The sequence below is a fragment of the Angustibacter speluncae genome (genome assembly GCF_054777815.1).
Genome location: NZ_BAAHAF010000034.1, coordinates 1 through 57,671, shown reverse-complemented (window position 1 = coordinate 57,671; position 57,671 = coordinate 1). Strand labels below are relative to the sequence as shown.

51 protein-coding genes, 2 tRNA genes and 1 other RNA gene (1 of these 54 running past the window's edge) are annotated in these 57,671 nt (G+C 75.5%); 29 read left to right on the top strand and 25 right to left on the bottom strand.

Annotated elements, in window-relative coordinates; all coding sequences use genetic code 11:
* The 4 genes from ACYVKY_RS03865 to ACYVKY_RS03850 form a co-directional block, all read right to left on the bottom strand.
* On the bottom strand, nt 1-459 hold the 5' portion of the coding sequence (locus ACYVKY_RS03865; RefSeq protein ID WP_460433674.1) for a hypothetical protein. 318 nt of this gene lie to the left of the window's left edge; the window shows 459 of its 777 coding nt (coding positions 1-459); the start codon lies at nt 457-459; its stop codon lies off the left edge, out of view.
* A 187-nt stretch (nt 460-646) separates the two neighbouring features.
* Nucleotides 647-835 (bottom strand): hypothetical protein, encoded by a 189-nt coding sequence (locus ACYVKY_RS03860; protein ID WP_460433673.1) that lies wholly within the window; start codon nt 833-835, stop codon nt 647-649.
* A gap of 66 nt (nt 836-901) precedes the next feature.
* Nucleotides 902-1,299, bottom strand: an RNA gene (gene rnpB / locus ACYVKY_RS03855) — RNase P RNA component class A.
* 21 nt (nt 1,300-1,320) lie between these two features.
* Nucleotides 1,321-2,757 carry an RNB domain-containing ribonuclease gene (locus ACYVKY_RS03850; protein ID WP_460433672.1) on the bottom strand — a complete coding sequence of 479 codons (1,437 nt, stop codon included), beginning with the start codon at nt 2,755-2,757 and terminating at the stop codon, nt 1,321-1,323.
* A 59-nt stretch (nt 2,758-2,816) separates the two neighbouring features.
* On the opposite strand from ACYVKY_RS03850, the gene ACYVKY_RS03845 reads away from it, so the two are divergent.
* Entirely contained in the window at nt 2,817-3,605 is a 789-nt protein-coding gene (locus tag ACYVKY_RS03845) for a YaaA family protein (RefSeq protein ID WP_460433671.1), read from the top strand.
* An 11-nt stretch (nt 3,606-3,616) separates the two neighbouring features.
* On the top strand, nt 3,617-4,759 hold the full coding sequence (locus ACYVKY_RS03840; RefSeq protein ID WP_460433670.1) for an SLC13 family permease: 1,143 nt from the start codon (nt 3,617-3,619) through the stop codon (nt 4,757-4,759).
* Nucleotides 4,760-4,769: 10 nt separating this feature from the next.
* On the opposite strand, the gene ligD is transcribed toward ACYVKY_RS03840, so the two are convergent.
* From ligD to ACYVKY_RS03800, 8 genes are all read right to left on the bottom strand, one after another.
* A complete protein-coding gene (gene ligD / locus ACYVKY_RS03835) occupies nt 4,770-5,738 on the bottom strand; it encodes a DNA polymerase domain-containing protein (RefSeq protein WP_460433669.1) in 969 nt (322 codons plus the stop codon).
* Between the two features lie 9 nt (nt 5,739-5,747).
* Nucleotides 5,748-6,959, bottom strand: a complete 1,212-nt coding sequence (locus tag ACYVKY_RS03830) for an O-succinylhomoserine sulfhydrylase (protein WP_460433668.1) — start codon at nt 6,957-6,959, stop codon at nt 5,748-5,750.
* Between the two features lie 4 nt (nt 6,960-6,963).
* Nucleotides 6,964-7,386 (bottom strand): rhodanese-like domain-containing protein, encoded by a 423-nt coding sequence (locus ACYVKY_RS03825; protein ID WP_460433667.1) that lies wholly within the window; start codon nt 7,384-7,386, stop codon nt 6,964-6,966.
* On the bottom strand, nt 7,383-8,123 hold the full coding sequence (locus ACYVKY_RS03820; protein WP_460433666.1) for a zinc ribbon domain-containing protein: 741 nt from the start codon (nt 8,121-8,123) through the stop codon (nt 7,383-7,385). The genes ACYVKY_RS03825 and ACYVKY_RS03820 overlap by 4 nt, the downstream gene beginning before the upstream one ends.
* Nucleotides 8,120-9,301 carry a Nif3-like dinuclear metal center hexameric protein gene (locus ACYVKY_RS03815; protein WP_460433665.1) on the bottom strand — a complete coding sequence of 394 codons (1,182 nt, stop codon included), beginning with the start codon at nt 9,299-9,301 and terminating at the stop codon, nt 8,120-8,122. Before ACYVKY_RS03815 ends, ACYVKY_RS03820 begins: the two co-directional genes overlap by 4 nt.
* 15 nt (nt 9,302-9,316) lie before the next feature.
* Nucleotides 9,317-9,389 (bottom strand) — tRNA-Val (locus ACYVKY_RS03810).
* Between the two features lie 190 nt (nt 9,390-9,579).
* On the bottom strand, nt 9,580-10,056 hold the full coding sequence (locus ACYVKY_RS03805) for a peroxiredoxin (RefSeq protein ID WP_460433664.1): 477 nt from the start codon (nt 10,054-10,056) through the stop codon (nt 9,580-9,582).
* A gap of 4 nt (nt 10,057-10,060) precedes the next feature.
* Nucleotides 10,061-10,492 (bottom strand): DUF3052 domain-containing protein, encoded by a 432-nt coding sequence (locus tag ACYVKY_RS03800; protein WP_460433663.1) that lies wholly within the window; start codon nt 10,490-10,492, stop codon nt 10,061-10,063.
* 101 nt (nt 10,493-10,593) lie between these two features.
* Here ACYVKY_RS03800 and fdhD point away from each other — a divergent pair, with 101 nt between their 5' ends.
* From fdhD to ACYVKY_RS03755, 9 genes are all read left to right on the top strand, one after another.
* Entirely contained in the window at nt 10,594-11,439 is an 846-nt protein-coding gene (gene fdhD, locus ACYVKY_RS03795; protein ID WP_460433662.1) for a formate dehydrogenase accessory sulfurtransferase FdhD, read from the top strand.
* Between the two features lie 91 nt (nt 11,440-11,530).
* Nucleotides 11,531-14,296, top strand: a complete 2,766-nt coding sequence (aceE, locus tag ACYVKY_RS03790) for a pyruvate dehydrogenase (acetyl-transferring), homodimeric type (RefSeq protein ID WP_460433661.1) — start codon at nt 11,531-11,533, stop codon at nt 14,294-14,296.
* Between the two features lie 162 nt (nt 14,297-14,458).
* Nucleotides 14,459-15,616, top strand: a complete 1,158-nt coding sequence (locus tag ACYVKY_RS03785) for a PucR family transcriptional regulator (protein ID WP_460433660.1) — start codon at nt 14,459-14,461, stop codon at nt 15,614-15,616.
* A gap of 95 nt (nt 15,617-15,711) precedes the next feature.
* On the top strand, nt 15,712-16,899 hold the full coding sequence (locus ACYVKY_RS03780; RefSeq protein ID WP_460433659.1) for an acyltransferase domain-containing protein: 1,188 nt from the start codon (nt 15,712-15,714) through the stop codon (nt 16,897-16,899).
* Nucleotides 16,899-17,900 (top strand): beta-ketoacyl-ACP synthase III, encoded by a 1,002-nt coding sequence (locus ACYVKY_RS03775; RefSeq protein ID WP_460433658.1) that lies wholly within the window; start codon nt 16,899-16,901, stop codon nt 17,898-17,900. The genes ACYVKY_RS03780 and ACYVKY_RS03775 overlap by 1 nt, the downstream gene beginning before the upstream one ends.
* 77 nt (nt 17,901-17,977) lie before the next feature.
* Nucleotides 17,978-18,226 carry an acyl carrier protein gene (locus tag ACYVKY_RS03770; protein ID WP_460433657.1) on the top strand — a complete coding sequence of 83 codons (249 nt, stop codon included), beginning with the start codon at nt 17,978-17,980 and terminating at the stop codon, nt 18,224-18,226.
* 105 nt (nt 18,227-18,331) lie between these two features.
* A complete protein-coding gene (gene fabF, locus ACYVKY_RS03765; RefSeq protein ID WP_460433656.1) occupies nt 18,332-19,579 on the top strand; it encodes a beta-ketoacyl-[acyl-carrier-protein] synthase family protein in 1,248 nt (415 codons plus the stop codon).
* A 16-nt stretch (nt 19,580-19,595) separates the two neighbouring features.
* A complete protein-coding gene (locus tag ACYVKY_RS03760; protein WP_460433655.1) occupies nt 19,596-20,234 on the top strand; it encodes a hypothetical protein in 639 nt (212 codons plus the stop codon).
* Nucleotides 20,235-20,288: 54 nt separating this feature from the next.
* Nucleotides 20,289-22,100, top strand: coding sequence for a purple acid phosphatase family protein (locus ACYVKY_RS03755; RefSeq protein ID WP_460433654.1), 1,812 nt, complete (start codon nt 20,289-20,291; stop codon nt 22,098-22,100).
* A gap of 3 nt (nt 22,101-22,103) precedes the next feature.
* On the opposite strand, the gene ACYVKY_RS03750 is transcribed toward ACYVKY_RS03755, so the two are convergent.
* Complete coding sequence (locus tag ACYVKY_RS03750) at nt 22,104-22,607, bottom strand: DUF3145 domain-containing protein (protein WP_460433702.1); 504 nt, start codon at nt 22,605-22,607, stop codon at nt 22,104-22,106.
* A gap of 237 nt (nt 22,608-22,844) precedes the next feature.
* On the opposite strand from ACYVKY_RS03750, the gene ACYVKY_RS03745 reads away from it, so the two are divergent.
* The 4 genes from ACYVKY_RS03745 (at nt 22,845) to ACYVKY_RS03730 (ending at nt 27,593) form a co-directional block, all read left to right on the top strand.
* Complete coding sequence (locus ACYVKY_RS03745) at nt 22,845-23,273, top strand: hypothetical protein (RefSeq protein ID WP_460433653.1); 429 nt, start codon at nt 22,845-22,847, stop codon at nt 23,271-23,273.
* Nucleotides 23,274-23,388: 115 nt separating this feature from the next.
* The gene (locus ACYVKY_RS03740) at nt 23,389-24,021 is read left to right on the top strand and encodes a hypothetical protein (RefSeq protein ID WP_460433652.1); all 633 of its coding nucleotides are present in this window, start codon (nt 23,389-23,391) and stop codon (nt 24,019-24,021) included.
* A gap of 432 nt (nt 24,022-24,453) precedes the next feature.
* Nucleotides 24,454-26,610, top strand: a complete 2,157-nt coding sequence (locus ACYVKY_RS03735; RefSeq protein ID WP_460433651.1) for a PQQ-dependent sugar dehydrogenase — start codon at nt 24,454-24,456, stop codon at nt 26,608-26,610.
* A gap of 29 nt (nt 26,611-26,639) precedes the next feature.
* Complete coding sequence (locus ACYVKY_RS03730) at nt 26,640-27,593, top strand: sugar phosphate isomerase/epimerase family protein (protein ID WP_460433650.1); 954 nt, start codon at nt 26,640-26,642, stop codon at nt 27,591-27,593.
* A 174-nt stretch (nt 27,594-27,767) separates the two neighbouring features.
* On the opposite strand, the gene ACYVKY_RS03725 is transcribed toward ACYVKY_RS03730, so the two are convergent.
* Together ACYVKY_RS03725 and ACYVKY_RS03720 are read right to left on the bottom strand one after the other, a co-directional pair.
* A complete protein-coding gene (locus ACYVKY_RS03725; RefSeq protein WP_460433649.1) occupies nt 27,768-28,391 on the bottom strand; it encodes a hypothetical protein in 624 nt (207 codons plus the stop codon).
* A complete protein-coding gene (locus tag ACYVKY_RS03720; RefSeq protein WP_460433648.1) occupies nt 28,378-29,361 on the bottom strand; it encodes an AraC family transcriptional regulator in 984 nt (327 codons plus the stop codon). The genes ACYVKY_RS03725 and ACYVKY_RS03720 overlap by 14 nt, the downstream gene beginning before the upstream one ends.
* Nucleotides 29,362-29,491: 130 nt before the next feature.
* Here ACYVKY_RS03720 and ACYVKY_RS03715 point away from each other — a divergent pair, with 130 nt between their 5' ends.
* From ACYVKY_RS03715 to ACYVKY_RS03705, 3 genes are all read left to right on the top strand, one after another.
* A complete protein-coding gene (locus ACYVKY_RS03715; RefSeq protein WP_460433647.1) occupies nt 29,492-30,142 on the top strand; it encodes an NAD(P)-dependent oxidoreductase in 651 nt (216 codons plus the stop codon).
* A gap of 83 nt (nt 30,143-30,225) precedes the next feature.
* A tRNA-Ile gene (locus ACYVKY_RS03710) sits at nt 30,226-30,300 on the top strand.
* Nucleotides 30,301-30,386: 86 nt separating this feature from the next.
* The gene (locus ACYVKY_RS03705; protein WP_460433646.1) at nt 30,387-31,652 is read left to right on the top strand and encodes a WS/DGAT/MGAT family O-acyltransferase; all 1,266 of its coding nucleotides are present in this window, start codon (nt 30,387-30,389) and stop codon (nt 31,650-31,652) included.
* 18 nt (nt 31,653-31,670) lie between these two features.
* On the opposite strand, the gene ACYVKY_RS03700 is transcribed toward ACYVKY_RS03705, so the two are convergent.
* On the bottom strand, nt 31,671-32,942 hold the full coding sequence (locus ACYVKY_RS03700) for a hypothetical protein (RefSeq protein WP_460433645.1): 1,272 nt from the start codon (nt 32,940-32,942) through the stop codon (nt 31,671-31,673).
* An 85-nt stretch (nt 32,943-33,027) separates the two neighbouring features.
* Here ACYVKY_RS03700 and manA point away from each other — a divergent pair, with 85 nt between their 5' ends.
* Both manA and ACYVKY_RS03690 read left to right on the top strand, forming a co-directional pair.
* The gene (gene manA / locus ACYVKY_RS03695; protein WP_460433644.1) at nt 33,028-34,269 is read left to right on the top strand and encodes a class I mannose-6-phosphate isomerase; all 1,242 of its coding nucleotides are present in this window, start codon (nt 33,028-33,030) and stop codon (nt 34,267-34,269) included.
* Nucleotides 34,270-34,278: 9 nt separating this feature from the next.
* A complete protein-coding gene (locus tag ACYVKY_RS03690; protein ID WP_460433643.1) occupies nt 34,279-35,214 on the top strand; it encodes an aldo-keto reductase family protein in 936 nt (311 codons plus the stop codon).
* Here ACYVKY_RS03690 and ACYVKY_RS03685 read toward each other — a convergent pair.
* Nucleotides 35,115-36,776 (bottom strand): FAD-dependent oxidoreductase, encoded by a 1,662-nt coding sequence (locus tag ACYVKY_RS03685; protein WP_460433642.1) that lies wholly within the window; start codon nt 36,774-36,776, stop codon nt 35,115-35,117. The two genes, ACYVKY_RS03690 and ACYVKY_RS03685, sit on opposite strands and share 100 nt — an antisense overlap.
* Nucleotides 36,777-36,921: 145 nt before the next feature.
* Here ACYVKY_RS03685 and ACYVKY_RS03680 point away from each other — a divergent pair, with 145 nt between their 5' ends.
* The 4 genes from ACYVKY_RS03680 (at nt 36,922) to ACYVKY_RS03665 (ending at nt 42,400) form a co-directional block, all read left to right on the top strand.
* A complete protein-coding gene (locus ACYVKY_RS03680) occupies nt 36,922-38,157 on the top strand; it encodes a glycosyl hydrolase family 28-related protein (RefSeq protein ID WP_460433641.1) in 1,236 nt (411 codons plus the stop codon).
* A gap of 140 nt (nt 38,158-38,297) precedes the next feature.
* Entirely contained in the window at nt 38,298-39,866 is a 1,569-nt protein-coding gene (locus tag ACYVKY_RS03675) for a lipopolysaccharide biosynthesis protein (RefSeq protein ID WP_460433640.1), read from the top strand.
* Nucleotides 39,863-41,083 (top strand): glycosyltransferase family 4 protein, encoded by a 1,221-nt coding sequence (locus ACYVKY_RS03670; RefSeq protein WP_460433639.1) that lies wholly within the window; start codon nt 39,863-39,865, stop codon nt 41,081-41,083. The genes ACYVKY_RS03675 and ACYVKY_RS03670 overlap by 4 nt, the downstream gene beginning before the upstream one ends.
* A 270-nt stretch (nt 41,084-41,353) precedes the next feature.
* Nucleotides 41,354-42,400 carry a polysaccharide pyruvyl transferase family protein gene (locus ACYVKY_RS03665; protein WP_460433638.1) on the top strand — a complete coding sequence of 349 codons (1,047 nt, stop codon included), beginning with the start codon at nt 41,354-41,356 and terminating at the stop codon, nt 42,398-42,400.
* 26 nt (nt 42,401-42,426) lie between these two features.
* On the opposite strand, the gene ACYVKY_RS03660 is transcribed toward ACYVKY_RS03665, so the two are convergent.
* Entirely contained in the window at nt 42,427-43,692 is a 1,266-nt protein-coding gene (locus tag ACYVKY_RS03660; protein ID WP_460433637.1) for a right-handed parallel beta-helix repeat-containing protein, read from the bottom strand.
* Nucleotides 43,693-43,949: 257 nt separating this feature from the next.
* On the opposite strand from ACYVKY_RS03660, the gene ACYVKY_RS03655 reads away from it, so the two are divergent.
* The 4 genes from ACYVKY_RS03655 to ACYVKY_RS03640 are packed head-to-tail and all read left to right on the top strand — an operon-like array spanning nt 43,950 to nt 48,763.
* Nucleotides 43,950-45,470, top strand: coding sequence for a P-loop NTPase family protein (locus ACYVKY_RS03655; protein WP_460433636.1), 1,521 nt, complete (start codon nt 43,950-43,952; stop codon nt 45,468-45,470).
* Nucleotides 45,463-46,353, top strand: coding sequence for a glycosyltransferase family 2 protein (locus ACYVKY_RS03650; protein ID WP_460433635.1), 891 nt, complete (start codon nt 45,463-45,465; stop codon nt 46,351-46,353). Before ACYVKY_RS03655 ends, ACYVKY_RS03650 begins: the two co-directional genes overlap by 8 nt.
* Entirely contained in the window at nt 46,350-47,687 is a 1,338-nt protein-coding gene (locus ACYVKY_RS03645) for an oligosaccharide repeat unit polymerase (protein ID WP_460433634.1), read from the top strand. The genes ACYVKY_RS03650 and ACYVKY_RS03645 overlap by 4 nt, the downstream gene beginning before the upstream one ends.
* Entirely contained in the window at nt 47,684-48,763 is a 1,080-nt protein-coding gene (locus ACYVKY_RS03640) for a glycosyltransferase family 4 protein (protein WP_460433633.1), read from the top strand. Before ACYVKY_RS03645 ends, ACYVKY_RS03640 begins: the two co-directional genes overlap by 4 nt.
* A 6-nt stretch (nt 48,764-48,769) precedes the next feature.
* Here ACYVKY_RS03640 and ACYVKY_RS03635 read toward each other — a convergent pair whose 3' ends face one another.
* The 7 genes from ACYVKY_RS03635 to ACYVKY_RS03605 all read right to left on the bottom strand — a co-directional run bounded on the left by ACYVKY_RS03635 (nt 48,770) and on the right by ACYVKY_RS03605 (nt 55,357).
* Nucleotides 48,770-49,894 (bottom strand): glycosyltransferase family protein, encoded by a 1,125-nt coding sequence (locus ACYVKY_RS03635; RefSeq protein WP_460433632.1) that lies wholly within the window; start codon nt 49,892-49,894, stop codon nt 48,770-48,772.
* Nucleotides 49,891-51,423, bottom strand: a complete 1,533-nt coding sequence (locus tag ACYVKY_RS03630; protein WP_460433631.1) for a sugar transferase — start codon at nt 51,421-51,423, stop codon at nt 49,891-49,893. The genes ACYVKY_RS03635 and ACYVKY_RS03630 overlap by 4 nt, the downstream gene beginning before the upstream one ends.
* 121 nt (nt 51,424-51,544) lie before the next feature.
* Nucleotides 51,545-52,168: a class F sortase gene (locus ACYVKY_RS03625; protein ID WP_460433630.1), complete on the bottom strand. Its 624-nt coding sequence runs from the start codon at nt 52,166-52,168 to the stop codon at nt 51,545-51,547.
* Between the two features lie 29 nt (nt 52,169-52,197).
* Complete coding sequence (locus ACYVKY_RS03620) at nt 52,198-53,088, bottom strand: DUF4397 domain-containing protein (RefSeq protein WP_460433629.1); 891 nt, start codon at nt 53,086-53,088, stop codon at nt 52,198-52,200.
* A gap of 321 nt (nt 53,089-53,409) precedes the next feature.
* On the bottom strand, nt 53,410-54,024 hold the full coding sequence (locus ACYVKY_RS03615) for a hypothetical protein (RefSeq protein WP_460433628.1): 615 nt from the start codon (nt 54,022-54,024) through the stop codon (nt 53,410-53,412).
* Complete coding sequence (locus ACYVKY_RS03610; protein WP_460433627.1) at nt 54,021-54,614, bottom strand: RNA polymerase sigma factor; 594 nt, start codon at nt 54,612-54,614, stop codon at nt 54,021-54,023. Before ACYVKY_RS03610 ends, ACYVKY_RS03615 begins: the two co-directional genes overlap by 4 nt.
* On the bottom strand, nt 54,611-55,357 hold the full coding sequence (locus ACYVKY_RS03605) for a L,D-transpeptidase family protein (RefSeq protein ID WP_460433626.1): 747 nt from the start codon (nt 55,355-55,357) through the stop codon (nt 54,611-54,613). The genes ACYVKY_RS03610 and ACYVKY_RS03605 overlap by 4 nt, the downstream gene beginning before the upstream one ends.
* Before the next feature lie 142 nt (nt 55,358-55,499).
* Between ACYVKY_RS03605 and ACYVKY_RS03600 the strand changes: the two genes are divergently transcribed.
* The coding region (locus tag ACYVKY_RS03600) for a beta strand repeat-containing protein (RefSeq protein WP_460433625.1) at nt 55,500-57,671 on the top strand (2,172 nt) is incomplete at its 3' end.

Below are 57,671 nucleotides of genomic sequence, written 5' to 3'. Positions count from 1 at the left end.
CGGCGTGGCAGCCGGCGTCGTCGGCGTCGAGACCGGCGAGGTGGGGATCAGGACCGGGGCCGCGGTGGTGCCCGAGCCGCCGGCGGCGACGGCGCCACCGAGGGCGAGGACGCCCTGGCCGCGGCTGACGGTGACCAGCGTGACGCCGGCGCCGCGCAGGGTGCCGGCCGCCTCGAGCTTGGCCTTGGCCTGGTCGCGCACCGGCAGCATCACCAGCGGCGGGTCGGTCTCGACGACGCGCGCGCCGAAGACCTGGGAGCCCGTCGGGGGGCGCGAGTAGGTACGGGGCCGGTCGAGGGTCGCGGAGGCCGGAGCGGCCACGAAGGTGTCGACCTGGGTGGTCGCGGTCGTGCCGTCGCCCGTGGCGACGAAGGCCGCCACCGCGAGGAAGCACGCGGAGACGCCCAGCGCGACGCCCTCGGCGCTGTTGCGCGGCGCGAGGACCACCTTGACACCCATCAGAGCCACCCCTCTGATCGAACCGGACGACCCGGTGCAGGCCGGGTCGGACGTGCACCCGCATCCCGCGGGTTCCGTACGCGTGTGGTGTCGGCAGCAGGGGCCCCGGACTTGAGCGATCCGGGGAGCATTCACCCGGACGGGCCAACCGACGTCCGGTTCGTCCATGTATCGCCGACGCGCAGCGTCAGCGGGCGCGAGCTGCCTTCAGGACCTTCTTCGGCACCTTCGCGGCGACCTTGAACTCGCGGCCGTCGGAGCGGTCACCCTTGCGCTCGGCGAAGCCGGCGTCGGCGAGGCGCTTGAGGACCAGCGGGCACTTCTTGCAGCGCGGCTTGTCCTTGCAGCACTTCTTCTTGGCGGTGACGGACGGCACGAGCCGAGGTTAGGTCAGGCTTCCCTGATCCGACGAATCCCCGGCGTGGCGCGACCCCCGGAGGGGCGGACGAGTCGACCTGTACGCCGGGTCCTGTACCCGCCCGGATCACTCCGGACGGGTGGCGGCCATCCCTCTACGACGTGCGTCGCCGCACGCCTCCAGCGGTCTACCCGCAGGCTCGGGCGGGCCGCCCTCGAACGCCTGCTGCTCGACCTTGCTCCGGGTGGGGTTTGCCGAGCCACCCCCGTCACCGGGGGCGCTGGTGGTCTCTTGCACCACCGTTTCACCCTTACCGGCGCCTGCCGCCCCCGAGGGGGCGGTGGTGCACCGGCGGTCTGTTCTCTGTGGCACTGTCCCGCGGGTCACCCCGGGTGGGCGTTACCCACCACCCTGCCCTGCGGAGCCCGGACGTTCCTCGGCGGGACGGTCTTCCGTCCCGACGCGGCCGCCCGGTCGACTCGTCCGCAGGTCCAGCGTACGCGTCAGGCGGGTTCGAACCGCACCACGCGGCGCTCGACGTCGGCCTCGACCAGCCGGACCCGCACCTGCGTGCCCGGCTCGAGGTCGCCCGAGCACCGGGCGAGCACCGCCGGGTCGGCCAGCTGCACCAGGGCGCTCGCGCGCTCCCCCTCCTCGCCCTCCGGGGCGTCGACCACCACGGCCGCGAACTCCTGCCCGACCCTGCCCTGCAGGGTGGCCGCCTCGACCAGGTCGATGACGGCCCGCTCCAGCGAGCCCGCGAGCCGGTCGGAGGTCTGCATCGCCTCGGGCAGGGTCGGCAGCGCCTCGCGCACCCAGGCCGGCACCTCCGCTCCGCGCAGCAGGTGCTCGCAGGTGACCAGGCCGAACCGGTCGACCAGCCTGCGCAGCGGCGCCGTGACGTGCGCGTAGGGCGCCGCGACGGCCGCCTGCACCAGCCCCTGCGGCACCTCGCCGTCGAAGGCGGTGTACGCGGCGCCGCGGAACAGCACCGTCGACTCGTGCAGCACGGCGAGGTGCGCCGGCGTCGCCGGGTCGAGCGAGCGCAGCAGCTCGCCGAGCGGCTGGTCCGTCGGCGCGTCGACGCCGAGCGCCCGCGCCTGCCGGCGGAACCGGGCCACCGTGCGGTCGTCGGGCGCGGGCATCGTCCGCAGCACACCCACCTTCCCCTGCACCATCACCGCAGCCGCGGCCATCCCGGTGAGCAGCGAGATCTGCGCGTTCCAGTCCTCCACCACCGACCGCGGCCGGTAGCGCAGGCGGTAGCCGCCGCCCTCGTCGTCGCCGACCTCCTCGACCTCCTGGTCGGGGATGCCGAGGGCGGTGCCGCCGCGCGCCCGCTCGGCCGCCTGCAGCACCTCCCCCACCTCCGGCAGCAGCGCGAACGGCTCGGGCACCTCGCCGGCGTCGTGCGCCGCCTGGACCGCCTCGTAGTCGTAGCGGCCGCGCGAGCGGACCATCGCGCGGCGCAGCGCGGTGCCGACCAGCGTGCCGTCCGGCCCGAGGTCGAGGTCCCAGACGAAGGCCGGCCTGGCCTGGTCGGGCAGCAGGCTCGCGGCGTCCTCGCCCAGCACCGGCGGGTGCAGCGGCACCCGCCGGTGCGGGGCGTACAGCGTCTGCCCGCGGCGGCGGGTCTCGGCGTCGGTCGGCGAGCCGGGCCGCACGAACGCGGGGACGTCGGCGATGGCGTACCGCACCCGCCACCCGGTGCCGCGCCGCTCCAGGTGCATCGCCTGGTCCAGGTCCAGGGCCGACGGCGGGTCGATGGTCACGAACGGCACCTCGGTGAGGTCGTCCGGCGGCAGCTCGGGGTCGGCCGCCGCCCGCTCGGCGTCGGCGAGCACCTCGGGCGGGAACTCGCCCGGCACCTCGAGCTCGACGAGCAGCGCGTCGAGCGCCCCCTCGAGGCCGGACGGGACGGACGTCGACGCGTGGGCCATCGCGCCAACGTAGCGGCGGCTGCGCGGGGCGGCCCGCGGGCGCGTGGGACGCTGTGCGCGTGCTGGTGCTGCTCCCCCCGTCGGAGACCAAGGCGAGCCGGGGACGCGGGCGCCCGGTCGACCTCGCGTCGCTGAGCCTGCCGTCGCTGACGCCCGACCGCGAGCGCGTCCTGGAGGTCGTCGCGGCCGCGAGCGCCTCCCCGGACGCGATGGCCGTGCTCGAGGTGCCCCGCACGCTGGGCGCGGAGGTCGAGCGCAACACCCGCTGGCGCACCGAGCCGGCGCTGCCGGTCTCCGGGCTCTACACCGGCGTGCTCTACGACGCGCTCGACCACGCCTCGCTCGACGCCGGCGCCAAGCGCCGCGCGCGCACCCGGCTGCTCGTGGTGTCGGCCGTGCACGGCGCGCTGCACCTCGACGACCGGGTGCCGCCGTACCGGGTGCACGCGTGCGCGCGGCTGCCGCTCGGCCCGGGCGGCGACCCGGTCGAGCTCGCCGCGTTCTGGCGCGGGCACCTGGCCCGCGAGCTGCCGTCCCTCGCCGGTGACGGCGTGGTCGTCGACTGCCGCTCCGACACCTACCGCGGCATGTGGAAGCCGGTGGGCGAGGTCGCGGAGCGGCGGGTGTCGGTGCGGGTGCTGCGCGACGTCGGCGGGCAGCGCTCGGTCGTCTCGCACATGGCCAAGCACACCCGCGGCCTGGTCGCGCGGCACCTGGTCTCGCGGCCGGGTCGCGACCCCCGGTCGGCGCAGGGGCTGGCGGCGGCCGTCGGCGAGGCGTTCGACGTCGAGCTCTCGACCCCCGCCCGCGACGGCAGCCGCGTGCTCGACGTCGTGGTGCGCGGCTGACCGTGCCGCGGGTGCCCCTGTGGGCGGTGTCCGTCCTGGTCGCCGCCGGCTGCCTGCTCACCGGTGCCCTGTCGCCGGCCGGTGCCACCGGCCTGCTCGGACGGGTCGCGCCCATCCTGGTCTTCGTCGCCCTGCTCACCGTCGTGGCCGAGATCGCCTCGGCGGCAGGGGTGTTCGACGTCCTCGCGCGCTGGGCCGCGATCGCGGGCGGTGGGCGCACGTGGCGGCTGTGGCTGCTCCTGGCGCTGGTGGCGTGGGCCTGCACGACCGTGCTCTCGCTCGACACCACCGCCGTGCTCGTGACCCCGGTCGTGCTCGTCACGGCCCGGCGCACGGGTGCCCCGGTGCGGCTGCTGGCGGTGACCACGCTGTGGCTGTGCGCCACCGGGTCGCTGCTGCTGCCGGTGTCGAACCTGACCAACCTGCTGGCCGCCGACCGCATCGGCGGCGGCGTGCGCGGGTACGTGGCGCTGTCGTGGGCGCCGGCGCTGGTGGCGGTCGCCGTGACGCTCGTCGTCGCGGCGGTGCTGCACCGGCGCGACCTCGGCACGCGGTACGAGGTCCCGCCCCCGCACGAGGTGACCGACCGGGTCTGGACCGGCGGCACGGCGCTGGTGTGCGCCGCGCTCGTCCCCGCTTTCGTCAGCGGCGTGGAGGTCTGGGTGCCGGCCCTGGTGGCGGTGGTGGCGCTGGCCGCCCTGACGGCCTGGCGGCGACCCGCGGTGCTGCGCAACGTCGAGGTGCCCTGGCGGGTGCTGCTCACCGTCCTCGGCCTGTTCGTCGCGGTCGAGGCCGCGCACGAGCGCGGGCTCGACGCGGTCGCCACGGCCCTGCTCGGGGACGGCGGGGGCTACCTCGACCTGCTGCGGGTCGCCGCGGTCGGCGCCGCGGGGTCGGACCTGCTGAACAACCTGCCCGCCTACCTCGCGCTCGAGCCCGGCGCCGACGGTCCGGTGGCGCTGATGGCCCTGCTGGTCGGGGTCGGCGCCGCCCCCCTGGCGACGCCGTGGGCCTCGCTGGCGACCCTGCTGTGGGCCGACCGGTGCCGCGCCGACGGCGTCGAGGTGCGCTGGGGACCGCTGCTGGTGCAGGGGACGCTGCTGGGTGCGCTGGTGCTGCCGCCGGCCGTGCTCGCGCTCGCGCTGGTCTCCTAGGGATCCGCTCCTAGGACTCCTCCGGCTCGGGCACCGGCTCGGCGCCCTCCCGCTCGTCGCGGTCCGCCCACTCCAGCAGCGGCGCGATGTCGAACACCTCGTCGTCGATGCCCGCGTGCAGGTCGCCGAGCTCGGCGTACCGGCCGGGCATCGTCGCGACCGTGAAGTCGGAGGCGGTCGCGTCGTCGACCTCGTCCCAGCGGATCGGAGCGGAGACCGTCCCCTCCGCGTTCGCGCGCACCGAGTACGCGCTGGCGATGGTGTGGTCGCGGGCGTTCTGGTTGTAGTCGACGAACAGCGCGGCCGGGTCGCGGTCCTTGCGCCACCACGTCGTCGTCACGTCGTCCGGTGCGCGCCGCTCGACCTCGCGGGCGAAGGCAAGCGCCGCGCGGCGCACGTCGCCGAACCCGTGGTCGGGCCGGATCCGCACGTAGACGTGCAGGCCGCGCCCGCCGGAGGTCTTCGGGAAGCCGACGGCGCCGAGCTCGTCGAGCACCTCGTGCGCGACGTGGGCGACCTGCTGCACCCGCGACCACGGGCAGTCGGGCATGGGGTCGAGGTCGATGCGCCACTCGTCGGGCTTCTCGGTGTCTGCGCGGCGGCTGTTCCAGGGGTGGAACTCCAGCGTCGACATCTGCACGGCCCACACCACGTGGGCCAGGTCGGTGACGCACAGCTCGTCAGCCGTCCGGTTCCACCGGGGGAAGGTGAGCCGCACGGTCTCGAGCCAGGGCGGTGCGCCGTGCGGCACCCGCTTCTGGTGCACCTTCTTGCTGCCGAGGCCGTCGGGGAAGCGGTGCAGCATGCACGGCCGCTCCCGCAGCGCGTTCACGATGCCGTCGCCGACCGACACGTAGTACCGCGCGATGTCGAGCTTGGTCTGCCCCGTCTCGAGGTAGACGCGGTCGGGGTTGCTGATCCGCACGGTGCGGCCGGCGACCTCGAGCTCGACCGCGGGTGACCCCTTCGACGTCGCCATGGCGCGAACCTAGCCCAGCGCCTCCAGGCCGCGCCGGACGTCGTCGACGAGGTCGGCCGCGTCCTCCAGCCCCACCGAGATGCGCACGACGGAGTCGGTGATGCCGACGCGGGCACGACCCTCGGGGCCCATCCGCCGGTGCGTGGTGGTGGCCGGGTGGGTGACGAGCGACTTGGAGTCGCCGAGGTTGTTCGAGATGTCGATGAGGGACATGGCGTCCAGGACGGCGAACGCGGCCTCGCGCCCCGTCCGGCCGGTGTCGGCGAGCTCGAAGGTGACGACCGTGCCGCCGCCGGTCATCTGGGCGCGGGCGAGGTCGTGCTGGGGGTGGCTGGGGAGCCAGGGGTACCGCACCCACGACACCTCGGGGCGCTGCTCGAGCCAGCCGGCCAGGCGCAGCGCCGACTCCTGCATGCGGTGCACCCGCAGCGACAGCGTGTCGAGGCCCTTGAGCGCGACCCACGCCGTGAACGGGCTCATCGACGGGCCGGTGTGGCGCATCAGCTCCTGCACGGGGCCGCGCACGTACTCCTCGCTGCCCAGGATCGCGCCGCCGAGCGTGCGTCCCTGCCCGTCGACGTGCTTGGTGGTCGAGTAGACGACGACGTCGGCGCCGAGCTCGAGCGGCTTCTGCAGCAGCGGCGTCGCGAACACGTTGTCGACGACGACCGTCGCGCCCGCCTCGTGGGCGAGGTCGCAGACGGCCCGGACGTCGACGACCTCCTGCATCGGGTTCGACGGCGACTCGAAGAAGACGGCCTGCGCCCCCTGGGCGAGGGCGTCGCGCCACTGGTCGAGGTCGGTGCCGTCGACGAACGTCGTGCGCACCCCCCAGCGCGGCAGGATGTCGTCGAGGATCGCGAAGCACGAGCCGAACAGGCTGCGGGCGGCGACGACGTGGTCACCCTGCCCGAGCAGCGCCGCCAGCGAGGTGAACACCGCGGCCATGCCGGTGGCGGTGCCGAAGCAGTCCTCGGCCCCCTCGAGCAGGGCGAGGCGGCGCTCGAACTGGGCCACGGTCGGGTTGCCGTAGCGCGAGTACATGAAGTGCTCGACGTCGCCGGTGAACGCGGCCTCGGCGGTGCGGGCGTCCGGGTAGACGTAGCCGGAGGTGAGGAACAGCGCCTCGGCCGTCTCGTCGTAGCCGGTGCGCTCGAGCCCGCCACGCACCGCGACGGTGTCGGGACGCCAGCCGGACGGGTCGGGAGCCGGACGGGTCACGCGCTCAGCCCTGGCGCCAGGGCAGGCCCTCGGCCCGCCAGCCGGCGCCGCCGCGGCGGCCGGCGCTCACGCCGCCCTCGAAGCCGTCCAGCACGTTGTACGACGGGCCGAGCCCGGCGTCGGTCGCCGCCCGGGCCGCCGCCACCGACCGCACGCCGGAGCGGCAGAGGAACACGAGCGGACGGTCGGGCTTGTCGCCCAGCGCTTCCCGCAGCTCGTCGACGAAGCGCTCGTTGACCTGGCCGGTGGCGTACTGCTGCCACTCGACCAGCACGACCTCGCGGTCGAGCTCGTCGGTCTCGGGGACGCCGACGTAGGCCCACTCCGCCGTGGTGCGGCAGTCGACGAGCAGCGCGTCGGGGTCGCGCTGCAGCAGCTCCCAGGCCTCCTGCGGCGTCAGGTCGCCCGCGTACCCGTGCGCGCTCACAGGCCCGACTCCGTCGTGCGGACCAGGATCGTGCGGCACTCCTCGCACCGCACCACCTCGTCGGGCGGCAGCTTGGCGATGCGGGCCAGCTCGACCGGCGTCAGCTCCATCCGGCACCCCTCGCACCGCTTGCCGCGCAGCATCGCCGCACCCACCCCCGTCTGCTCGCGCACCTTGTCGTACAGCGTCACCAGCGCGGGGTCGAGACCGGCGGCGACCTCGTCGCGCTGCGCGGTCACCTGCCCCGCCTCGGTGTCGATCTCGCCGAACGCGGACGCCTGGGACGCGGTGACCTCGGTGGTCTGCTCCTCGGCGGTCGCGAGCGCCCGCTCGAGCCCGGCGACCTCGCCCTGGGCCCGCTCGAGCCGCTCCATCACCTCGAGCTCGACGTCCTCGAGCTCGGACTGGCGCCGGCCGAGCGACTCCAGCTCGTGCTGCAGGCCCTGCAGGTCCTTGGCCGAGCCGGTGCCCGCCTCGAGCCGGGCGCGGTCGCGGGCGGCGCGGTTGCTCACCTGCTCGACGTCGGCCTCGGCCTTGCGCAGCTCGCGCTCGACGTCGCCGACGACGGTGCGCGCCTGGACGAGCCGGTCGCGCAGCGCCGCGCGCTCGGCGTCGAGCTCGGCGAGCCGGGCCGTCTCGGGCAGGGTGCGGCGGCGGTGCGCCAGCTGCCGCAGCCGGGTGTCGAGCGCCTGCACGTCGAGCAGCCGCACCTGGTCGAGGGCGTTGGCGGTGGTCACGTCGTCGATCCTCTCGCACCGGTACCGGTCGCGGTCGAGCCGGGGACGACGAACGTCCACGGGTCGGTCGGGGTCGTGCTGACCCGCACGTCCAGCCCGGGCAGCCGCTCGCGCAGCAGGGCGGCGCAGCGGTCGAGCCAGGGCCACTCGCTCGCCCAGTGCGCGACGTCGACCAGCAGGGGCCGGCCGTCCGGGCGGTGCTCGCGCGCCTCGCTCGCCGGGTGGTGGCGCAGGTCGGCGGTCAGGTAGACGTCGGCACCGCTCGCCCGGACGGCGCCGAACAGGCTGTCGCCGCTGCCGCCGCACAGCGCGACCGTCCTGACCTGCGCGGCGGGGTCGCCGCTCACGCGCACGCCCTGCGCGGTCGCGGGCAGCCGGTCGGCGACGAGCCGCGCGAAGTCCTCGAGGGTGGTGGGCTCGGGGAGCGTCCCCACCCGTCCGATGCCGGTCGACGGGGTGGTGCCGGCGACGGGCACGAGGTGCACGGGCACCTCCTCGTAGGGGTGGGCGGCGACGACCGCGGCGCGCACGGCGGCGACCGCGCCTGCCGGCACCACCATCTCCACCCGCACCTCCTCGACCGACCCGCGCCGCCCGGCGGCGCCGATCGCGGGCGAGGTGCCCTCGCCCGCCTCGAACGTGCCGGTGCCGGTGGACGCGAACGCGCACCGGTCGTACCCGCCGATCCGGCCGGCACCGGCGGCCGCCGCGGCGTCGACGACCCGCTCGACCGCGTCGGTCGGCGCGTAGGTCACGAGCAGCAGGTCGTCCGGGGCGGGCGCCGGCTCGAGCGGGCGCAGGTCGCGCAGGCCGAGCAGGTCGGCCAGCGCCTCGTTGACGCCACCGACCGCCGCGTCGGCGTTGGTGTGGGCCACGTGCAGCGCCACACCGGCCGTCAGCAGCCGGTGCACGACGCGGCCCTTCGGGGTGTCGGCGGCCACCGAGTGCACCCCGCGCAGCAGCAGCGGGTGGTGCACGACGAGCAGGTCGGCCCGGTCGGCGACGGCCTCCTCGACCACGGCCGCGACCGGGTCGACGGCCAGCAGCACGCGGCGGACGGGGGCGGCGGGGTCGCCGCACACCAGGCCCACGGCGTCCCAGCCCTGCGCGGTGGCGGGCGGGTAGGCGGCGTCGAGGACGTCGAGCACCTCGCGCAGCGTGGGGGGTGCGTCGCTCACGGCGGGGAGCCTACGTGGGCCCGGCCGGGCTCGAACCGACGACACCCGCGGTGTAAACGCGGTGCTCTACCAACTGAGCTACAGGCCCCGGCGCGCAGCGTCCCACACCGCGCCCGCGGCGGGCGCCCGGGTGGGGGCCGTGGCCGCCGGAGTCTCGGGTCACCGACGGCCACGGCTGAGATACATGAAACCGCAACGACACCCCTCGCGGGAACCCGCTGCGACCGCGTCACCCGCTCGGGTGACGCCCGGACGCCCCACGGGCGGCTGGGTGGGTCTCAGAGCGCAGCGACCGCCGCCCGGTAGGCCTCGAGCGGACGCGCCTCACCGGGGCCGTTCACCACCGACCAGCGCAGGACGCCGTCGCGGTCGAGCAGGAAGCTGCCCCGCAGCGCGAAGCCGAGGCGCTCGTCGAGGACGCCGTAGGTGCGGGCGGCCGCGCCGTGCGGCCAGAAGTCGGACAGCAGCGGGAAGTCGAAGCCCTCCTGCTCGGCCCAGGCCCGCTGGGCGTACCGGGGGTCGCACGAGACGCCGACCACCTGCACGCCGGCGGCGCGGAACCCGCCGATCTCGTCGCGCAGCGTGCACAGCTCGGCCGTGCACGTGCCGGAGAACGCGAACGGGTAGAAGACGAGCAGCACGGCGGACTCGCCCCGCAGGTCGGACAGGGTGAAGGGCTGGCCGTCCTGGTCGGGCAGCGTCAGGTCGGGCGCCGGGCTGCCGGTCGTGAGGACGTCGGTCGCGGGGGTGGTCACCGCGTCAGGATCGCCTGCTGCCCTTCGGCGAGACGAGCCGGGTGGCGGTCCAGTCGGGACCGACGGGGATCGAGCGGGTGACGTGCAGTCCGGCGGTGGGGGCGGCCTCCTCGACGTCGGACGGGGGGACGTGGCCCTCGCGCCCGCTCTTCGGCGTCAGCAGCCAGATCGGGCCGCCCTCGGCGAGCGCGCCGGGCGCGTCGACGAGCGCGTCGGTGAGGTCGCCGTCGCCCTCGCGCCACCAGAGGATGACGCCGTCGACGACCTCCTGGGCGTCCTCGTCGACCAGCTCGTTGCCGGTGAGGTCCTCGATCGACTCGCGCAGGTCGTGGTCGACGTCGTCGTCGTAGCCGTACTCCTGGACGACCTGCTCGCGCTCGAAGCCCAACCGGGCCGCGAGGTCCTGCTCGCCCGCGGCGTCCGCGGTGCTGCTCACCGTCGCGCTCTCCTTCACGTCGTGACCCGGCCGTGCGCCGGGTAGGCACGACCGTAGACCACCCACGGGCGGTCCACCACGCGTCTGCCTACGATCGGGGCGTGGGTCGGGTGAGCACGCGGGTGCCGGTGACGCGCTTCGACCTGGGGCGCGGCGCGAGCACGCGCCGCCCGGACGCGCTGGCGGTCGAGGAACCGCTCGAGCTGCGGGTCGGCGGCACCCCGCTGGTCACGACCATGCGCACGCCGGGCCACGACGTCGAGCTCGCCCTGGGGTGGCTGCTGGCCGAGGGCCTGCTCGCCGCCGCCGACGACGTCGCGGGCGCGATGCACTGCACCGACACCGACGAGACCGGCTCCCCCACCTTCAACGTCCTCGACCTCACCCTGCGCGCCGGCGTCCCCGTGCCGGACGTCGCCGGGCGCCGCACCTTCGGCGTCTCCTCCTCCTGCGGGGTGTGCGGGACGGCGACCGTCGACGCCGTCCGCGAGCGCGTCGGTCGCGACCTGACCGGCGACGCCACCCGCGTCGAGGTCGAGGTGCTCGCCTCGCTGCCGAACCGCCTGCGCGAGGAGCAGGCGGTGTTCACGCGCACGGGCGGGCTGCACGCGGCGGGCCTGTTCACCGCCGCCGGCGAGGCGCTGGTCGTGCGCGAGGACGTCGGGCGGCACAACGCGACCGACAAGGTGCTGGGGTGGGCGGCGCGCGAGCGCGGTCTGCCGCTGCCCGGCACGGTGCTCGTGCTGAGCGGGCGGGTGTCCTTCGAGCTGGTGCAGAAGGCATGGGCGGCAGGCGTTCCCGTGATCGCCGCGGTGTCGGCGCCGTCGTCGCTCGCGGTGCAGACGGCCCAGGACGCCGGCATCACGCTGGCCGGGTTCGTGCGGCCGCCCACGCTGAACGTCTACACCCACCCGCAGCGGGTGGGCGGGCAGGCTACCGACCGGTAGCCGGGCCCGGTGTGACGGTCGGCGCCCGAGAGGACAGGATGGAGCCCTGCCGGGCCGACCGTCCGGCCCGACGACGACGAGGAGCGCTCCCGTGGCTGGACGTGACGAGGCTGGTCCCATCCTCAACGGGCTCCCGACCAACCTGCCGGACATCGACCCGGACGAGACCGCCGAGTGGCTCGAGTCGCTCGACGCCGTGGCCGAGACCGCGGGACGGCGGCGGGCCCGGTACCTGATGCTGCAGATGCTGCAGCGCTCCCGCCAGCTCGGCGTCGGCGTGCCGTCTCTGACGGCCACCGACTACGTGAACACGATCCCGCCGGAGCGCGAGCCGTGGTTCCCCGGCGACGAGGACGTCGAGCGCCGGTTCCGCGCCTACCTGCGCTGGAACTCGGCGATGATCGTGCACCGCGCCCAGCGTCCCGGCATCGCGGTCGGCGGCCACATCTCCTCGTACGCCTCGTCGTCGACGCTGTACGAGGTGGGCTTCAACCACTTCTTCCGCGGCCCCGACCACGAGGGCGGCGGCGACCAGATCTACTTCCAGGGCCACGCCTCCCCCGGCGTGTACGCGCGGGCCTACCTCGAGGGCCGGATGTCGGAGCAGCAGCTCGACGGCTTCCGCCAGGAGCTCTCGCACCCGGCCGGCGGCATGCCGTCGTACCCGCACCCGCGCCTCATGCCGGACTTCTGGCAGTTCCCGACCGTGTCGATGGGCCTCGGCCCGCTGAACGCGATCTACCAGGCGCAGTTCAACAAGTACCTGCACAACCGCGGGATCAAGGACACCTCGCAGCAGCGGGTCTGGGCCTTCCTCGGCGACGGCGAGATGGACGAGCCGGAGAGCCGTGGCCTGCTGCAGGTGGCTGCGAACGAGGAGCTCGACAACCTCACCTTCGTCGTGAACTGCAACCTGCAGCGGCTCGACGGCCCGGTGCGCGGCAACGGCAAGATCATCCAGGAGCTCGAGGCGTTCTTCCGCGGTGCCGGCTGGAACGTCGTCAAGGTGGTGTGGGGCCGCGAGTGGGACCCGCTGCTGGCCAAGGACAACGACGGCGCCCTCGTGCACCTGATGAACTCGACCCCGGACGGCGACTACCAGACGTACCGGGCCGAGAACGGCGCGTTCATCCGCGAGCACTTCTTCGGCCGCGACCCGCGCACCCGCCGGATGGTCGAGCAGATGACCGACGACCAGATCTGGTCGCTCAAGCGCGGCGGCCACGACTACCGCAAGGTCTACGCCGCGTACGACGCCGCGACCTCGCACACCGGTCAGCCGACGGTGATCCTGGCGAAGACGATCAAGGGCTACGGCCTCGGCGCGAACTTCGCGGGCCGCAACGCGACCCACCAGATGAAGAAGCTGACGCTCGACGACCTGAAGACGTTCCGCGACGGCCTGCGCATCCCGATCAGCGACGAGCAGCTCGAGTCGAACCCGTACCTGCCGCCGTACTACCACCCGGGCGCCGACAGCGAGGAGACCGAGTACCTGCTCGAGCGTCGTCGCGCGCTCGGCGGCTCGGTGCCGCAGCGCCGCACCAAGGCGGCGCCGCTCGTCGTCCCCGGCGACGACTCGTGGAAGCAGGCGAAGAAGGGGTCCGGCAAGCAGCAGGTCGCGACCACGATGGCGTTCGTCCGGATCCTCAAGGACCTGATGCGCGACAAGGAGTTCGGCAAGCGGATCGTGCCGATCATCCCGGACGAGGCCCGCACCTTCGGCATGGACTCGTTCTTCCCGACGATCAAGATCTACAACCCGCACGGGCAGAACTACACCTCGGTCGACCGCGAGCTGATGCTCGCCTACAAGGAGTCGATCGAGGGCCAGATCCTGCACGTCGGCATCAACGAGGCCGGCTCGCTCGGCGCCTTCACCGCGGCCGGCTCGTCGTACGCGACGCACGGCGAGCACATGATCCCGATCTACGTCTTCTACTCGATGTTCGGGTTCCAGCGCACCGGCGACTCGATCTGGGCGGCCGCCGACCAGATGACGCGCGGCTTCCTGATCGGCGCGACGGCCGGTCGCACGACGCTGACGGGTGAGGGGCTGCAGCACGCCGACGGCCACTCCCCGCTGCTGGCCTCGACCAACCCGGCGGTCGTCACCTACGACCCCGCGTTCGGCTACGAGATCGGGCACGTCCTGCGCGACGGCCTCGAGCGCATGTACGGCGCGGGCACCGACGACGACCGGTCGCGCGACGTCATCTACTACCTCACCGTCTACAACGAGCCGATGGTGCAGCCGGCCGAGCCGGACGACCTCGACGTCGAGGGCCTGCTCAAGGGCGCCTACCTGCTGAAGGAGGCCGCGGACGGCCAGGGCCAGGACGCGTCGCAGCGCCCCCAGCTGATGGCGTCCGGCGTCGCGGTGCCGTGGGCGCTCGAGGCGCAGGAGCTGCTCGCCAAGGACTTCGGCGTCGCCGCCGACGTCTGGTCGGTGACGTCGTGGAACGAGCTGCGGCGCGACGGCCTCGCGTGCGACGAGTGGGCGTTCGACCACCCGGGCGAGCAGGCGCCGGTGCCGTTCCTGGCCCAGCGGCTGCAGGGCCGCGAGGGCCCGGTCGTGGCGGTGAGCGACTACATGCGCGCGGTGCCGGACCAGGTGCGGCAGTACGTGCCGAACGAGTACGTCTCGCTCGGCGCCGACGGGTTCGGCCTGTCCGACACCCGCCCGGCGGTGCGGCGGCACTTCAAGATCGACGGCCCCTCGGTCGCCTACCAGGCGCTGCGGATGCTGGCCGCCCGCGGCCAGGTGCCCGCCGACGCCCCGGCGAAGGCGTACGAGCTCTACCGGCTCGACGACGTCACCGCCGGCACCTCCGGCAACGCGGGCGGCGACGCCTGACCCGCTGTTCGCTCACCTGTTCGTTCACCACGTCCAGTTGGTGATCGCCTACTTCACGTGGCGTGCGCGCCCCGTGAAGCAGGCGTTCGCCTCGCGGAGACGCGCCGGACCGCCACGCGCCGTTTGTGGGGACGGCACAACGTCCGGCCCTAGGATCGGCGCGTGGCGACCAGGCAGCCCGCGCGCCAGCGCGGCACCGCGGGGCTGGCGACGGCCGCGCTGCAGCGGCTCGACGAGTCGCTGCCCTGGTACCGCGCCCTCGACGCGCAGGACCGGTCGTGGGTGGGCCTGGTGGCGCAGGCGGGCATCAGCGCGTTCACGACCTGGTTCGAGCGTCCCGGCGAGCCGCTGACGATCACCGCGGACGTGTTCGGCACGGCCCCGCGCGAGCTCACCCGCTCGATCAGCCTGAGCCGCACGCTCGAGCTGGTGCGCACCGTCGTCCAGGTGGTCGAGGACCACGTCGAGGAGCTCACCGACGACCCCGCCGACCCGGCGCAGGCGGCGGCCGTCCGCGAGGCGGTGCTGCGCTACTCGCGCGAGGTGGCCTTCGCCGCGGCCGAGGTCTACGCCCGCGCCGCCGAGACCCGCGGCGCGTGGGACGCCCGGCTCGAGGCGCTCGTCGTCGACGCGCTGCTGCGCGGGGAGACCGACGACGCCCTGCACTCGCGGGTCGCCGCGCTCGGCTGGAACCGGCACGCGGCGGTCACCGTGGTGGCCGGGACGGCCGGCGACAGCGGCACCGACCTCGTCGACGACCTGCGGCGCGCGGCCCGCAAGGCCGCCGACGACGCGCTCGTCGGCGTGCAGGGAGGCCGCCTCGTCGTGCTGCTCGGCACCGCCGGCGACCCCGCCGCCGCGGCCGAGAACATCGCGCCCCGCTTCGGTCCCGGCCCGGTCGTCGTCGGCCCGACCGCCACCGACCTCGACGGTGCCGGCCGGTCGGCGCGGATCGCCCTGGCGGGCCTGGTCGCCGCCCGCGCCTGGCCGTCGGCGCCGCGCCCGGTGCACGCCGACGACCTGCTGCCCGAGCGGGTGCTGTCCGGCGACGTCACCGCCCGGCGTGCGCTGGTCGACCGGGTGCACGCGCCGCTGGTCGCGGCGGGCGAGGCGTTCGCCGAGACGGTCACCACCTACCTCGAGCAGGGACGCTCGCTCGAGGCCACCGCGCGCACCCTGTTCGTGCACCCCAACACCGTCCGGTACCGGCTCCGGCGGGTCGCCGAGCTCACCGGCTGGGACGCCACCCGGCCCCGGGACGCCTTCGTGCTGCAGACCGCGCAGGCGGTCGGGCTGCTGGCCACCCGGCCCGCGCCATGACGACCTGCCCGTTTGTAGGAATCCTCCACATCCGCCGCCCAACCTTGTGCGGTTCGTGATCGGCGGCGACCGCCCGGACGCGCGAGGCTGAGGACGTGCTGGTCATCGTCTGCCCCGGCCAGGGCTCGCAGACCCCTGGCTTCCTCGCGCCCTGGCTCGAGCTGCCCGGCTTCGCCGACCGGCTGTCCTGGCTGAGCGCCGTCGCGGGCGTCGACCTGGTCGCCCACGGCACCACGTCGGACGCCGACACGATCCGCGACACCGCGGTGGCGCAGCCCCTCATCGTGGCCGCCGGGCTGGTCAGCCTGCTCGAGGTCTTCCCGCACCCGTCCGAGGCGTTCGCCCAGGTGGGCGGCGTGGCCGGGCACAGCGTGGGCGAGCTCACCGCGGCCGCGGCCAGCGGCGTCCTGAGCGCCGAGCAGGCGATGGTCCTGGTCCGCGAGCGCGGCCGCGCGATGGCCGAGGCCTCCGCCGTCACCCCCACCGGGATGAGCGCCTGCGTCGGCGGCGACCCGGACGACGTGCTCGCCACCATCGAGCGGCACGGGCTCACCGCCGCCAACGTGAACGGGGCCGGGCAGGTGGTCGCGGCCGGCACGCTCGAGCAGCTCGAGGCGCTCAAGGCCGACCCGCCGGCGAAGGCGCGGGTCATCCCGCTGCAGGTCGCCGGGGCGTTCCACACCTCGCACATGGCACCGGCGGTCGACCTGCTCGAGCGGCACGCGCGGGCGATCACGACCCGCGACCCGCGCACGGTGCTGCTGTCGAACGCCGACGGCACGGTCGTCAGCGAGGGTGCCGAGGTGCTGTCGCGGCTCGTCAGCCAGGTGAGCAACCCGGTGCGCTGGGACCTGTGCATGCAGACCTTCGTCGAGCTCGGCGTCACCGGGCTGATCGAGATCCCGCCGGCCGGCACGCTGACGAACCTCGCCAAGCGCGCGATGCCCGGCGTCCAGACGCTCGCCGTGAAGACGCCGGACGACCTCGAGAAGGCGCGCGCCATGGTCGCCGAGCACGCCGCGGCGCCGGCCGAGCCGGACACCACCTGGCGGGTCGTCGTCGCGTCCGCGCCCGGCACCGTGCACATCGACGAGGCGGCCGGCCCGGGCGAGGAGGTCACGCCCGAGACCGTCGTGGCACGCGTCGACACCCCGGGCGCCGGGGACGACGACGAGGTGACCGCCGGCGAGGGCGGCACCGTCGTGGAGTGGCTCGTCGAGGAGGGTGAGACCGTCTCGCCCGGTCAGCCCTTGCTGCAGCTCGACCCCGAGGGAGGTCAGTGATGGTGGACCTGGTCGCACCGGCGCCGGCGTCGCACGCGCGCATCACCGGGGTCGGTGCCTACCGTCCCGAGCGCGTCGTCACCAACGCCGAGATCTGCGAGCGCATCGACTCCTCGGACGAGTGGATCCGCGAGCGCTCCGGCATCGTCACCCGGCGCTTCGCCGCGAAGGACGAGACCGTCGTCGACATGGCCGAGGCCGCGGCCCGCGACGCCCTGGCAGCCGCCGGGCTGACCGGCGCCGACGTCGACGTCGTGCTCGTCGCCACGGTGACCCACCTGCTGCAGACGCCCGCCGCCGCACCGCTCGTGGCGCACCGGCTCGAGGCCACGCCCGCCGCGGCGTTCGACATCTCGGCCGCGTGCGCCGGCTTCTGCCACGGCGTCTCGCTCGCCAACGACATGGTGCGCAGCGGTACCGCCCGCCACGTGCTGGTGATCGGCGTCGAGAAGCTGTCCGACATCACCGACCCCACCGACCGCGGCAGCGCCTTCATCTTCGGCGACGGCGCCGGCGCGGTCGTGATCAGCGCGTCCGACGAGCCGGGCATCGGCCCCACGGTCTGGGGCAGCGACGGCGGTCAGTGGGACGTCATCACCCAGAACCAGCCCTGGGACCGGCTGCGCGAGGACGACGACCTCGAGTGGCCGACCCTGCGGATGGCCGGCCAGAGCGTCTTCCGCTGGGCCGTCTGGCAGATGGCGCCCGTGGCGCGCAAGGCGATCGAGGCGGCCGGCATCGCGCCCGAGCAGCTCGACGCCTTCATCCCGCACCAGGCGAACGTGCGCATCATCGACGCGATGGTGAAGCAGCTGGCCCTGCCCGCGCACGTGCCGGTCGCCCGCGACATCGCCGAGACCGGCAACACCTCGGCGGCGTCGATCCCCCTCGCCATGCACCGCATGCTCGCCGAGGGCGAGGCGCCCTCCGGCGGCCTGGCCCTGCTCATCGGCTTCGGCGCGGGGCTGGCCTACGCCGCCCAGGTCGTCCGGCTCCCGTAGCGAGCCGCCCAGTCCCCCGCCCCCGGGCGGGTCGCAGTGTCCGAGAACGCAACCCACGAGCACGAGGAGAGTCACCCATGGCGCAGAGCGAGCAGGAGATCCTCGCCGGCATCGCCGAGCTGGTCAACGAGGAGACGGGCCTGCCCGTCGAGTCGGTCGAGATGGACAAGTCCTTCACCGAGGACCTCGACATCGACTCGCTGTCGATGACCTCCATCGTCGTGCAGGCCGAGGACAAGTTCGGCGTGAAGATCCCCGACGAGGACATCAAGAACCTCAGCACCGTCCGCGACGTCGTGTCGTACGTGCAGCAGGCCCAGGGCTGACCAGCCCCACCGGCCGGTGACGGGCCGACCGCCCGTCACCGGCCGCCGGGTCGGCCACCCCCCGACCCACCCGTCCCACCGACCTGAAGCGGGAGAGCGACCTCCATGACCTCGACCAACGGCGGCCGACGCGTCGTCGTCACCGGACTCGGCGCCACGACGCCCCTCGGCGGCGACGTCGACAGCACCTGGAAGGCCGCGCTGGCCGGGCAGTCGGGTGCCCGTCCCCTCCCGCCCGAGTGGCTCGAGCGCTACGACCTGCCCGTGCACTTCGCGTGCCGGCTGGCGGTGCCCCCGTCGGAGGTGCTGCCGCGCCACGAGGCCAAGAAGCTCGACCCCTCGGGCCAGTACGCGATGATCGCCGCCCGCGAGGCCTGGGCCGACGCGGGCTCCCCCGAGGTCGAGGGCGAGCGCCTCGGCGCCGTCGTCGCCACCGGCATCGGCGGCGTGTGGACGCTGCTCGACGCCTACGACGTGCTCAAGGAGTCCGGCCCGCGCCGGGTGCTCCCGATGACCGTCCCCATGCTCATGCCGAACGGCGCCGCCGGCGCCGTCGCGATCGAGTTCGGCGCCCGCGCCGGCGCGCACTCCCCCGTCTCCGCGTGCGCCTCCGGCGCCGAGGCGATGGCCTACGCCCTCGACATGATCCGCACCGGCCGCGCCGACGTCGTGCTGGCGGGCGGCACCGAGGCGGCCATCCACCCGCTGCCGATCGCCGGCTTCGCGTCCATGCGCGCGCTCTCGACCCGCAACGACTCGCCCGAGACCGCCTCGCGGCCCTACGACACCAGCCGCGACGGATTCGTCCTCGGCGAGGGCGCCGGCGTGGTGGTGCTCGAGTCGGCCGAGCACGCCGAGGCGCGCGGCGCCCGGGTGTACGCCGAGCTGCTGTCGGCCGGTCTCACCTCCGACGCCCACCACATCGCCGCCCCCGACCCGGAGGGCCTCGGCGCCACCCGTGCGATGCGGGCGGCGCTGGCGAGCGGCGGCGTCGACGTGTCCGAGGTCGTGCACGTCAACGCCCACGCCACCTCGACCCCCGCCGGTGACATCGCCGAGTCCGCCGCCATCGGCGCGGTGCTCGGCGAGCACACCGGGTCGGTCGCGGTGTCGGCCACCAAGTCGATGACGGGCCACCTGCTCGGCGCCGCCGGCGCGGTCGAGGGCATCCTGTCGATCCTGGCGCTGCACCACGGCCAGGCACCGGCGACCACGAACGTCACCGAGCTCGACCCCGCGATCTCGCTCGACGTCGTCACCGGCGGCCCGCGCGAGATCGGCCACGGCGTCGCGCTGAACAACTCGTTCGGCTTCGGCGGGCACAACGTGGCCGTCGCCTTCCGCAGCGTCTGACCGGAGGGCGCGGGCGGTGCCCCGGCGCAACCGGGTCGACCCGTGGGGCGACCTGCGGGCCGTCGCCGGGCGGGGGCTGCTCACCGGCAACCGCGGCTGCGTCGTCGACGACGACCAGCAGGTGGTTCGGCACCACCACGGCCGGCTGTGGATCACCTGCACGCTGGAGTACCGCGGACGCCGGCACCCGCTGGCGGCGCCGCACCGGTGGACGCCGCTGTTCCTCCTCGACGACGCCGTGGCGCTGGCCGCCGGTCACCGACCGTGCGCCCGGTGCCGGCGCGAGCCCTACCGCGAGTACCGGGCCGCGGTGGGCCTGGCGCTGCGGCGTCCGGACCCGCTGGGTGCGGGCGACCTCGACGCGCGGCTGGCGTCCGAGCGGCTGCGGCGCGGACGCGGGCTCGACCGCGCCGGCGACCGGCTCACCTGGACCGCACCGGCCCGCGACCTGCCCGACGGCACGGTGGTCGTGCGCGAGGGCGCGGCACGGCTGCTGCTCGGGGACCGGTCGCTCGCCTTCGGGTCCGACGGGTGGCACGCGCCGGCCGCCCGTCCCGCCGGGGACGTCGTCGTGCTCACGCCGCCCACGTCGGTGCTGGCGCTCGGCAACGGCTTCGCGCCGCTGCTGCACCCGTCCGCCCTCGCCGGGAGCTGAACCGGTCGCAACCGGACCTCCTGCGCGAACCCCCCGAAGCGGTACCGTCCGGCGATGAGGCCACGGACCCGTCGCAGCCTGCTCCCCCACGTGCTCGCCGCCGGCGCCGCGGCGCTGCTGGCCGGGTCGCTGCTCGCACCGGCGCAGGCGCGTCCTGCCGCGGGCGAGCTGCGCGTGCTGCCGTACCTGCAGAACCCGTCGTCCACGTCGATGACGGTGACGTGGTTCAGCCACCGCGACGAGTCGGGCACGCTGACGCTGACCGGTCCGGGTCTGCGTGGTCAGCGGACCTACCGCAGCGACCCGCAGCCGCAGGACGGCCTCGCCTACACGGCGGCCGAGCGCGCCGAGGAGATCCCCGGCCTGCCGCAGGGCTCGTGGCTCCTGCCGGACGGCAACGTCAAGCACGTCGTGCAGCTCGAGGGACTGCGACCCGACACCCGCTACCGCTACACCGTGCGCCAGGGCCGCGAGCGCGCGTCGGCGTCGCTGACCACCGCACCGTCGGCCGACCGCTGGCGCACCGTGCGGTTCGTGGCGATGTCCGACCACGAGACCGAGCCGCGGGGCCGCGTCACCCGGCGCGAGTGGGCGCCCGGCACGACCACCGCCCTGCCGCGGCCCGGCACCGACGCCGGCGGCGCGTGGGCGCAGTCGTTCGGCACCACGACGCTGCTCGACGGCCAGGTGCTGCGGTACCCGCTCACCGAGGACGAGGGCTACGCCGCGAACCTCGCCGTGATCGAGCGACGGCAACCCGACTTCCTCGTGTTCCCGGGCGATCTCGTGCAGGGCGGCGGGTACCAGCCCGGGTGGGACGAGTGGTTCAGCCGGCTCGCCGGTCCGCGCGGCGACCTGCTGACGGACACCCCGGTCCTGCCTGCCTTCGGCAACTGGGAGAGCTTCGGCGCGCTGAACGGCGGGTACGGCACCCCGGAGGACCGCTCACCGGTCGTGCGGTCGCGCGCGAAGTACCACGCGTACTTCGACGCCCCGCCGAACGGCACACCGCAGCACACGGACTCGTACTACCGCATCGACTACGGGCCCCTCACCGTCCTGACCCTCGACGCGAACAACGGGGAGCCGGACGACGACACCGAGCGGTACGCCGACGACCCCGCGACCGGCACCGAGTACCGCGGCCCGGGCACCGACACCCAGAACAACTTCACCGCGGACGAGTACGAGGCGGCCGGCGGCGCAGACCTGGTCGACCTGTCACCCGGTGGGGCGCAGTGGGTCTGGGCCGAGCAGCAGCTCGCCGACGCCCGCGCCGCGGGGCGGGTCGTCGTCGTGCAGTGGCACCACTCGGCGTACAGCAGCGGCGAGCACGGGCTGCCGATGTACCACGAGGACAGCTCGGGCCAGGGCGGGACGCCGATGCGCCAGTACCACCCGCTGATGGAGCGCTACGGCGTCGCGGCGGTGCTCTCGGGCCACAGCGAGCTGTTCGAGCGCAGCTTCGTCGACGAGGACGGCGACGGCACGGGCGTGCACTACTACGACGTCGGGGTGGCGGGTGACGGGCTGCGCGGCGAGCGCCGCACCGAGGCGTCCCTGACCGCGCCGTACCTCGGGTACAACCCGTACCGCGCGTGGACGGCCGACCGCGACGAGCCGGAGGTCTGGGTCGAGCAGGACGGCGCACCGGTGCTGGTCGAGGGCGGCAAGCACTACGGGCACCTCGAGGTCGAGCTGACCCGCACCCGCACCGGGGCGACGATGACGCTGACGCCCGTGCACGTGTTCCCGCTGCTGTCGTACTCCGAGCAGGACGGGTACGAGGTCGACGGCACGCAGCGCCGCACCTACGGCGACGTCGTCGAGCTCACCCTCGACCGGGCGGGCCGCGTCGTCCGGTAGCCCTCAGCCGACGCGGTGCAGCCAGCGCACCGGGGCGCCCTCGCCGGCGTACCGGAACGGCTCCAGCTCGTCGTCCCAGGCCTGGCCGAGGGCGAGGTCGAGCTCGTGCCGCAGGATGACCGGGTCGCCCGCGCCCGCCTCGACGGCGGCGCGGATGCGGTCCTCGGGGACCATGACGTTGCCGTGCACGTCGGTGACGGCGTGGAAGATGCCGAGCTCGGGCGTGTGGCTCCAGCGGCCGCCGTCGACGCCGCGGCTCGGCTCCTCGGTCACCTCGTAGCGCAGGTGGTGCCAGCCGCGCAGCGCGGAGGCCAGCGTCGCGCCGGTGCCGGCCGGCGCCTGCCACGACAGCTCGCCGCGGAACATGCCGGGGGCGACGGGCTGTGCGGTCCAGTCGAGGGACAGGCGCACGCCGAGGACGCCGCCGGCGGCCCACTCCACGTGCGGGCACAGCGCGCGCGGCGCCGAGTGCACGAACAGCACGCCCCGGGTGAGGGGAGCAGACATACCGGCCTCCTGGTTCTCGAGGTACGTCTTCCCCACGGACCTCGCCACCAGGTGCCCGCCGTCACTCCCGCCTCGGCGGTCGCACGCGTCGCGCGCGTCCATCATGCCCCACGCGTCCCGCACCCGCCAGCACCGGTTCGCCGAGCACGGCCGTTCACCCTCACGGCTCAAGGCGGGCCCTCCGCGCGCCGATGGGACGGGAGAGGTTCGTCACCGACCAGAAACGAGGGACCCACGGTGCTCGACGACGCTGACCTGCTGATGTCCGAGGCCTACAGCGAGGGCACGGTCACCGAGGTGATCCGCCCCGCCGCCATCGTCCCGGAGGACGCCGCCCGGGCGATCCTGGTGGAGCTCGCGATGCGCGACGTCCGCAACGGCGGGCTGTGGCAGTCCAAGCCGAACCTGTGGAGCCGCTGGGACCGCACCTGGAACGGTTCGACCAACACCACCGGCGCCGAGCTGATCGGCTCGATCGAGGTCGCCTACGGCACCCCGTCGCGCTACGAGATCACCATCTACCGCGTCACCATCACCAAGCTGGGCGCCGAGCACGGCTGGACCGTCGAGAGCCTGTGCGACGAGGCGCTCGCCCTCGGTGGGCTCGACCTGGCGTCGTGCCCCCGCGCGAACCTGCGGCCGGCCCCGCCCGTCGTGCGGTTCTGATCCCGCCGACCCCGCCCGGCGCGCTGGACCACCCGCCGCGCCCAGGGCGATCATGGAGCCCCGTCGGACGACGTCCGTCCGCACCCTGACCTTGGTCGGTGCCAGGATGGAGGGCGTGACGTCGTCCGGCGGCCGCCCCCACCACCGTCCGACCCTGCTGGGTCCGGCGGCGATGGACACCCGGCAGGACCCCGAGCCCGACCCGCGCGAGCGCCAGGAGGCCGCCCAGGCCACCGCCCGGCTGATCGTGCTGGGCGCGCGCGAGCGCGGTGACGACGCCACCGTGCAGCGGCTCGTCCGGCTCACCGACGAGCACGGCATCGACCTGCTGGCCCAGCTGTGGGTCGACTCCCCCGCCGAGTCGCTCCCCGGGGCGCTGTGGCGGCTCTACGCCCTGCGCGACTGGGTGCACCGCGACCCGGCCGCCGCATCCCGCGAGTACCACGACGGCCGCCGCGCCGCCCCGGTGCTCGAGGTGGTCGCCGGCGTCGCCGACCCGCCCGGTCCGGAGCAGGTCAAGCAGCTCGTCGACGCCGTCCTCGGCGGGGTCTTCGCCGGCGACTTCGCGGTCGCGCTCGAGCGCGCCGCCGCCTTCGCGCGGATCGTGGCCGTCGGACGCGCGCACGCCGAGCACGTCCCTGCCGAGGCGCCTGGTGGCACGCTGAGCGCCGGCCGCCTCGTCCGCACCGCCGAGCAGCTCGAGCACGCCGCCACCGCCTGGCGCGCGGGCACGCTGCAGGCGCCCTGATCCGACGACCCACCTGCCCGCCCGACCGGACGAACCGGACGGACCGGGAACACCGGGGACCGCGCGCCGGTTACCCTGGACGTGCGTCGGGCTGCGGTAGCCCCGGGCTCCACCTGAAGCCGCTGCGAGCGGCCCCGCGCCGAGAGGCGCTCCCGGCCCGGCGCACCAACTCTTCCGCTCCACCGCCCTGCGGCGCGCCTCCCGCGCCCGGGCCGGCGGCTGCCGTAGACAGGTCACAACCCCCTCGAGGTATGGGCTCGAGGGGGTTTCGCGTTCCCGCCAGCGGGACGATCGTCCCGGTTGCGTTCACTCTGAACGGCTTCTGTCGTTTGTCAGACAAAAGTTGGCTCGTTCTATTGACCCCTTTTGGTCAGCGTCCGTACGTTCTGCCCAGGGCACGTCGACGACGACACGGCCAGGAGGTCGAGCACGATGACGAGACCACGTACCGCAGCGGGAGCAGCCCTCGGGGCCGGCGCCCTCGTCCTCGGCCTGGTGGCCGCCGCCCCTGCGGCGGCCCATCCCGGCCACCCCCACCCCGGTGACCCCGCGACGCCGCCGCCCTCGAGCGAGCTGTTCCAGAAGGTCACCCTCAACGACACCCCCGGCGAGCCGATCGACCTCGCCGTGCTGCCGGACGGTCGCGTGCTGCACACCACGCGCGCCGGCGACATCTGGATGAACCACCCCGACACCGGGCTCAACACCCGCGTCGCCTCGATCCCCGTGTACCAGCACGACGAGGAGGGGCTGCAGAGCATCGCGGTCGACCCCGGGTTCGGCTCCACGAACAGCTGGGTCTACCTGTACTACTCGCCCCCGGGCGACACGCCTGTCGACGACCCGACGACGCCCCAGGTGAACGAGGGCGACGCACCCTTCACCGGGACGCCCGAGCAGTTCGAGGCGTTCGAGGGGATCATCCAGCTCTCCCGCTTCGAGCTCACCGGCGACACCCTCGACGTCGCGAGCGAGCAGAAGATCATGGAGGTCCCGGTCGACCGCGGCATCTGCTGCCACGTCGGCGGCGACATCGTCTTCGACGCCAAGGGCCTGCTCTACCTGTCGACCGGCGACGACTCGAACCCGTTCGAGTCCGACGGCTACATCCCGATCGACGAGCGCGCCGACCGCAACCCGGCCTTCGACGCCCAGCGCAGCTCGGCGAACACGAACGACCTGCGCGGCAAGGTCCTGCGGATCAAGCCCAAGGCGCGCGGCGGCTACTCGATCCCGAACGGCAACCTGTTCGCCCCGGGCACGCCGCAGACGCGTCCGGAGATCTTCCTGATGGGTCTGCGCAACCCGTTCCGGATCGAGATCGACCCGGCGACGCGGCAGCTGTTCGTGGCCGACTACTCGCCCGACGCCAATTCCCCCGACCCCGCTCGCGGGCCGGCAGGGCACGGCAAGTGGTTCGCGACGAAGAAGGCCGGCAACTACGGCTGGCCGTACTGCGCGACCGCCGAGCTGCCCTACGTCGACTACGACTTCGCGACCGGCGCCTCGGGTGAGGCGTTCGACTGCGCGGCACCGGTGAACACCTCGCCGCACAACACCGGCCTCACCGAGCTGCCGCCGACCGTGCAGCCGCAGATCTGGTACACCTACGGCGAGTCCGAGGAGTTCCCCGAGCTCGGCACCGGCGGCATCGGTCCGATGGCCGGCCCGGTCTACGACTTCGACCGCAGGGCCGCGGGCGGCAAGACGCCGCGGGCCTGGCCGCAGGAGTACGACGGCAAGAGCTTCCTCTACGAGTGGACCCGCGACTACCTCAAGGCGATCTCGCTGCGGGCCGGCGGCAAGCTGCTCTCGATCGAGGACGCCATCAGCGACGTCGTCACCGACAACCCGATGGACATGGAGTTCGGCCCCGACGGCGCGCTCTACGTGCTCGAGTACGGCGACGGCTACTTCGCCGAGAACCCGGACGCCCAGCTGTCGCGCATCGACTACATCGGGCCGAACGGCAACCACTCCCCCGTGCCGGTGCTGACGGCCGACCAGACGCTGGGCTCCGCCCCGCTGACGGTCGCGTTCTCCAGCGAGGGCACGGCCGACCCGGACGGCGACACGATCACCTACGCCTGGGACTTCGACTCGGACGGCACGGTCGACTCGACCGAGGCGAACCCGACGCACACCTACACCGAGCCCGGTGAGTACCGCGCCAACCTGCGCGTCACCGACAAGGGCGGCAAGCACCGCGGCCGCGCCGCCTCGGCGGACGTGACGATCGTGGTGGGCAACGAGGTCCCGCAGGTGTCGTTCGTGACGCCGCAGACGGGCGACACCTTCGCGTTCGGCCAGCAGGTGCCCTTCGAGGTGACCGTGACCGACGACCAGGAGGTCGACTGCTCGCGGGTCTCGGTGACCTACATCCTCGGTCACGACGACCACGGCCACCCGCAGACCACCGCGCTCGGATGCACCGGCACCATCACCACCACCCTCCCCGGCGGTCACGACCCCGGTGAGGACCAGCTGCGTGGCGTGTTCGTCGCCACCTACACCGACGACGGCGGCGACGCGGGGGTCCCGCTGACCGGGTCGGCCGAGGTCGTCCTCACGCCGACCGTCACCCCCTGACCACCCTGATCTGAGAGGAACCACCCATCATGTGCTTCGGATTCGACGGGGCGCCGGCCCTCGAGCGGTCGCTGGCCGCCCGGGGCGCCGACAGGCGCACCTTCCTGCGCGGGATGCTCGCGCTCGGCGCCGGCGGTGCCGCCGTCGGCGCGGGCGCCGCTCCTGCCTTCGCCGACGCCGCCCCCGGCGGCCGTCGGGTGCCGCGCGGCCACATCAGCATCCAGCTGTACACGCTGCGCGACGCCATGACCGACTGGGACAGCGCCCGCCAGGTGCTGCGCAAGCTCGCGAACACCGGCTACGGCCGCGTCGAGCTCGCGGGTCTGTACGGCCAGGACGCCAAGACGGTCGGGCGGTTCCTCAGCCGCCAGGGCATCTGGGCGACCTCGAGCCACGTCGGCATCTCGGCCGACGCGGCCGGGCTCGAGGCCAAGCTGGCCGACGCGAAGACGTTGGGCCACCACTACATCAACGTCCCGTACCTGAACTCGCAGGACGCGGACGACTGGAAGGCGTGGGCCGACCAGATGAACGCCGAGGCGGCCGCGGCCCGGGCGCACGGGATCCGGTACGGCTACCACAACCACGCGCACGAGTTCACGACCGTGTTCGCCGACGGCTCGACCCCGTGGTCGATCTTCATGGAGCGGCTCGACCCCAAGCTCGTGCACCTCGAGGTCGACCTGTACTGGGCCGTCACCGGCGGCGTCGGCGTCGGCGCGGCCGACCCGATCCAGTTCGCGATCGACACCATCCACCAGGCGCCGCACAAGGTGCTGCAGTACCACGTGAAGGACCGGCACGCGGACGACTCCGCCACGCCGGGCGACATGGCCGACCTCGGCACCGGGACGATCGACTTCGCCCGGATCTTCGCCGAGCACACCGTGCGCGAGTACATCGTGGAGAACGACACCCCGGACGTGACCCCGCTCCAGACGGCCGAGGTGGGGTACTCCTACCTGCGCCAGCTGCGGTTCTGACCCCGAACCGCCTGGCCGCACCGCAGCCCCGGACCCGCCGGTCCGGGGCTGCGGCGCGTCCGGGGGGCTTCGCGCCGGTCGCCGTTTCCCCAGTTCAGCGACGGACGTGCCACTGGAGTGGGCGGACGCGCCCCGTGCAGTGCCAGCACGCCTCGTCCGGTGGGCGGCGGGCGCTCAGTCGCGGACGCGCGGGATGCCGTCGAGGACGGCCTCGAGCCGGTCGGCCTGCGGCCCGGGCGGGACGACGGCGCGGGCGGCGTCGGCGACGTCCTGCACCGTGGGCGACTCGGCGTCGCCCTCCCGGCGCAGTCGGCGCTCCTCGGTGGCGACGAAGTCGCGCAGCACCTCACGCGCGCCGGCCAGGTCGTCGTGCCACGGCAGCAGCGTCGCGTCGTCGAGGCGGCGCCCCTCGGCGGCGAGCTCGTCGGCGCCTCGCTCCTCGGCGTCGCGGACGATCGCGTCGAGATCGAGCGACAGCGTGCCGCCGGGGTTGCCGGACGACGACACGGGGCGCACGTAGACCTGCACCATCATCGCCCTGGTGTCGGCGAGGGCGACTGCGGCCGTAGCGCTCTCGACGTCGGTCACGAGCGCTTCGAGCTCGCGCTCGCGCTGGTTGCGGTCGACGACAGCGACCCCGAGCAGGAGCGCGCCGAGCACCGCCGCGACCACCACCCAGCGACGGCGGACGGCGCGGGGCTCCGCTCCCAGGACGTCGCCGGGCGCGTCCTGGTCGGGACCGCCGAGGCGCTCGATGTGCAGGACGACCGGCTCGTCGCCCGGGTCAGCCGGGGGCACCGGAGGCCAGCAGGTCGGCGAGGGGATCGGGCGCACCGGCGCGCCAGGCACCGGGGGCGACGCCGTGGTGGCGGCGGAACGCGCGGTGGAACGCCGGGGCCGAGCCGTACCCCACCCGTCGCGCGACCTGCTCGAGGGTGGTGGCGCGGTCGCGCAGGAGGCGCCCGGCGAGGTCCATCCGCCAGCCGGTGACGTAGGCCATCGCCGGCTCCCCGGCGAGCGCGGTGAACCGCGCCGCGAAGCCCGAGCGGGAGACGCCGGCGCGGCGGGCGAGCCGGTCCAGCGTCCAGTCCTGCGCGGGGTCGGCGTGGAAGGCCTGCAGCGCGGGCCCCAGCACCGGGTCGCGGACGGCGCGCGCCCAGCCCTCCCGCTCACCCGCGGCGTCCCACCACTGCCGGACGGCGTGCACGAGCAGCACCTCCGCGAGCCGGGCGGTGACGACGTCGCTGCCGGTGGCGGGGTGCTCGCTCTCGCGCGCGATGAGGGCGAGCACGCCCGCGACCCAGGGGGCGTCGGCGGTGTCGACCAGCAGCGACGGCGGCAGCGAGCGCATCAGCCGGCCGACGGCGAGGTCGGTGAAACGCACTGCGCCGCAGACGAGTCCGGCGGGGGCACCGCCGCCTCCGAAGGCCATCCGCTCGTACCGCTCCCCCACCACCTCGCGCTCGACCGCGTGCAGCGGCAGCACCCGCGCGTCCGGGCCGCTGCTGATCGTGTGGCCGGTGCCGTGCGGCACCACGAGCAGGTCGCCCGGGACGATCTCGGTGCGGCGTCCGTCGACGTCGACCACCCCGCGCCCGGACGTCATGACGTGGAAGACGACCACCTGCGGCAGCGCCGGCACCGCGATGCCCCACGGCTCGGTGAGCCGCGAGGTGGAGTGGAAGACGCCCGTCATCGCGATGTCGACCAGCGGGTCCGGCTGCGCCGGGCGCGCGGCCAGGACGTCGGGGACGGGCGTCGTCGGCACCCGGCCATCCTGTCCCGGCCTGGACGATCGGGCAAGAGGTGCGGTCGCACGAGCATTGTCCGTCCAGCAGCCGGCTCCCAGGATCGAACCACGAGGGACGGCGGTCGTCCCGGACGGAAGGAGCGGGGCGATGAAGGTGCTGGTGGTCGGGGCGAGCAGGGGCAGTGGCCTGGCCGTGGTGCGGCAGCTGGCGGCCGACGGGCACGACGTGACGGCCTTCGGGCGCACGGTGTCGGCGGACGCGTTCCCCGCCGGGGTCCGGGTGGAGCGCGGCGACGTAGGCGACCCGGCGGCGGTCGACCGGGTGGTCGCCGGGCAGGACGCCGTCGTGGTGACGCTCGGGATCTCGGACAACGCGATGAAGGTCCGGTTCCTGCGGCGGGCGGGCACGCCGCTGGACGTCCGGTCGGCCGGCACCCGGGCCGTCGTGGCCGCGATGCGCCGGCACGGCGTGGACCGGCTGGTGGTGCAGTCGACGATCGGTGCGCACGAGTCGTTCTCGAGCCTGTCGCTGCAGTGGAAGACGACGTTCCGGGTGCTGCTGGCCGACCAGCTGCGCGACTCGGAGCGGCAGGAGGACCTGGTGCGCGCCAGCGGCCTGCGCTGGACCCTGGTGCGTCCCGTCTCGCTCGACGACGGCATGGAGCCGTCGCAGGTCGTGGTGTCGTCGACCGGCGAGGTGACGTCGATGAAGGTGACGCGGGCGCAGGTCGCCGGCGTGGTCGCGGAGGTCCTCGGCGCCGACGAGCGGGTCGGTCAGACCCTTGCCGTCTCCGCCTGACCGACGGATGTGCAGGAGCAGGGCGTGCGGCGCTCCCGGACGCCCCGTTCCTGCGCATCCGCGGCCGGTAGGGTCGCGTGCGCGGGGCAGTAGCTCAGCCGGTCAGAGCAACGGACTCATAATCCGTCAGGTCGTGGGTTCGAGCCCCACCTGCCCCACGACGACGTCCGTCGACGGTCCGGGGTCGCGTGCTCCATGAGGTGCTGGTGTCGCGCGCGACGGCGGGACGGGCTTGGATCGCCACGTGCACCGGTCGCAGCGGATGAGGCCGGCCGATGCGGCGTGGGTCGGCCTCGACCGCCCGCACAACCGCCTGGTGGTCGCCGGCGTGCTGCGCCTGTCGGGCGATCTCGGCCTGGACGAGCTGCGCGACCGGGTCGAGCGGCGCCTCGTCGCGTCCCACCCCCGGTTGACCCAGGTCGCCCGTCGACCGCACCGCCTGCTCCCGCCCCGCTGGTACCGGGACGCACGGTTCGACGTGCGGGCCCACGTCGTCGACGCCGCACCCGGTCGCGCGCTCGACGACCTCGACCTCGCCCGTCTCGCCGGTGAGCTGGTCTCGACACCCCTCGACCCGGAGCGACCGCCGTGGCGGCTCGACCTGGTGCGACGCCCGGACGGCGGCAGCGCCCTGGTGGGCCGGTTCCACCACAGCCTGGGCGACGGGGCGGCCCTGGCGACCGTCCTGCTGGGTCTCACCGACGGTGCGGCGGAACCGGAGCGAACAGGTCGGCTGCCGACCGGGCGTCGAGGCAGCGCGCTCGTCGGCTCGCTGCGGGCGGTGGGTCAGGTGCTCCCGGTCGTGGGGCGGCTCCTGCTCACCCTCGGCGAGCCTCGGACGCTGCTGCGCGGGGCGCTCGGTCCGGCCAAGTCGCTGGCGCTCACCGACCCCCACGACCTCGCCCACGTGCGGCGGGTGGCCGACGCCCACGGGGCGAGCATCAACGACGTCCTCCTCGCCGCCACGGCCGGTGGCCTGCGGACGTACCTGCTCGAGCGCGGCGGCCGCGTCGCCGACCTGCGGGTGGTGGTCCCCGTCGACCTGCGCGCGGGCGCCGCCGTGCCGGACGACCTGGGCAACCGCTTCGGCATCGTGTTCGTGCGCCTGCCCGTCGGCGAGCCGGAGCGCGCGCGACGCCTGCACCTCGTCACGCTCGCCACCTCCCGGCTGACCACGTCCGCCGAGGCCGGCGCGACCTTCGTGGTCCTGCAGCTCGTCGGCCTGCTGCCGCTGCCCGTCCGGCGGCTGGCCGCGGGTCTGCTCGGACGCAGCGCCAGCGCGGTCGTCACGAACGTGCCCGGCCCGCGCACGCGCCTGGCCGTCGGCACCAGCGAGGTCGAGGACGTCGCGTTCTGGGTCCCCACGGTCGGCCGCGTCGGGCTCGGCATCAGCCTGTTCAGCTACGCCGGCACCCTCACCGTCGGCGTCGCCGCCGACGCACGCCTGGACGTCGACGCAGCCGGGGTCGCCGCCGCGATCCAGGACGAGATCGACGCGCTCGGCCGCTGACCGGCGCCGCTCCGCTCCTCAGGCCCGGGCGACCCGTGCGAGCACCGCCCGCGCGACGGTCCGAGGTCCGACGCCCTGCGCCCAGCTGCTGGCGCGCAGCGCCGCCCACTGCGACAGGGTGACGACCGGGACCACGAGCAACCACACCGCGAGCGGGGCCCGGAGCGCGGTGACCACGACCACCCCCAGCAGGACGAAGACCTCGAGCCGGACGGCCACGGCGAGCGCGCCACCGCCGAGCCAGGTGCCACCGGTGCCGCCCGAGCGGTCGACCACGGCACGAGCGAGCCACGGGGCCGACGCGAGCAGCAGCGCGGCCGGCACGAGGAGCCACCACAGCCCCTCGCCCCCGGCGCCCGCTGCGACCGTGAGCACGGAGCAGACGGCTGCGAGCGCAGCAGCGACGTCCCAGACCCGGACGTGAGAACCGTTGCGCGCCGGGCGGTCCCGCGCCACGACCACGTCGGTGGGTGCGGCGACGCCGGCGTCGTCACCACCGGCTCGGGCCGAGCGGTCGAGCGCGCCGGCGTGCACCAGCAGCAGCCCGACGTGGGCGAGCCGCTCCAGCCCGGGGTCGTACCGCCGCGCGTGCGGGAACGCGTCGAGGAAGGCGGTGCCCTCGAGCGTCCACGCCAGCAGCACGCCGGCGGTCTGCAGCAGCAGCACCGTGAGCACGAGCAGCACCCCGACGCCGTCCAGCCCGTCGGCGGCGGCGGCGTGGTAGCCGGCACCGACGCGCAGGCCGTACCCGAGCGGCACGCTGGCGAGCACCGGCAGCGCCAGGCCGACGGCACCCGGTGCGCCCGGCCGCACCGCGCGGTGGCGCACCCGGTCGCGGCCGACCTCGTACACCGCGGTCACGACCGCGAGCCCGGCGAGGAAGGCGAGCGCCGCGGTGCGGGCGGGCCCGGTGAGCACGAACAGCGGGACGACGACCGCCAGCAGCAGCCGGAAGGCCACCGACCCCCAGAGCACCCGCACCTGACCGCGCGTCAGCCCGCCGGGCAGTCGGCGGCGCTGCGCCGCGGCGGGGTGGGCCTCGTCGGCCGCGCGGTCGCGCAGGTCGTTCGCCAGGTAGCGCGCCTGGTACGCCAGGTGCTCGGCCACGACCCAGACGACGACCACCTCGAGGACGGTGCGCAGGGAGGGCAGGCGCCCGCTCGCGGCGACGGCGATCGCGGCACCGAGCGGCAGCCAGACCCACTTGATCCACACCGAGCGGTTGCGCGGCAGCAGCAGACGGCGCCACGGCAGGCCGGTGGCGCCCGCCACGCTCGTCGCCCGGGCCACCACCGGACCCTGGCACACCGCGTGGGCGCGCGCAGCGCGTTCCGCCGGACGAGGATCCGTCGCCGCGACCGCTCCGAAGACCCCCGTGACCCCCGACCCGCAGTCCGGCACGTCGTCGACCGCCACGTCCGCCGTCCACCACCTGACCCGGTTGGAGAACGTCGTCCGGCACTACGCCTGGGGATCTCGGACGGCCATCCCGGACCTGCTCGGCACACCGCCCGACGGGCGCCCGCACGCCGAGCTGTGGGTGGGCGCCCACCCGGACGCACCCTCGACGCTGACCGACGGCCGCACCCTCGACGAGGCCATCCGGACCGACCCCCACGAGCTGCTCGGTGCCGACCTCCACGCTCGGCACGGCGCCCGGCTGCCCTTCCTGCTCAAGGTGCTCGCGGCCGACGCGCCGCTGTCGATCCAGGTGCACCCGGACGCCGCCCGCGCCGCCGCGCGCTTCGCCGCCGAGCGCGACGCCGACCTGCCGGCGACCGAGCGCAGCTACACCGACCCCCACCACAAGCCCGAGATGCTGCTGGCCCTCACCCGGTTCGAGGCGCTCTGCGGGCTGCGCGAGGCCGACGAGGTGCGCCGCGACCTCGACGACCTCGACCTGCCGGACCGCGACCGTCCCGCGCTCGCGCGCCTGGTCGCCGCGCTGGAGCGCCCGGGCCCGGGTGCCACGCGGGACGCGGTCGCGCGGCTGCTCGCCGACGCGGGGGCACGCCACCTGGTGGCGGACGTCGTCGACGCCGCACGCCGACGCTCCCTCACGCCGCACGACGCGGTGCTCCCCCGGCTCGCGGCGCACCACCCCGACGACCCGGGCGTGCTCGTGGCCCTGCTGATGCAGCACCTGGTGCTGGAGCCCGGTGAGGCGCTCTACCTGTCGGCCGGTGTGCTGCACGCCTACCTCGGCGGGGTCGGCGTCGAGGTGATGGCGTCGTCCGACAACGTGCTGCGGGCCGGGCTGACCGCCAAGCGGCTCGACGTCGCCGAGCTGCTCGAGGTGCTCGAACCCGGCACCGCCCCGGTGCGGCTCGTCGAGCCGGAGGTCGTCGGCCGCCGTCGGACGTGGCGGCCCGGCCCGACCGAGTTCGAGCTGCACCTCGTCGACGTCGACGACACGGCCGAGTTCGCGCCGGGCGGGCCACGGGTCGTGCTCTGCCTCGACGGCCGCGTCGACGTCGTGGCGACGTCGGGCGACGGCCCCCGGCTGCCGCTGGCCGGCGGCACCACGGTGTTCGCGCCCGACAGCAGCGGACCGCTGACCTTCGAGGGCAGCGGGACCGTCGTGCTCGCCCGGGCCGTCTCGGCGCGCGCCGCCTAGGGTCGAGGCGTGCCCCACGTCGCCCTCGGGACCGCCCACCTGTTCACCCTCGTCGACCCCGGACGCAGCGGCGCGGTGCTCGCCGCCGCGTGGGACGCCGGCGTGCGCCGCTTCGACACCGCCCCCTCGTACGGTCACGGGCTGTCCGAGCCCGCGCTGGGCACGTTCCTCGCGGGACACGTCGGTGTCGAGGGCGTGACCACCAAGGTCGGCCTCGACCCCGCTGCTCCCGACGGCGCGACCCGTCGCGCCGCCAAGGCCGTCGCGCGCCGCGTCCTCCCGGTCGGGGTCGCCGCGCGGCTGCGCGGCTCCGGCGGCAGCCCGCTGCCCGGCCGGTTCGCGCCGGAGCGGGTGCGGGCGGGCGCCGAGCGCTCGCTGCGGCGCCTCGGCGGCCGGGTCGACCGGTTCCTGCTGCACGAGGTGCACGCCGAGGAGGTCGACGACGGTCTCGTCGCCGAGCTCGAGCGGCTCGTGCGCTCGGGCGACGTCGGTGCCGTGGGCGTCGCCACGCAGAACGCGCGCACGGCAGCCGCCGTCGAGCGGCTGGGCCGGGTCGCCACCGTGGCGCACGTCGCCGCAGGTCCGTTCGACGAACCCGTGCGGCTGCCAGCGCACGTCGACACCGTCGTCGGTCACGGACTGCTCGGGTCCGGCGGACGGGACCTCGCCACGCTGCGCGGCGTGCTGCACGGCTCGGCCGCACGACGTGACCGCTGGCAGGACGCCTGCGCGACGACCGATCTCGGGGACGACGGCCTGGCCGAGGCGCTGCTCGCCCGCGCGACCCGGCTCGACCTCACCGACGTCCTCGTCGCCACCGGGCGTCCGGAACGGGTCGCGCGCTCCTACGCGCTGGCCTCGGGCTCGGTGCCGCTGCCGGACGCGGTCGGCGTGGTGCTCGACGAGCTGGTGGCCGCCGCGACCGACGACGCCCGGGCCGCCTGACCCCGGCCGTCCCCACGTCGGCCCAGGTGACGCCCGAGGCGCACCGCGAGCGCGACGATCGTGAGCGTCGGGTTGGCGTACCCGGCCACCGGGAAGACGCTCGACCCGACGACGTGCAGGCCGGGGACCCCGTGCACCTGCAGGTCCGGGTCGACCACGCCGTCCTGCGGCCGCGACGACGTGCGCGTGGTGCCGGCCGGGTGCGCGGCGTCGCTGGTCGCGGCGCGGAAGGCGTCGTCGTCGGTCATCACGTCGTGCTCGCGCAGGTACCCGGTGCCGAGGCGCACCAGGTCGGTGCCGATCCAGCGGGTCAGCCGGCGCACGGTGTCGAGCTCCTGGTCGCTGACGCCCCACCGCACCACGGCCCGCGGCAGACCCAGGGCGTCGCGGTCGCGCCCTGACAGCACGACCCGCCGGGCCGGATCGGCGTCCTGCTCCACCCAGACCTGCACGTGCACGGCGTCCGGGCGGCTGCGCCCCGTCCTGCCGAGGGCAGCCCGCAGGTAGGCGTCGCGCAGCAGCGGCCCGCTCCCCCGCGCCGACGCCGCCAGGTCGGCGGCGAGGCCGTCCGGACGCCGGCGGTCGCGGGCCTCGAGCCGCAGCCGGCGGGCCGCCGCGGCGGCCGGGCCGGGCTCGTGCACGAAGACCGCCACCGCGTCGAGCAGGCCGTGCTCGCGCTGGGCCGCCTCGGCCAGCCGCACCTTGGGGAAGAGCCGCCGGCCGCCCTCGCGCAGCACCACGTACCGGTCCTGCAGCACGCGGTGGTCGTGCGCGAGCACCTGCGCCGTCCGCACGATCGGGTGGTCCTGCAGGTACCGACCCGTGTGGGCCCGCCCGCTGCCGAGCCCGGTGCCCTCCGGGTCGCTCAGCTGGAGGAGTCGGGCGTTCTCGATGGCCCCGGCGGCCAGCACGACGTCGGCCCCGTCCAGCTCGACGCGTCGACCCCCGTCCGCCCGCAGCTCCACGCCGGTCGCCCGGCCGTCGTGCACCCGGACGGCGGAGACGGTCGCGTGCAGCAGCACGGTGGCGAGCGGGTGGGCGAGCAGCTCGTCGCGGGTGCGCCGCATCGCCGGGTCGAGGGCGTACTCGGTGAAGTCGTGGCCGAGGTGGGCGGGGTCCCAGGGGACGCGCGACAGGTGCGGGTGGGCGTCCCACCGGTCGGGGCCGTAGCCGCGCCCGGAGACGTCGAGCAGGCGCTCGGCCTCGGCGTACGGCTCGTCGAGCTCGGCGAGCGCGAACGGCCAGCCGCTGCCGGCCACCCAGGGCCGCCGCTCCAGGTCGTGGGGGTGCAGCCGCATGCACTGCCCGTGCCACAGCGCGGAGGTGCCGCCGAAGGAGCGCGCCCGGCCGTCGACCAGCCCGGCGTAGGGCTGACCCTCGACCAGGCCGAGGTTGAGGTCCGGGAGGTCGCCGTCGAGGCCGCCGGACTCGACCAGGACGACGGGGCGGCCGGCACGCACGAGGGCGAGCGCGACCCCGAGACCGGCCGGGCCGCTGCCGACCACCACGACCTGGCCGGGTGTGCGGGGCAGCTCGCGGACGCGTCGCAGGTCGAGCGGCACGGATGGGCCTCCTGGGCGGGGGTGGGGACGAGCGGGACGGGTGGCGCCGGGCGTCGTGGTCACCGTCCGTCGCGGGACGGGAGCGGGCGGGTGACAGACGTCGTCGTCGGTGGATTCGGCGTCGTCGCCGTCCGAGATGGTCTGCATGACCTGGTTCGCGCGCGCCCTGCCGACCTCGGTCCATCCTCGCCCGACCGACGCGTCCGCGCGCGCCCGGTGGCGCCGGGTGGTCCCGGGGCTCGTGGCCGCCGCCGTGGTCGCGCTCGGCGCCCCGACCGCGCTGGCCGCCGTGGAGGACGAGGCCCCGGCCGAGATCGGGTCGGCGCTGCGGGTCGTCACGCCCCAGGTCTACGGCGCGGCGGGCGACGGTCGCACCGACGACACCCGCGCGCTGCGCGCGGCGATCGCCGACCTGCGCGCGGGCGACGAGCTGTACCTGCCGCCCGGCTCGGCCTTCCGGCACACCGACACGCTGCGGATCACCACGGCCGGCGTCACCCTCGCCGGGCCGGGTGCCCTGGTGGCGACCGACCCGCAGCGCTCGGCGGTGATCGTCCAGGCCGACGACGTGACCGTCCGCGACGTCACCCTCCGCCTCGGCGCCACCACCTCGCGCCTCGGCACCTTCGACCACATGAAGCTCACCGTCATCCGCGCCGACGGCTTCGTCGCCGAGCGGGTCCACGTCGACGGCTCCGCCGCCGCGGGCGTGTACCTGTGGGGCGCCACGGACTTCGTGCTGCGCGACCTCGACGTGCGCGACACGAAGGCGGACGGCGTGCACGTCACCGGCCCGAGCAGCGACGGCCTGGTGGAGCGCCCCGTCGTGCAGCGGTCGGGCGACGACGGCGTCGCGGTGGTGTCGTACCTGGCCGACGGGCAGCCCGTGCGCCGGGTGCGGATCGAGTCGCCGACCGTGCTCACCACCACGTGGGGACGCGGGGTCAGCGTCGTCGGCGGCGAGGACGTCACGATCCGCAACCTGCGCGTCGACGGGTCGAACGCCGCCGCGGTCTACGTCGCCCGCGAGGGCGCGCCCTGGAACACCTTCGCGCCCGTCCGCGTCACCGTGGCCGGCGGCACCCTGACCCGCTCGAACCTCAGCACCACGGTCGACCACGGCGCCGTCCTGGTCTACGACGGCCGCACCGACGCCGGCCCGCTGCGCGAGGTCACCGTCGCCGACCTGACCATCTCGGGGACCCGCACGACGGCGAGCCGGCAGGTCGGCTTCCTGCGCGGTGCCTCGCAGGCGTCCGGCGTGACGTTCGCGCGGCTCTCCGTCGTCGGCGGACCGCGGCACCTGCTGACCGTCGACGCCCCCGCGGGCACCTGGACGGCCACCGGCTGGCTGCGCGACGGGCTCCCCGTCCTGCCCTGACCGCACACCCGTCCCCCGGACGGGCGAACGCACGGGCACCGGCCCGCCCCACCCAACCGATCGGCCCACCTCACCGAACACCCGGGGCGGACGGCACGTACTGTCGGACGCGAGGATCGGTCGACGGGAGCGGGGTAGCGGTGCCGGACGACACCACCGCACCCGCTGCTGCCCGCGCGGCGACCTCGCCTGACGACGGCGGCTCGCGCCGCTCGGCGTTCTCCGGCGGCGTCTGGAGCGCCACCTCCACCGTCGCGCCGATGGCCCTCGCCCTGGCGCTGTCGGTCGTCATCAGCCGCGAGCTCGGCCCCGAGGTGCTCGGCCAGCAGAGCCTGGTGGCCTACGTCGCGTCGCTGATGTTCTCGGTGGCGATCTACTCGTTCACCTCGGCCAGCGTCCAGCTGCTGTCGTCGGCCCGCGGCGCGCGCGACGACGCCCGCCTCGCCCACCTGTCGCGCTGGTCGTTCGCCGCGCACCTGATCGGGGGCGGCATCGCCGCGACCATCCTGCTCGTCACCGGTCTGGCCCGCACCGAGTTCCAGGTGCTGTGGTTCCTGGCGGCCGTGACGGCGCTCGTCGACTCGGTCGGCTGGGCGTACGCGAGCCGCGACATCGCCCTGCACGGCTGGCGCCGCACCGCCTCGCGCCGCCTGCTGGCCCAGTCGCTCGGCCCCGCGCTCGGGATCGTCGCCGTCTTCGTGGGCCTGGGCGTGCAGGGCGTGTTCGCCGCCCAGCTGCTGGTCGCGCTCTGCCTCACCGTCGTGCTGCGCCGCCTCGGGCGCACCGCAGACGCGCCTGCGGCCTCCGACCTGCCCGCACCGCCGTGGCGTCCCGTGCTGCGGCTGTGGTCGCTGTTCGCGCTGTCCACGATCATCATCCAGGTGGTCGAGCGGCGGCTCGAGCTGGTGTTCCTCGACCAGCTGCACGACCCCGAGACGGTCGCGATGTTCTCGGTGGCCTTCAACGTCGTCGGGCTGCCGCTGCTGCTGTCGGCGTCCCTGATCGGCGCGGCGATGCCCGCGATCGCGCGCCGCCACGCGCAGGACCCGTCCGTGGTGCTGGCCACGATGAGCCGGGCCGCCCGGGTGCTGGTCGCCGCCAACCTCGTGCTGTGCGCGGGCACCGTCACCGTCGGCCCCGGGCTGGTGGTCGCCGTCTACGGTCCCGAGTTCGCCGAGGCCGCCGGGCTGGTGCGCTACCTCGGGCTGACCCTGCTGCTCGCCCCCCTCGGCCACCTCTGCCAGGCGCTGTGGACCGGCACCGGCAACCTGCGGCCCGTGCTCGTCGCCGGTGGCACCGGCGCCGTGGTCGACATCGTGCTCGCGGCGACGCTGATCCCCGGCTTCGCGGCCGAGGGCGCTGCGGTCGCCACCATCGCCGCGCAGACCACGGTCGCCGGCATCGTGATCGGGTACACCTTCCGCCGCGGGCTGCGGCTCCAGCTGCGGCCCGGGCACCTGCTGCGGGCCGCCACGGTCGCCGTCGCCGCGGGCCTGGCGGCCACGGCCTGCGTCGCGCTCGTGGGCGGCTGGGTGGGCACGGTGCTGTCGGTGCCGGCGTTCGCCCTCGTCGCGCTGCTCGGCTCGCGGTTCGTCGGGGTCGTCGACCCCGAGGACGTCGACTGGCTCGCCACCACCCTGCCCGCGGCCGTCGAGCGCCCGGTGCGCGCCGTCACCCGCAGGCCGCGCGGACGCCGGCGGGCCGCGTGAGCCGTCCCCGCGTCCTGCTGACGCTGCCCGACGTCGCCTGGCCGCTCGACGGCGGCAAGCGTCTGCGCTGCCACGGCGTGCTGCTCGGCCTGGCGGAGGTGGCCGACGTCGACGTGGCCGTCCTGCACTCCGCCGCCGCGCCGGGCACGGTCCCGGTGCCGCCGGACGCCCGGGTGCGGCGCTGGGTCCGGCTGTCGCCGCGGCCCCGCGGACGGCTCGCGGGCGCTGCCACGTCGCTGCTGCGCGGGCTCCCCGTGCACGTCGGCGCCCAGCGGTGGGACGTCGTCCGCCGGCGCCTGGTCGAGTGGGCCGACGGGGAGTACGACCTGGTGTGGTTCGGCGGCCTCGACCACGCCCGCGCGCTGCACGGCGCCGTGACCGCCGCGCACGTCGTGGTCGACAGCGACGACGTCGAGACCGACAAGTGGCGCGCCTACCTCGCCGCCGGCAGCGGCGACCGCGTCGAGCGCGTGCAGCGACGGGTCGAGCTGCCGCTGTGGGACCGGATCCAGCGCCAGGTCGCCCGGTGGGCCGACGCCGTCGTGGTGTGCTCGGACCTCGACGTCGGCCGGTTCGGCGGGGCACGCACGCAGGTGGTGCCCAACACCTACCCCGAACCGGCTCCCCTCGTGCGCACCCCGGTCGGCGGACGCGTGCTGATGGTGGCGAGCTGGTCCACCGACCAGAACCGCGACGCGGCGCACCACGCCGTCACCGACGTGCTCCCGGTCCTGCGCGAGCTGGTCCCGGGAGCCCGCCTGCGGCTGGTCGGCCGCGGCGCCGACGCCCTCGCCGGACTCGTGGAGGGCGTCGACGGCGTCGACCTCGTCGGGCCGGTCGACGACGTCGCGCCCGAGCTGGCGGCCGCCGACGTGGTGCTGGTGCCCATGCGGTTCGGCGGTGGCACCCGGCTCAAGGTGCTCGAGGCGTGGGCGTACGGCGTCCCCGTGGTGAGCACCTCGCTCGGCTGCGAGGGCACCGGTGCGCAGGACGGCGTGCACCTGCTCGTGCGCGACGACCCGGCGGCGCTCGCCGCGGGCGTGGCCGAGGTGCTGGACGACCCGGCAGCAGCCCGTCAGCGGGCGCGCGACGGCCTCGACCTCTACCGCGACCGGTTCACCCCCCGCGCGGCGGCGCGTGCCGTCCGCGCGGTGGTCGACCCGCTGCTCGGGACGAACGGCACCCAACCGGACGCCCGCGCGCCCCGAACCCCCTGAGAACGCCGCGCCACCGCGCGGCACCGACCGGCACACCGACGTCCCGGCTGGTGACCACCGCACACGCGACCACCACGGGAGCCCTCCATCGCCATCGCCATCGCACCGCACGTCCGCGCACGGCTGCGCCACGCCGCCTGGGCCGTCTGGGTCAGCCCGGCGCTGCTCGCGCCGTTCGACCGCGTCCTGCTGCGCGGTCCGCTCGGCGACGACGACGGCCACCACGTCCTGGTCTCGCCCCCCGGCGGCGGCAACATCGGCGACCAGGCGATGGTCGAGTCCTTCCTGGAGAACACCGACGGCCGGGTGCTGGTGCTCGAGCACGCTCCCGGTGCCGTCCAGGTGCCGCCGGTGCACGCCGAGCGCACCCGGGTCCGCACCCTGCCCGCCCTGGTCTACGGCGGCGGCCCCCCGCACCTGCGCGACGTCCTCGAGCTGCGCGGCCTGCTGCGGCGCGCCAGGTCGCTCAGCGTGGTCGGCGCGGACCTGATGGACGGCGGCTACGGCGACCGCGGTGCGCGCACCCTGGCGCGGACCGCCGAGCTCGCCGCGCGCGCCGGCGTGCTCGCCCGCGTGCTCGGCGGCAGCTGGAGCCCCCACCCGCACCCGCTGGCCCGGCGTGCGGTCCGCCGCGCCTCGCGCGCCGGCGTGCGCCTGATGGTGCGCGAGCCCCGGTCGGCCGACCGCGCCGAGGCCGACGGGCTGGCCCACGTGGTGCGCGTCGCCGACACGGTCTTCAGCGCCACGCCCGTCGACCCGGGCCAGGCCGACCGCACGACCCCGGGGCTCGGGCGCTACGTCGTGGTGAACGTCAGCGGCCTCATCCACGCCCGGCGCGACCTGGTCGGGCCCTTCACCCTGCTGGTGCGGCGGCTGCGCGCGCAGGGCCTCGGCGTCGTGCTGCTCCCCCACGTCCGCCGACCCGGCGGCGACGACGTCGCGACCTGCGCGCTGGTCGCCGAGCAGTTCGCCGACGACCCGGACGTGCGGCTCGTCGACCGCATCTGCACACCCGCCGAGGTGCGCTCGCTCGTCGCCGGCGCCCACCTGGTGGTGACCGGGCGGATGCACCTGGCGGTGCTGGCGCTGTCGCGCCGCGTCCCGGCCGTGTGCCTCGCCTCGCAGGGCAAGGTCGAGGGCCTGATGGAGCTCGTGGGCACACCGCAGCTGGCCGTGCAGCCGGACGAGCACCTCGAGCGCACCCTGCTCGAGGTCACCGACGCCGCCCTCGCCCGCCGCGCGGCCCTGGTCGACACCGTCGGCGCCCGCACCGACCGCCTGCGCAGGCTGTCCCGACGGAACTTCCGCGGCCTGTGAGCCCGGCAGCGCGCAGGGCCACCGACTCAGTCGTCGGTGCCGACGACCTCGTCGCGCAGGTCGGGCACGTCGTCGCCGTCGACGGTCCACCCCTCGGTGCGGTACGTCGTGCCCTCGGTGTCGCTGACGAACGCCCTGCTGGGACCGTCACCGGCGAGCACCAGGTCCGCGAGCACGACGTCCTGGATGCCGTCGTCGCTGTCCGAGACGAGACCGACCTCGCGAGAAGCGCTCTCGCGCGTCCCCTCGATCGTCAGACCCTCCACCCGGACGTCGCGGACGACCTCGTCGTCGGTGCCGTTGAAGACCAGGACCGACCCGTGGTCGATGTCCTCGCCCTGGTTGGCGCCGGTGACGGTGCCACCCTCGACGACCACGCCCTCGACGCCGGTGGTGTCGAAGCTGCCCTCGGCGGCGACGTACACCCCCGCCGCGTAGGTGTCGCGCACGTCGACGTCGCGGTAGGTGATGTCGACACCGCCGACGACCGAGATGCCGCGGCCCCCGCTGCTGCCGTCGACGAGCGGCGAGACGACCTCGATGCGCGCGCACGGGTCGCCGTCCGGCGCGTACGAGACGACGGCGACGCCGTCGTCACCGACGTCGCGCACCTCGGGCTCCACCACGCGGCCGTCGTGCACGCCCTGGGTCAGGTGGATGCCGTCGGCCTCGGTGCCGCTCACCTGCACGCGCTCGAGCAGGAAGTCGGAGGCGCCGCCGCCGACGTAGACGCCCGCGGCCGCCGACCCCTCGACCACGACGTCGCGCAGCACCACGCCGGAGCCGCCGTCGACGCGCAGCCGCTGCTGCTCGTAGGCCTCGAACCGCCGACTGGTCTCCTCGATCCGCAGCGTGATGCCGTCCAGCGCGACGTCGTCGGCCGCGAGGGTCAGCGACGAGCGCTCCTCGTCGGTGGCCAGCAGGGTGCCGCCGCCGGTCAGCACCACGCCCGGCGTGGTGAGGGTGAGCAGGTCGTCGTGCGCGACGACGACACCCTCCGGCACGACCAGCTCGGTGCCCGGCTCCGCCTCGTCGAAGGCCGTCTGCAGCGCGTCGGTGTCGTCGGTGCGCCCGTCGCCCACGACGCCGAGGTCGCGGACGTCGACGCTGCGCTCGACCGGAGGGAGCGTCTCGTCGCGGCCGAGCGCGCGGACCAGCAGCACCCCGGCGACCACGACGAGAACCGCTGCGAGCAAGGCGATCCCGATCACGAGGCCGCGCCGCCGCTGGCGGTCGTCCCGCGGTCCGCGCACAGGGTCGGCGGCCGGTCGGGTGGTCGAGGCGTTGCTCACGTGGTCGTCCCGTCGTCGAGGTGGGCCAGGTGCGCGGTCGGCCGTGGCGGGCAGGGTGCCCGTGACCTCCCTACGATGGGGACGCAACCCGGCGCGGGCAAATCGGGGGTGCGACGTCGACGTCGCCGCGACCGCCCCGCCGGCCCCGCAGCGCCGCGGCCGACCGGCACCGCCGGACGAGCCCCGCTGCAGCACAACGACCTCTGGACGCAGCACCGCTGCGAGACCAGCCACCGAGCACGGAGGACCGGAACGACATGACCTGGACCGACGACGACGTCCGACCCGACCGCGGGCGCAGCGCCCGCGGTTCGCGGGCCCGGTGGCGGCGATCGCTGGCCACGGCCGCGGTCGGTGCCGTGGTGCTGGGCCTGCTCGGCGGGGTGCTGGCCGCGGTCCTCGACCGCGACGTCAGCGCCTCGTCCCTGGTGCTCACCTCGCCCGACCCGGCAGCGGTCGAGAACCCCGTCGACCCCAGCGCGGTCGGTGACGAGGGCGCCCGCAACGCCACCTACCTGGAGACCGAGCTGGTGTACCTCGACGGGGTCGAGCTCGCCGGCGCCACGGGCCAGGCGCTGGGCACGGCGCCGCCCGCGCTGAGCGCCGCGCGCGTGGGCGACTCGAACGTCGTCGAGATCACCGCCACCGCCGCCTCCGCGGGCGCCGCCCGCGAGCAGGCCCAGACGGCCACCGACCTGTACGTCGACGGCCGCCGGCAGCGGCTCGCCGACCGCATCACCACGCAGCTGACCGCGCTCGAGGCGCAGGTCGCGCAGACCACGGCCGAGCTCACCCAGCTCGACGCCAACGTCCTGCAGACGACGGCCCAGCAGCAGCAGTCGCAGACGCTGCGCGACCGGTACGCGGACCAGCTCGCGGTGCGCGACACGCTGCAGCGCGCCCAGGCCGACGTCGACCGCATCGCGAGCGTCGTCCAGACCGCCGCCGTGCGGCCGGGACCGGGACTGCCGCCGTGGGTCTGGGGCGGGCTGCTCGGTGCCCTCGTCGGTGCGCTCCTGGGCGCCGCCGCCCCGGTCGTGCTCCGTACCGCGGACGGCCGGCTGCGCGACGAGCACGACCTCGACGACCTCGACGTGCCGGTGCTCGTGCCGGCCGTGCCGACCGCCGGCGCGAAGGGCCGTGGGCGCGGCGGCGACGTCGGTCGCGCCGTGCAGCTGCAGGCGCTGCAGCTGCCGACCGGGCCCAGCGACGGCGGCAGCCTGGCGGTGCTCGCCGGCAGCTCGGGCGTGGGGACGAGCTTCGTCGCCGCCCAGCACGCGGTGCACGCCGCGCAGGGCGGCACGACGCTGCTGCTCTGCCCGGCGGGGGTCGGTCCGGTCGCCGCCGAGCTCGGCGCCGACGACGACGGTCCCGGCGGCAACGCGCTGGTCGTCGGCCGCGACGGGCAGGTCTCCGACGACCGGCTCGGCGAGCTGGTGCAGGGCACGGAGGTCCACGACCTGTGGGTGCTCGGACCCGGCAACACCGAGCCCGGCCGGCGGGTCCCCGACGCCACCCTCGTGGCCGTCGTCCGGGCAGCGGCCCGGCTGGGCTGGCGCGTGGTGGTCGACACCCCGCCGCTCGACACCAGCGACACCGGCGTGCGCGTCGCGCGGGTCTGCGACCGCTCCGTCCTGGTCGTGGCCGGTGGCCGCACGGCGGTCGACGACGTCGGCGCGACCCTGGAGGTGCTGCGTTCCGCAGGAGCCACCCCTTCGGCGGTGCTCGTCAACCAGCTGCCGCGCAAGGCGTCCGGTGCGCGAGGCCGACGTGGCTGACGGCGGCCCCGCGCTGTCGCTGGTGGTCAGCACCATCGGGCGCCCCGCCGACCTCGCCCGGCTGCTGCGCTCGGTGGAGCGGTCGACCGTGGCCGGCCGCGTGCAGCTGGTCGTGTGCGACCAGAGCCAGGACCAGTCGTGCGCGCGGGTGCTGCGCGAGAGCGGCACCTCGGTCGCGTGGGAGGCCACGACCTCGGGTCGGGGTGCGAGCCGCGGCCGCAACGCGGGGCTGCGGCTCGCCACCGCGCCCGTCGTCGCGTTCCCCGACGACAACTGCTGGTTCCCGCCGACGACGCTCGAGCAGGCGCTCGCCGCGTTCGACGCGGACCCCTCGCTCGCGGGGGTGAGCGGGCAGCAGCAGACCGAGGACGGCCGGCCGTCGATGCTGCGCTGGCTCGCCACCCCGCAGCCGGTCACGCGGACGAACTTCATGCGCACCTCGATCATGAGCACGATGGTGTTCCGCCGGGCGGTCCTCGACGAGGTCGGTTGGTTCGACGAGGGTCTCGGTGTGGGATCCGACGGCTGGCTCGGTGCCGGTGAGGAGTCGGACCTGCTGCTGCGGGTGCTCGACGCGGGGGGTCGGGTCGACTACGACCCGACGCTGGTGGTGCTGCAGGAGGAGCCCCGCGACGAGGCCGACGCCGGCTTCGAGCGCAAGATGCTGCGGTACGGCTGCGGCAACGGCCACCTGTGGCGCCGCCACGGCCTCAGCCGCGCCCAGCTGGCCTGGTACAGCGCCCGCAAGGTCGTCGGCAGCGTCGTCCGCGCGGCCCGCGGGCAGCGTCACCTCGCCCGCGCCGACGTCGCCTACCTGCGGGGCACCTGGGCCGGCTGGACGGGCCGACCGCCCCGCGAGCTCGCCGCCCGGGTCGGCCCGTGACGACCACGTCGCCGCGCGCCCGGAGCCTGTGGTGGGTGTCGCCCGCGGGCGCCCTGCTGCTGCTGGTGCCGGGCACGCTGCTGCTGACCTTCTACCTCGACGACGCCGACTTCCGGCTGTTCTACCGAGCGACCAAGTCGGTGCCGGGCGACCACCTGCTGCTGCTGGCGGCCGCCGTGGCGCTGCTCGGCGCCGTGGCCACCTTCGTCGCCCGGGTCCCGCGCCGGCGTCCCGGGAACGCGCTGCTGCCAGGGGGTCTCGCGGTCCCGCGCACCCTGCGCCGCTCGGCCGAGGTGCTGTTCTGGCTGACCATGGCGGGCTACGTGGCGTTCGCCGCCACGGGCGCCTCGCGCGGGGTGACCCTGTCGCAGGTGCTGCAGCTCCTGGTCAGCCAGAACGCCTACGAGGGCAACCTCAAGGACGAGTTCGCCGGCGTCGCCGGCATCACCACCCTGACCCAGTGCGGCATCGCCTTCGTCGTCGTGGCCACCTACGTGCTGCTGCGGGTCCGCGACCGGCGGCTGCTGCTGCAGCTCGGTGTCGTCCTGCTGCTCAGCCTGGTGCGCTCGTTCGTCAACAGCGAGCGGCTCGCCCTGATCGAGGTGGCCGTCCCGCTCGTCGCGGTCGTCGCGATGGCCGCGCGGCACAGCGCCGTGCCCGCCCGACGGCTGGCCGCCCGTGCGGCACCCGTCGTCCTGGCACCCCTGCTGCTCGCGCTGTTCGCCCTGTTCGAGTACTCGCGCAGCTGGACCTTCTTCTCGACCCGCACCGACCAGCCGTTCCCGGTGTTCGCCGCCGTGCGGCTGGCCGGCTACTACGCCACCTCGTACAACAACGGGTACCTCCAGCTCGAGCACGCCACCTACCCCGGCCGCCTGCCGCGGGAGTCGGTGTCGTTCTTCTGGGAGGCGCCGTTCGTCTCCCAGCTCGGTCTGTACGACCTGCTCGGCACCCCGCCGCCGACCACCAGCCAGGACGTGCTCGAGCGGTACGCCAACCCCGAGTTCAACAACCTCGGCGGCATCACCGCGCCCATGGTCGACTTCGGGGTGATCGGCGGCCTGGTGTACCTGGCGCTGCTCGGCGCCGTGATCGGCCTGCTGTACCGGGGCTTCCGCGAGGGCACCGTGCTCGGCGCCCTGCTCTACCCGGTGGCGCTCACGGGCCTGCTCGAGCTGCCCCGCTACCTCTACCTGGCACAGGGGCGCGTGGTGCCCGCCGTCCTGAGCCTCGCCGTCGTCGGCGTGCTGCTGCTGCGCGAACGGCGGACGGACCCGCCCCGGCCGCGTCCGTCGGAACCCCGCCCCACCGTCGCGGCAGGAGCGCCCTCGTGACCCGCACCCGCTGGCTGCTGATGGCCGGGCACGTCCCCGCCGACGGTGTCGGCGGCGGCATCGTGCGCTACACCGTCGAGCTGGCGCGCGCGCTCGCCCGGCGCGACGACGTCGACCTGCACCTGCTGACCACCAGGGCGGCGTCCGCCCTGCCCGAGGTGGTGGGTGGTGGCCGCGCCGTCACCGTGCCGCCGGTGCCGGGGCCCGCGGTGCCCGTGTTCGAGCGCACCGGGCTCGGTCCGTGGCTCGGCGGGCGCTACGACGTCGTGCACGGCGTCAAGCACCTGGTGCCGCGGCTCGTGCGCGCCCGGACGGTGCTCACGGTGCACGACATGCTCGCCCTCGACCGCGCAGCCGACTTCGGCCGGGCCAAGCGGCTGCTGCTGCGCGAGCCGTACCTCGCCTCGCTGCGCTCGGCGGACCGGCTGGTCTGCGTGTCGGCCGCCACCCGCGAGCGGGTGCGGCACTGGCTGCCCGACGACGGGGCGCGGTCGTCCGTGGTGCCCCTCGCCACCAGTCCCCGGCTGCTCGGATCGACGCCCGACCCGGTGCCGCAGGTCGACGGTCGACCGTTCGCGGTGGTCGTCGGCGACCCGTCGCCGCGCAAGAACCTCCCCGTGGTCGTCGAGGCGTTCCACCGCGTCGTGCAGCGGCGACCGGACGCGCGGCTGGTGCTGGTCGGTCCGCCCGCCTGGGGCGACGCCAGCTACGGCCCGCGCCAGCGCGAGCTCGTGGCGTCGGGGCACCTGGTGCAGCTCACGGGTGTCGGCGACGGCACGCTGCGGTGGCTGTACGAGCACTGCGCCGTGGCGCTGTCGCCCTCGCTCGCAGAGGGTTTCGGCCTCCCGGCCGCCGAGGCGCTCGACCTGGGCGCACCGCTCGTCACGTCCCGGGACCCCGCCCTCGTCGAGGTCAGCGGCGAGCGCGCCCCGCACCTTCCGGCGGACGACGTGGACGCCTGGGCCGATGCGGTGCTGCACCACCTGGACGCGCCGCCGGCCCCCCGCCGGCGGCCGACGGCCACCCGCAGCTGGGACGACGTGGCCGAGGAGACGGTGCGCGCGGCGCTGTCCTGACGACGGTCAGGCGGCGAGCGTGCGCTCGACGACCGCAGCCATCCGGTCACGGAAGACGCTGCGGGAGAACGACTCTGCGTTCGCGCGGGCGGCGGCGGGGTCGAACCGGTCGGCCGGCACGTCGGTCAGCGCACCCGCCCACCGCTCGACCTCCTCGGTGCCGCGGCGTGCCTGCGGCACCAGCACGCCCGTCTCACCAGGGCGCACCGAGTCGCGGGCGCCGCCGGCGTCGACCGCCACGACGGGTGCGCCGCAGGCCTGCGCCTCGACCGGCACGATGCCGAAGTCCTCGACGCCGGGCATCAGCAGCGCCCGGCACCGGCGGTAGAGCGAGCGGAGCTCGTCGTCGTCGACGCGCCCGAGGAAGACCGTGCCCGGTGCCGCCAGCGCCTCGACCTCGGCCCGCGCCCGACCGTCACCCGCGACGACCAGGGGCACACCGGCGCGCGCCGCGGCGCGGACGGCCAGGTCCGGGCGCTTGTACGGCACCAGCCGTCCGGCCAGCAGGAAGAAGTCCTCGCGCTCGACGCGGTCGTCGCGCGAGTAGTACGCGGTGTCGACCGGCGGGTGCACGACCTCCGCCTCACGGCCCCACCACCGCCGGACGCGGTCCGCGACGGCTGTCGAGTTGGCCACGACCGTGTGCAGGCGCGCCGCGGCCGAGCGGTCGTGCCGCCGGAACGCCGCGGCGAACGCACCCAGGCCGAGCTCCCCGACCCGTCCGCCGACCTCGCCGCGACGCATCTGCGGGTCCCAGACCCAGCGCGCGGGCGAGTGCACGTAGGCCACGACGGGCGCGTCGGTCGCGTGCACCACCTGCGAGGCGAACGCGTGGTGGCTGGCGATCACGACGTCGGCCTCGGGCACACGGAGGCGGCGCACGGCGATCGGCAACGCCGGGAGCAGGTGCGCGTACCCGCTGCCGCGCAGCAGCCCGCTGAGCCGCGTCGACCGCACCCTGGACTCCAGGTCGGCCGGCATGACCCCGGGCCGGGCCACGGGCGCGAGCAGCGGAGCGTCCGGCCACCGTCGGGCGAGCTGCTCGACGACGGCCTCGGAGCCGGCGAACTCGGTGAAGCGCTCGTGCACGACGACGGCGCGCGGACCCTCGGCGGACGGGGCGGCGCTCACGACCCGGTCTGCTTCACGACCGCGGCGACGGTGCGCAGGACGACCTTGGCGTCGAGCCAGAGCGACCAGTTCTCGATGTAGTAGTTGTCGATGCGGGCCCGGTCGGCGATCGAGGTGTCACCACGGAGCCCGTGCACGGCGGCGAGCCCCGTCAGGCCCGCCGGGACGCGGTGGCGACCGGTGTACCGCGGCACGCTCGCCGAGAACTCGCGCACGAAGTGCGGGCGCTCCGGCCGAGGTCCGACCAGGCTCATGTCGCCACGCACCACGTTGAGCAGCTGCGGCAGCTCGTCGAGCGAGGTGGCGCGGATCAGCCGCCCCACGGCGCTCATCCGGTCGTCGTTGCTGACGTTCCAGCGCGTGGCCGACTCGGACTCGTCGGCGGGCCGCAGGGACCGGAACTTCATCATCGTGAACGGGCGGCCGTCCAGGCCCACCCGCTCCTGCCGGAAGATGATCCCGGGTCCGCCGTCGAGCCGGACCGCGAGCGCGACGGCGGCGAGGACCGGGGAGACCACGAGCAGCGCGAACGACGCGACGGTGACGTCGAGGAGCCGCTTGACCCGCCACGCGACGGTGCGGAAGGCGGCGCGCCGCACGCGCATCAGCGGGACGCCCCACGCCTCGTCCATGTCGGCGTGCACGCTCTGCACCTCGAACAGCCGCGGCACGAAGAAGAACTCGCAGTCCAGACGGTCGCAGGTGCGCAGCACGTCGACCAGCTCGGACTCGGGCTGGCGGCTGAACGCGACGACCACGACGTCGACGTCCTCGCGCAGGACGGTGTCGGCGAGGTGCTCGACGCCGCCGAGCCACGGCACGTCGAGCTCGTCCGCCGCAGCGGGCTCGTCCGCGTCCAGGACGCCCACCGGCTCGAGCCCGAGCTCGGTGCGCTCCTGGAAGCGCTGCACGAGCTGGCGGCCGACCACGCCGCCGCCGACCACCAGGGTGCGGTGCACGACGACGCGGCGGCGACGGGCGAAGCGGATGACCGCGACCGACAGCGACCGCAGCGCGAGCACGCACGCGCCCAGGACTGCGGTGCGCAGCAGCACCGTCGACAGCGAGGCGGTGGTGGACGCGAGGACGACGACCGCGTGCACTAGGCCGGCACCCAGGGCACCGAGCACCGCCACCGGCACCTGGTCGAGGGCCGACAGCGTGAGCCGCGCGCGGTAGCCGTGCGCCGCGGCGACCGTGAGCAGCAGCGGCAGCAGCAGTGCGGACGCCGCCCAGAAGGTCGTCGGGACGAGCGCCACCGTCAGCCCCCAGGCGACCACGTCGGCCGCCAGCAGGGCGCGCGGCGCGGTGGTGACGGTGGCGACGAGGCCGCGTTCGCGGGTGACCTGCGGCTCGGTCGCGTCGACCGGGCGGGCGTCGTCGCGCACGACCGACAGCGGGCGCTCGGGGGTGGTGCCGACGCCGGTCCCGTCGCGGACGTCGACCACGTCGTGGTCGGTGGCGTGGCGGGTCGAGCGGGTGGGTGCGTGCTGCGTGAGCTTGTGCACAGCGTCCTTCCGGGTGGGCATCGGCGGCCGCGCGTCGCTGGACGGCACTGTCGAGGTGGTGTGTCCACCTCGTCGTGGCTCTGGTCGGGGTTCGGCGCGGCGGTGCGTCCGGATGGGACGGGAAGGTCCCGGATCGTTCCTGTCAGGCGGGGACGGCGAACACGACGACGTTGTCGCGGTAGTGGCCGGCGGCGGCGTCGAAGTCGCCCCCGCAGGTGATCAGGCGCAGCGCCGGCTCGGGCACCGGCCCGTACACGGCGTCGCTCGGGAACTGGTCCTTGGGCACCTGCTCGAGCCGGTCGACCCGGAACCGGACGGTGCTGCCGTCGGCCCGGTCGACCTCGATCACGTCGCCGGGCTGCATCTGGTCGACCTGCGCGAACACCGCTGGGCCGGAACGGGAGTCGACGTGTCCCAGGATGACGGCCGGGCCACGCTCCCCCGGCCTCGGACCCTCGGTGAACCAGCCCGCGACGTCGTAGTCCGACGGCACCTCGACGGTGCCGTCGGCGGCGACGCCGAGGTCGACGAGCGCGGAGGTGATGCCGAGGGACGGCACGCGCACCGCGGTCGGCTCGGCCACCTCCGCCTGCTCGACCGCCTCGGGTGCACCCTCGGGCAGCGGCGCCGACCCGAACGCCTCGAGGGCGCTGCCCGGTGCGGGAGCGGACGCCGGCGGCGAGGTCGGCGTCGCGGCGACGGACGTCGGCTCCGAGGCACCGCAGCCGGCCACCGCGAGCACCGCGGAGGTCACCAGCGTCGTCACGACCGCGCAGCCGGCTCGGGACCGACGGTTCACGCGCGCACGGGTGCGGCGACCCGTCGCCGCAGCACCGAGGTGGTCAGGACCAGCAGCCCGAGGGCGCCGGCCAGCGTCCCGACGGTGCCGCGAGGCACGGCGGTGGTCGCAGCCGTGCCACCGCCACCGGTGGCGGCACCGCCGACCGGCACCGTGCCGCTGCCGTCCGCGTCCTCCACGGGCGACACGACCAGGCCGGCCTCGCTGTCGAGCACGAGCAGGGTGTAGACGCCGCCGCCGGCGAGGTCGAGCTGCGAGGTGGTGGCAGCGCCGCCGGACGCGGCCGAGGTGCTGAGGGTCCACGACCCGGCCGGGACGGTGGAGTAGCCGGTCGCGCGCCCGAACGCCGCGCCGTCGGCGACCGCGGGACCGCCCTGCGCCTGGATGTCGACCGCCGGTGCCGACTGCGCCGCCGGCAGCACCCGCACCCGGGCGGCACCCGCCTCGGGCGGCGTCAGGTCGTCGGTGAGCGTGGTGACCGTCGGCTCCTCCTTGGTGCCGAGGCCGGCGACGGTGTAGGCCTGGCCGGCGGTCACGTCGACGGTGCCGGTGAGCACGGGGTCGGCGTCGCGCGGGCTGCTGGCGGGCCACACGCCCACCGCGTAGCGGCCCTGCGGCACCTGCTGGTAGCCGGCGACGTCGCCGTAGGAGGCGGTCGGCGCCAGCACGATCGCGTCGCCGAGGCTGGGCACGGCCCCGCTCGTCACGGGCGACAGGGCGAGGGTCATCGTGCCCAGGCCGGGGACGAGGTGCGCACCGCGCACCCAGCCCGTGGGCTGGGACTGGGCGCCGGCCGGGGCGATCGCCAGCGACGACAGGAGCAGCGCGGCCGTCGCGGTGAGCAGGGCGAGCGCGCTCGTCCTGCGGGTCTTCCGGGTCGTGGGCACAGCAGATACCTCCGGCATCGATGTCGGCCGCGACCGGCACGACCGCCGTCGGCGGTCGCGCTGTCCGGTCACGTGGGCTCGGCGCCGCGACGTCGCGGCTGCGCGAGGCGTCCACCCCGACGCCGTCGCCCCCATCCGAACACCTGGACGGGACGAGCGCGAGCCCGTGGTGCGCACCCGACGTCACGTCACCCGATCAGCCCACCTCGTGATGAACGCGGACCGAACAGGAGGCACACGACAGGTGCCCGTACCTCTCGCATTCGGAGCACCTCGACCTGCGGATGGGTACGTTCCGTCACGACCGGCCGCACCCCGCTGTCAGGCCGGCGGCAGGTCCGCGCGCATGACCTCGGCGCCGTCACCGTCCAGCACGAGGACGGCGGCCACGTCGGCGCGCAGGGGCGCCGCGTTGAAGCGGCACACCATCAGGGTGTCGGCGACGGACAGGAACGACCCCGCGCCGGTGCGCGCGCCGTCGGGGGCGGCGAGCTCGACCTCGAACACCTCGCCGGCCGGCAGGCCCGCGACGTCGAGCAGGACCTCGGTGCCCCAGGTGTGGTTGACGAGCCTGGCGTCCGCGCGGACGCCGTCGGGCACGCCGGTCAGCGCGACCGCCTCGGTCGGCACGTCTCCCCCACCGAGGGCGTCACGACCCAGCACGCCGGCACCCGCACCGACCACGACACCGACGGAGGCCGCCAGGCCCCCGACGAGCAGGCTGCGCCGGCCGCGGCGGCGCTCGTCGAGCGACGACGGACGGTCGCGCGTCGCCTCGTCCGCCGTCGCGGCAGAACGACGCTCACGCAGCTGCTCCGCCTCCCGCCGGAGGGCGTCGACCCGGTCGGCCGGCGGTCGGCGGTCCGGGTCGTACCCGAGTGCGTCTCCCACGCGCCGCAGCCCCTCGTCCTCGTCCCAGCGGTCGGTCGGGCTCATCGCAGCAGCCCCTCGTACTCGACCCGCAGCCGCGCCAGCGCCCGCGACTGCGCCATCCGCACCGCGCCGGCGCGCCGACCCGTGACCTCGCCGACCGCCTGCGCGTCGAGACCCACGACGACGCGGAGCTCGAGCACCTCGCGGTCCTCCTCGGTCAGGCGCTCGAACGCGGTGCGCACCAACCGCTGCTCCTCGTCCCCGACGAGCCGGACGAGCGGGTCGTCGTGGCCGGGCTGCTGGTCGCGCTCCTGCGCGAGCGCCACGGCCTGCGGGTCCGTGGCGCGGGTGCGCGCGCCCTCCCGGTAGGTCTCGAGCACCACGTTGCGCGTGATGCCGAACAGCCAGCCCTCCAGACCCGCTCCGGTCCAGGTGAACCCGTCGATCCGGCGCATCGCGCGGGTCATCGCCTCGCTCACCGCGTCCTCCGCCTGCTCGTCGGTGCTCAGCCGTCGTCGCGCGTACGCGAACAACCGAGGGTAGACGCGCCGGTAGAGCGCCTCCCACGCGTCCGGGTCGGCCCGACGGGCGCGGTCGACCAGCGCGCGCAGCTGCTGCTCGGGCTCGGTCGCGGACCCGCCGTCCGCGCTCACGCCTCGATCACCACCGGGGTGCCGAGCGGCAGGCCGATCTCCTCCACGAGCCGCACGATCACCTCGTTCGACAGCCGCAGGCAGCCGTGGCTGACGTCGGTGCCCACCAGCTCGGGCGCGTCGGTGCCGTGGATCCCGATGACGCCCTCTCCCCCGGCGAAGCTGGTGAGGACGTTGGAGAAGCCGGACAGGCCGTACGCGTACGGGCCGTACGGACCGTCGGGCGACGGCGGCTGCAACAGCTCCTTGAGGTAGTAGCGGCCGCCGGGGGTGGGGGTGTCGGACGTCCCGACCCCCACCGGCGTCCGCAGCACCTCGGTGCGCCCGTCGCGCACGGTCAGCTCGTGGGCGGTCAGGTCGACGGTCACCGAGAACGGGTTGCTCGCGAGCGCGACGTCGGCGGCACGGATCCAGCCCGTGGACCCGTTGGGCCGCACCGGGAGCTGGACCTGCAGCCAGTCGTCCTGCTGCGCGTCGACCACGAAGACCAGCTGGCCGGACGTCTCCCGCGTCCGGTCGAGCACCCGGTCCGGGGCGACGGCGGCGTCCGGGCCGGTACGCACCTCGACCAGGTCGACCACCGCCGTCGCGACGACGGTGGACGGCTCCGCGGGGGTCGGCACCGAGCGGTCGGGTGCCGGCGTGCTGGGCGCCGCCTCCTGCACCGGGGCCGGGTCGTCGGCGCACCCGGCGCCGAGCACGACGACGAGCGCCACGGCGACGACGACGGCGGCGCGGGGCATGCCCGGACCCTAGCCGCGCCGTCGTCGCGCGGCCCCGTGCCCGGCGCGTGAGGAAGTCGTCGGTGACACCGGGCCCGTCGCCGTCATGCAGACGTACGAGCCCCGCGACCACGCGGGCCGGCGCCACCGACGAGGGAGCAGCATGCCCGCACCGAGGACGACCGCAGGACCGACGCCAGGCAGGCCCCGCTCCCGCGCACGGACGGCGGCGGGCACCGCGGCCGTCGCGGTGCTCGTCGGTGGCGCCCTCGCCTGGGCCTCGCCCGCGCAGGCCGCCACGTTCGCGGTGGGTTCGCCGCTCGACAGCGTCGACGTCGCCCCGGGCGACGGCAGCTGCGCCGACGCCGCCGGGCTCTGCACGCTGCGGGCCGCGGTCATGGAGGCCAACGCGCTCGGTGGCGCGCACAGCATCGAGCTGCCGGCCGCACCCGTCCTGCTGACGCTCGACGGACCGGACGAGGACGGCGGCGCCACCGGCGACGTCGACGTCACCGCGGCGATCACCTTCGTGGGTGGCGGCTCGGTGGTCGCGGACGCGTTGGACGACAGGGCGTTCCACGTCCTGGCCGGCGGATCGCTGACGGCCACCGACCTCGACGTCTCGGGCGGCACGGCCGGCGGCGCCCCGAGCGCCACCGGCGGTGCCAGCGGCGGCGCCTTCCTCGTCGCGGGCACGCTCGACCTCACCGGCGGCGAGCTGTCGGGCAACGAGGCCGCCCGCGCCGGCGGCGCCATCGAGGGCACGCCGGGCAGCTCCACGCTGCTCGACGGCGTGACCCTGAGCGGCAACGCGACCGGGCCGGCGCCCGGCAACGGCGGCGCCCTGCACGTCACCGGCAACGGGTCGGCGACGCTGACGGGCCTCACGGTCACCGGCAACACCGCGGCCGCCGAGGGCGGCGGCCTGTGGAACGGCACCGGCACGATGACGGTCACCGACAGCACGGTCGACGGCAACACCGCCGGCGGCGCGCTGGCCGACGACGGGGGCGGCGGCCTGTTCAACAACGGCGGCACCCTCGTGGTCGACGGCGGTTCGGTCACCGACAACGTCGCGTCCGGCGCAGCAGGGTCCGGCGGCGGCCTGTTCGCCAACGGCGGCACCCTCGAGGTGACCGGCACCGAGATCAGCGGCAACGACGCCGTCCGCGCGGGCGGCGGCGTGGAGGCGCTCGGCGTGGCCGGGGCCCCGGTGACCGTGCGGCTCGACCAGGTCGACCTGTCCGGCAACTCCACCGGCGCGGCGCCGGGCAACGGCGGCGGCCTGCACCTCACCGGTCCCGGCACCGTCGAGGTCACCGGCAGCGACGTCACCGGCAACACCGCCGCCCTCGAGGGCGGCGGGCTGTGGAACTCCGCCGGCGGCACCATGACCGTCACCGACACCCTCGTCGAGGCCAACACCGCGAGCGGCGCGGCGGCCGACAACGGCGGCGGCGGGCTGTTCAACGACGGCGGCCGCCTCGTCGTCACCGGCAGCGAGGTCACCGGCAACGCGGCCGACGGCGCCGCCGGCTCCGGCGGCGGAGTCCTGAGCCTGGGCACGCTGGAGGTCCGCGGCACCCTGGTGGCCGACAACGCGGCCGAGCGGGCGGGCGGCGGCATCGAGGCCGCACCGCTGCCCGGCGTCGCGGGCGCGACCAGCACCACCACGGTCACCGGCAGCGTGCTGGCCGGCAACGACGCCGGCACCGCGCCCGGCAACGGCGGCGGCCTGCACCTCACCGGCGCGGGCACGGTCGACGTCGCCACGTCGACGGTCACCGGCAACACGGCCGTCCAGGGTGGCGGCCTGTGGAGCTCGGCCGCGGGGACGACGACCGTCACCGCCTCGACCGTGGACGACAACACCGCGGCGAACCAGGGCGGCGGCCTCTACGACGACGGCGGCACCCTGACCGCGACGAACGTGACGATCGACGGCAACACCGCCGCCACCGGTGGCGGCGCCTTCGGTGACGCGGACGGCACCCTCTCGCTCGTGCACGCCACGGTCACGCGCAACAGCACCGGCGTCGACGGCACCGTCTCGCTGCGGAACTCGGTCGTCGCCGAGAACGTCGGGACCGACTGCGTCGCAGGCGGTGTCACGTCGGCAGGGGGCAACGTGCTCGGGGACGGCTGCGCCGGGGGCGCGGCCGGCGACCGCACCGGCGTCACCGACGCCGGCCTCGGCGACCTGGCCGACAACGGCGGCAGCACGCTGACGCGGCTCCCCGCCGCCGGCAGCCCCGTGGTCGACGTCGCGGCGACGACCCCGGCCGTCGCCACCGACCAGCGCGGCGCCGCCCGTCCCGCGGACGGCGACCGCGAC

Excerpts from the sequence above, each read along its gene's own strand:
- ACYVKY_RS03850 (WP_460433672.1), bottom strand. The coding sequence starts at position 2,757 with ATGGCCCACGCGTCGACGTCCGTCCCGTCCGGCCTCGAGGGGGCGCTC.
- ligD (WP_460433669.1), bottom strand. The coding sequence starts at position 5,738 with ATGGCGACGTCGAAGGGGTCACCCGCGGTCGAGCTCGAGGTCGCCGGC.
- ACYVKY_RS03775 (WP_460433658.1), top strand. The coding sequence starts at position 16,899 with ATGGTGGACCTGGTCGCACCGGCGCCGGCGTCGCACGCGCGCATCACC.
- ACYVKY_RS03770 (WP_460433657.1), top strand. The coding sequence starts at position 17,978 with ATGGCGCAGAGCGAGCAGGAGATCCTCGCCGGCATCGCCGAGCTGGTC.
- fabF (WP_460433656.1), top strand. The coding sequence starts at position 18,332 with ATGACCTCGACCAACGGCGGCCGACGCGTCGTCGTCACCGGACTCGGC.
- ACYVKY_RS03755 (WP_460433654.1), top strand. The coding sequence starts at position 20,289 with ATGAGGCCACGGACCCGTCGCAGCCTGCTCCCCCACGTGCTCGCCGCC.
- ACYVKY_RS03750 (WP_460433702.1), bottom strand. The coding sequence starts at position 22,607 with ATGTCTGCTCCCCTCACCCGGGGCGTGCTGTTCGTGCACTCGGCGCCG.
- ACYVKY_RS03735 (WP_460433651.1), top strand. The coding sequence starts at position 24,454 with ATGACGAGACCACGTACCGCAGCGGGAGCAGCCCTCGGGGCCGGCGCC.
- ACYVKY_RS03730 (WP_460433650.1), top strand. The coding sequence starts at position 26,640 with ATGTGCTTCGGATTCGACGGGGCGCCGGCCCTCGAGCGGTCGCTGGCC.
- ACYVKY_RS03715 (WP_460433647.1), top strand. The coding sequence starts at position 29,492 with ATGAAGGTGCTGGTGGTCGGGGCGAGCAGGGGCAGTGGCCTGGCCGTG.
- ACYVKY_RS03680 (WP_460433641.1), top strand. The coding sequence starts at position 36,922 with ATGACCTGGTTCGCGCGCGCCCTGCCGACCTCGGTCCATCCTCGCCCG.
- ACYVKY_RS03665 (WP_460433638.1), top strand. The coding sequence starts at position 41,354 with ATGGTCGAGTCCTTCCTGGAGAACACCGACGGCCGGGTGCTGGTGCTC.
- ACYVKY_RS03655 (WP_460433636.1), top strand. The coding sequence starts at position 43,950 with ATGACCTGGACCGACGACGACGTCCGACCCGACCGCGGGCGCAGCGCC.
- ACYVKY_RS03630 (WP_460433631.1), bottom strand. The coding sequence starts at position 51,423 with ATGCCCACCCGGAAGGACGCTGTGCACAAGCTCACGCAGCACGCACCC.
- ACYVKY_RS03615 (WP_460433628.1), bottom strand. The coding sequence starts at position 54,024 with ATGAGCCCGACCGACCGCTGGGACGAGGACGAGGGGCTGCGGCGCGTG.
- ACYVKY_RS03605 (WP_460433626.1), bottom strand. The coding sequence starts at position 55,357 with ATGCCCCGCGCCGCCGTCGTCGTCGCCGTGGCGCTCGTCGTCGTGCTC.